The sequence below is a fragment of the Yoonia sp. SS1-5 genome, assembly GCF_038443705.2.
GTDB classification, from domain to species: Bacteria; Pseudomonadota; Alphaproteobacteria; order Rhodobacterales; family Rhodobacteraceae; genus Yoonia; species Yoonia rhodophyticola.
Window position 1 is genome coordinate 1,824,290 of sequence record NZ_CP151767.2, and the last position, 57,671, is coordinate 1,881,960.

56 protein-coding genes (2 of these 56 running past the window's edge) are annotated in these 57,671 nt (G+C 59.5%); 34 read left to right on the forward strand and 22 right to left on the reverse strand.

Annotated features, from left to right (window positions below):
- The 5 genes in view from AABB31_RS10525 to AABB31_RS10545 are tightly spaced (at most 9 nt apart) and all read right to left on the reverse strand, a layout consistent with a single transcriptional unit that may run on beyond the window.
- Nucleotides 1–701: the 5' portion of an ABC transporter permease gene (locus AABB31_RS10525; protein ID WP_373635724.1), read on the reverse strand. 91 nt of this gene lie to the left of the window's left edge; only the first 701 of its 792 coding nucleotides appear in the window; its start codon is at nt 699–701; the stop codon falls past the left edge of the window.
- A complete protein-coding gene (locus AABB31_RS10530) occupies nt 698–1,414 on the reverse strand; it encodes an ABC transporter ATP-binding protein (RefSeq protein WP_342078183.1) in 717 nt (238 codons plus the stop codon). The genes AABB31_RS10525 and AABB31_RS10530 overlap by 4 nt, the downstream gene beginning before the upstream one ends.
- Entirely contained in the window at nt 1,411–1,851 is a 441-nt protein-coding gene (locus AABB31_RS10535) for a hypothetical protein (protein ID WP_342078182.1), read from the reverse strand. The genes AABB31_RS10530 and AABB31_RS10535 overlap by 4 nt, the downstream gene beginning before the upstream one ends.
- Nucleotides 1,852–1,860: 9 nt before the next feature.
- On the reverse strand, nt 1,861–2,820 hold the full coding sequence (locus AABB31_RS10540) for a YVTN family beta-propeller repeat protein (RefSeq protein WP_373635725.1): 960 nt from the start codon (nt 2,818–2,820) through the stop codon (nt 1,861–1,863).
- Nucleotides 2,817–3,983 (reverse strand): ABC transporter substrate-binding protein, encoded by a 1,167-nt coding sequence (locus AABB31_RS10545; RefSeq protein WP_342078181.1) that lies wholly within the window; start codon nt 3,981–3,983, stop codon nt 2,817–2,819. Before AABB31_RS10545 ends, AABB31_RS10540 begins: the two co-directional genes overlap by 4 nt.
- A gap of 150 nt (nt 3,984–4,133) precedes the next feature.
- On the opposite strand from AABB31_RS10545, the gene pedF reads away from it, so the two are divergent.
- The 6 genes from pedF (at nt 4,134) to AABB31_RS10575 (ending at nt 10,089) form a co-directional block, all read left to right on the forward strand.
- Entirely contained in the window at nt 4,134–4,832 is a 699-nt protein-coding gene (gene pedF / locus AABB31_RS10550; protein WP_342078180.1) for a cytochrome c-550 PedF, read from the forward strand.
- A gap of 10 nt (nt 4,833–4,842) precedes the next feature.
- The gene (locus AABB31_RS10555) at nt 4,843–5,736 is read left to right on the forward strand and encodes a substrate-binding periplasmic protein (RefSeq protein ID WP_373635726.1); all 894 of its coding nucleotides are present in this window, start codon (nt 4,843–4,845) and stop codon (nt 5,734–5,736) included.
- Between the two features lie 80 nt (nt 5,737–5,816).
- Nucleotides 5,817–6,332, forward strand: a complete 516-nt coding sequence (locus AABB31_RS10560) for a carbon monoxide dehydrogenase subunit G (protein WP_342078178.1) — start codon at nt 5,817–5,819, stop codon at nt 6,330–6,332.
- A gap of 35 nt (nt 6,333–6,367) precedes the next feature.
- Entirely contained in the window at nt 6,368–6,853 is a 486-nt protein-coding gene (locus AABB31_RS10565; protein WP_373635727.1) for a (2Fe-2S)-binding protein, read from the forward strand.
- Between the two features lie 65 nt (nt 6,854–6,918).
- The gene (locus AABB31_RS10570) at nt 6,919–9,288 is read left to right on the forward strand and encodes a xanthine dehydrogenase family protein molybdopterin-binding subunit (protein ID WP_373635728.1); all 2,370 of its coding nucleotides are present in this window, start codon (nt 6,919–6,921) and stop codon (nt 9,286–9,288) included.
- A 12-nt stretch (nt 9,289–9,300) separates the two neighbouring features.
- Nucleotides 9,301–10,089: a xanthine dehydrogenase family protein subunit M gene (locus AABB31_RS10575; RefSeq protein WP_342078177.1), complete on the forward strand. Its 789-nt coding sequence runs from the start codon at nt 9,301–9,303 to the stop codon at nt 10,087–10,089.
- A gap of 248 nt (nt 10,090–10,337) precedes the next feature.
- Here AABB31_RS10575 and msrB read toward each other — a convergent pair whose 3' ends face one another.
- The 5 genes from msrB to AABB31_RS10600 form a co-directional block, all read right to left on the reverse strand.
- Nucleotides 10,338–10,805, reverse strand: a complete 468-nt coding sequence (msrB, locus tag AABB31_RS10580; RefSeq protein WP_342078176.1) for a peptide-methionine (R)-S-oxide reductase MsrB — start codon at nt 10,803–10,805, stop codon at nt 10,338–10,340.
- Nucleotides 10,806–10,884: 79 nt separating this feature from the next.
- A complete protein-coding gene (locus AABB31_RS10585) occupies nt 10,885–11,436 on the reverse strand; it encodes a fasciclin domain-containing protein (RefSeq protein ID WP_342078175.1) in 552 nt (183 codons plus the stop codon).
- 72 nt (nt 11,437–11,508) lie between these two features.
- Nucleotides 11,509–12,213 carry an anti-sigma factor domain-containing protein gene (locus AABB31_RS10590; protein WP_373635729.1) on the reverse strand — a complete coding sequence of 235 codons (705 nt, stop codon included), beginning with the start codon at nt 12,211–12,213 and terminating at the stop codon, nt 11,509–11,511.
- Nucleotides 12,210–12,752, reverse strand: a complete 543-nt coding sequence (locus AABB31_RS10595) for a sigma-70 family RNA polymerase sigma factor (RefSeq protein ID WP_342078172.1) — start codon at nt 12,750–12,752, stop codon at nt 12,210–12,212. Before AABB31_RS10595 ends, AABB31_RS10590 begins: the two co-directional genes overlap by 4 nt.
- A 130-nt stretch (nt 12,753–12,882) precedes the next feature.
- A complete protein-coding gene (locus tag AABB31_RS10600) occupies nt 12,883–13,734 on the reverse strand; it encodes a DUF4394 domain-containing protein (protein WP_342078171.1) in 852 nt (283 codons plus the stop codon).
- A gap of 324 nt (nt 13,735–14,058) precedes the next feature.
- Between AABB31_RS10600 and AABB31_RS10605 the strand changes: the two genes are divergently transcribed.
- A complete protein-coding gene (locus AABB31_RS10605; protein WP_342078170.1) occupies nt 14,059–14,403 on the forward strand; it encodes a plastocyanin/azurin family copper-binding protein in 345 nt (114 codons plus the stop codon).
- Nucleotides 14,404–14,726: 323 nt separating this feature from the next.
- Here the strand turns inward: AABB31_RS10605 and AABB31_RS10610 are convergent, their stop codons facing one another.
- Both AABB31_RS10610 and AABB31_RS10615 read right to left on the reverse strand, forming a co-directional pair.
- On the reverse strand, nt 14,727–15,602 hold the full coding sequence (locus AABB31_RS10610) for an FAD:protein FMN transferase (protein ID WP_342078169.1): 876 nt from the start codon (nt 15,600–15,602) through the stop codon (nt 14,727–14,729).
- A complete protein-coding gene (locus tag AABB31_RS10615) occupies nt 15,599–17,701 on the reverse strand; it encodes a 4Fe-4S binding protein (RefSeq protein ID WP_373635730.1) in 2,103 nt (700 codons plus the stop codon). Before AABB31_RS10615 ends, AABB31_RS10610 begins: the two co-directional genes overlap by 4 nt.
- Before the next feature lie 103 nt (nt 17,702–17,804).
- Here AABB31_RS10615 and AABB31_RS10620 point away from each other — a divergent pair, with 103 nt between their 5' ends.
- The 19 genes from AABB31_RS10620 (at nt 17,805) to AABB31_RS10710 (ending at nt 38,751) form a co-directional block, all read left to right on the forward strand.
- A complete protein-coding gene (locus AABB31_RS10620) occupies nt 17,805–18,578 on the forward strand; it encodes an ABC transporter permease (protein ID WP_342078166.1) in 774 nt (257 codons plus the stop codon).
- Nucleotides 18,579–18,710: 132 nt separating this feature from the next.
- Nucleotides 18,711–19,649, forward strand: a complete 939-nt coding sequence (locus AABB31_RS10625; RefSeq protein ID WP_342078165.1) for a transferrin-binding protein-like solute binding protein — start codon at nt 18,711–18,713, stop codon at nt 19,647–19,649.
- Between the two features lie 158 nt (nt 19,650–19,807).
- Entirely contained in the window at nt 19,808–21,763 is a 1,956-nt protein-coding gene (locus AABB31_RS10630) for a M10 family metallopeptidase C-terminal domain-containing protein (protein WP_373635731.1), read from the forward strand.
- A 361-nt stretch (nt 21,764–22,124) separates the two neighbouring features.
- Complete coding sequence (locus AABB31_RS10635) at nt 22,125–23,570, forward strand: phage tail sheath subtilisin-like domain-containing protein (RefSeq protein ID WP_342078163.1); 1,446 nt, start codon at nt 22,125–22,127, stop codon at nt 23,568–23,570.
- A 76-nt stretch (nt 23,571–23,646) separates the two neighbouring features.
- A complete protein-coding gene (locus AABB31_RS10640; protein ID WP_342078162.1) occupies nt 23,647–24,039 on the forward strand; it encodes a hypothetical protein in 393 nt (130 codons plus the stop codon).
- 14 nt (nt 24,040–24,053) lie between these two features.
- Complete coding sequence (locus tag AABB31_RS10645; protein ID WP_342078161.1) at nt 24,054–24,869, forward strand: hypothetical protein; 816 nt, start codon at nt 24,054–24,056, stop codon at nt 24,867–24,869.
- A complete protein-coding gene (locus tag AABB31_RS10650; RefSeq protein ID WP_342078160.1) occupies nt 24,859–25,848 on the forward strand; it encodes a hypothetical protein in 990 nt (329 codons plus the stop codon). The genes AABB31_RS10645 and AABB31_RS10650 overlap by 11 nt, the downstream gene beginning before the upstream one ends.
- On the forward strand, nt 25,848–26,453 hold the full coding sequence (locus tag AABB31_RS10655) for a DNA circularization N-terminal domain-containing protein (RefSeq protein WP_342078159.1): 606 nt from the start codon (nt 25,848–25,850) through the stop codon (nt 26,451–26,453). The genes AABB31_RS10650 and AABB31_RS10655 overlap by 1 nt, the downstream gene beginning before the upstream one ends.
- Before the next feature lie 41 nt (nt 26,454–26,494).
- Nucleotides 26,495–27,106: a hypothetical protein gene (locus tag AABB31_RS10660; protein ID WP_342078158.1), complete on the forward strand. Its 612-nt coding sequence runs from the start codon at nt 26,495–26,497 to the stop codon at nt 27,104–27,106.
- On the forward strand, nt 27,096–28,061 hold the full coding sequence (locus AABB31_RS10665) for a hypothetical protein (protein ID WP_373635732.1): 966 nt from the start codon (nt 27,096–27,098) through the stop codon (nt 28,059–28,061). Before AABB31_RS10660 ends, AABB31_RS10665 begins: the two co-directional genes overlap by 11 nt.
- Complete coding sequence (locus tag AABB31_RS10670; RefSeq protein ID WP_342078849.1) at nt 28,061–28,780, forward strand: phage baseplate assembly protein V; 720 nt, start codon at nt 28,061–28,063, stop codon at nt 28,778–28,780. The genes AABB31_RS10665 and AABB31_RS10670 overlap by 1 nt, the downstream gene beginning before the upstream one ends.
- Before the next feature lie 15 nt (nt 28,781–28,795).
- Complete coding sequence (locus tag AABB31_RS10675; RefSeq protein ID WP_373635733.1) at nt 28,796–29,188, forward strand: PAAR domain-containing protein; 393 nt, start codon at nt 28,796–28,798, stop codon at nt 29,186–29,188.
- A 14-nt stretch (nt 29,189–29,202) separates the two neighbouring features.
- Entirely contained in the window at nt 29,203–29,667 is a 465-nt protein-coding gene (locus AABB31_RS10680) for a hypothetical protein (RefSeq protein WP_342078154.1), read from the forward strand.
- Entirely contained in the window at nt 29,664–31,223 is a 1,560-nt protein-coding gene (locus tag AABB31_RS10685) for a baseplate J/gp47 family protein (protein WP_342078153.1), read from the forward strand. Before AABB31_RS10680 ends, AABB31_RS10685 begins: the two co-directional genes overlap by 4 nt.
- The gene (locus AABB31_RS10690; RefSeq protein ID WP_373635734.1) at nt 31,205–33,679 is read left to right on the forward strand and encodes a hypothetical protein; all 2,475 of its coding nucleotides are present in this window, start codon (nt 31,205–31,207) and stop codon (nt 33,677–33,679) included. The genes AABB31_RS10685 and AABB31_RS10690 overlap by 19 nt, the downstream gene beginning before the upstream one ends.
- A gap of 24 nt (nt 33,680–33,703) precedes the next feature.
- Nucleotides 33,704–34,168 (forward strand): hypothetical protein, encoded by a 465-nt coding sequence (locus tag AABB31_RS10695; protein ID WP_342078150.1) that lies wholly within the window; start codon nt 33,704–33,706, stop codon nt 34,166–34,168.
- A 34-nt stretch (nt 34,169–34,202) separates the two neighbouring features.
- Nucleotides 34,203–35,990 (forward strand): hypothetical protein, encoded by a 1,788-nt coding sequence (locus AABB31_RS10700; protein WP_342078149.1) that lies wholly within the window; start codon nt 34,203–34,205, stop codon nt 35,988–35,990.
- Complete coding sequence (locus AABB31_RS10705; RefSeq protein WP_342078148.1) at nt 35,987–37,042, forward strand: hypothetical protein; 1,056 nt, start codon at nt 35,987–35,989, stop codon at nt 37,040–37,042. The genes AABB31_RS10700 and AABB31_RS10705 overlap by 4 nt, the downstream gene beginning before the upstream one ends.
- The gene (locus AABB31_RS10710) at nt 37,042–38,751 is read left to right on the forward strand and encodes a hypothetical protein (RefSeq protein WP_342078147.1); all 1,710 of its coding nucleotides are present in this window, start codon (nt 37,042–37,044) and stop codon (nt 38,749–38,751) included. Before AABB31_RS10705 ends, AABB31_RS10710 begins: the two co-directional genes overlap by 1 nt.
- A gap of 43 nt (nt 38,752–38,794) precedes the next feature.
- On the opposite strand, the gene AABB31_RS10715 is transcribed toward AABB31_RS10710, so the two are convergent.
- The 5 genes from AABB31_RS10715 to AABB31_RS10735 form a co-directional block, all read right to left on the reverse strand.
- Complete coding sequence (locus tag AABB31_RS10715; protein ID WP_342078146.1) at nt 38,795–40,201, reverse strand: nucleobase:cation symporter-2 family protein; 1,407 nt, start codon at nt 40,199–40,201, stop codon at nt 38,795–38,797.
- Nucleotides 40,202–40,261: 60 nt separating this feature from the next.
- On the reverse strand, nt 40,262–40,741 hold the full coding sequence (locus AABB31_RS10720) for an ureidoglycolate lyase (RefSeq protein WP_342078145.1): 480 nt from the start codon (nt 40,739–40,741) through the stop codon (nt 40,262–40,264).
- Nucleotides 40,738–42,138: an allantoinase PuuE gene (gene puuE / locus AABB31_RS10725; RefSeq protein ID WP_373635736.1), complete on the reverse strand. Its 1,401-nt coding sequence runs from the start codon at nt 42,136–42,138 to the stop codon at nt 40,738–40,740. Before puuE ends, AABB31_RS10720 begins: the two co-directional genes overlap by 4 nt.
- A gap of 105 nt (nt 42,139–42,243) precedes the next feature.
- Nucleotides 42,244–43,314, reverse strand: a complete 1,071-nt coding sequence (locus tag AABB31_RS10730) for an ABC transporter ATP-binding protein (protein ID WP_373635737.1) — start codon at nt 43,312–43,314, stop codon at nt 42,244–42,246.
- Nucleotides 43,305–44,381 carry a LacI family DNA-binding transcriptional regulator gene (locus AABB31_RS10735; RefSeq protein ID WP_373635738.1) on the reverse strand — a complete coding sequence of 359 codons (1,077 nt, stop codon included), beginning with the start codon at nt 44,379–44,381 and terminating at the stop codon, nt 43,305–43,307. The genes AABB31_RS10730 and AABB31_RS10735 overlap by 10 nt, the downstream gene beginning before the upstream one ends.
- Nucleotides 44,382–44,486: 105 nt before the next feature.
- Between AABB31_RS10735 and AABB31_RS10740 the strand changes: the two genes are divergently transcribed.
- From AABB31_RS10740 to malG, 4 genes are all read left to right on the forward strand, one after another.
- On the forward strand, nt 44,487–46,100 hold the full coding sequence (locus tag AABB31_RS10740) for an alpha-amylase family glycosyl hydrolase (RefSeq protein WP_373635739.1): 1,614 nt from the start codon (nt 44,487–44,489) through the stop codon (nt 46,098–46,100).
- Between the two features lie 38 nt (nt 46,101–46,138).
- Nucleotides 46,139–47,296 (forward strand): maltose/maltodextrin ABC transporter substrate-binding protein MalE, encoded by a 1,158-nt coding sequence (gene malE / locus AABB31_RS10745; RefSeq protein ID WP_342078142.1) that lies wholly within the window; start codon nt 46,139–46,141, stop codon nt 47,294–47,296.
- A 68-nt stretch (nt 47,297–47,364) separates the two neighbouring features.
- Nucleotides 47,365–48,888 (forward strand): maltose ABC transporter permease MalF, encoded by a 1,524-nt coding sequence (malF, locus tag AABB31_RS10750; protein WP_342078141.1) that lies wholly within the window; start codon nt 47,365–47,367, stop codon nt 48,886–48,888.
- 60 nt (nt 48,889–48,948) lie between these two features.
- A complete protein-coding gene (gene malG, locus AABB31_RS10755; protein ID WP_373635740.1) occupies nt 48,949–49,839 on the forward strand; it encodes a maltose ABC transporter permease MalG in 891 nt (296 codons plus the stop codon).
- Nucleotides 49,840–49,867: 28 nt separating this feature from the next.
- Here malG and AABB31_RS10760 read toward each other — a convergent pair whose 3' ends face one another.
- The 5 genes from AABB31_RS10760 to AABB31_RS10780 all read right to left on the reverse strand — a co-directional run bounded on the left by AABB31_RS10760 (nt 49,868) and on the right by AABB31_RS10780 (nt 54,012).
- Nucleotides 49,868–50,797 (reverse strand): ATP-binding protein, encoded by a 930-nt coding sequence (locus AABB31_RS10760; protein WP_342078139.1) that lies wholly within the window; start codon nt 50,795–50,797, stop codon nt 49,868–49,870.
- Nucleotides 50,782–51,468, reverse strand: a complete 687-nt coding sequence (locus tag AABB31_RS10765; RefSeq protein WP_342078138.1) for a response regulator transcription factor — start codon at nt 51,466–51,468, stop codon at nt 50,782–50,784. Before AABB31_RS10765 ends, AABB31_RS10760 begins: the two co-directional genes overlap by 16 nt.
- Nucleotides 51,465–52,886 carry a DUF4173 domain-containing protein gene (locus AABB31_RS10770; protein WP_342078137.1) on the reverse strand — a complete coding sequence of 474 codons (1,422 nt, stop codon included), beginning with the start codon at nt 52,884–52,886 and terminating at the stop codon, nt 51,465–51,467. The genes AABB31_RS10765 and AABB31_RS10770 overlap by 4 nt, the downstream gene beginning before the upstream one ends.
- A gap of 76 nt (nt 52,887–52,962) precedes the next feature.
- Nucleotides 52,963–53,643: a ribulose-phosphate 3-epimerase gene (gene rpe, locus AABB31_RS10775; protein WP_342078848.1), complete on the reverse strand. Its 681-nt coding sequence runs from the start codon at nt 53,641–53,643 to the stop codon at nt 52,963–52,965.
- Between the two features lie 75 nt (nt 53,644–53,718).
- Nucleotides 53,719–54,012, reverse strand: a complete 294-nt coding sequence (locus tag AABB31_RS10780) for a hypothetical protein (protein WP_342078136.1) — start codon at nt 54,010–54,012, stop codon at nt 53,719–53,721.
- Nucleotides 54,013–54,123: 111 nt separating this feature from the next.
- Here AABB31_RS10780 and AABB31_RS10785 point away from each other — a divergent pair, with 111 nt between their 5' ends.
- From AABB31_RS10785 to AABB31_RS10800, 4 genes are all read left to right on the forward strand, one after another.
- Nucleotides 54,124–55,233: a Hint domain-containing protein gene (locus tag AABB31_RS10785; RefSeq protein WP_373635741.1), complete on the forward strand. Its 1,110-nt coding sequence runs from the start codon at nt 54,124–54,126 to the stop codon at nt 55,231–55,233.
- A 75-nt stretch (nt 55,234–55,308) separates the two neighbouring features.
- Nucleotides 55,309–56,142, forward strand: a complete 834-nt coding sequence (locus tag AABB31_RS10790) for an AraC family transcriptional regulator (RefSeq protein ID WP_342078134.1) — start codon at nt 55,309–55,311, stop codon at nt 56,140–56,142.
- A 98-nt stretch (nt 56,143–56,240) separates the two neighbouring features.
- Entirely contained in the window at nt 56,241–57,212 is a 972-nt protein-coding gene (gene deoC, locus AABB31_RS10795; RefSeq protein ID WP_342078133.1) for a deoxyribose-phosphate aldolase, read from the forward strand.
- Between the two features lie 114 nt (nt 57,213–57,326).
- Nucleotides 57,327–57,671, forward strand: the 5' end (the start) of a protein-coding gene (locus AABB31_RS10800) for an aldehyde dehydrogenase family protein (protein ID WP_373635742.1). 1,974 nt of this gene lie beyond the right edge of the window; 345 of the gene's 2,319 nt are visible here — the first part of the coding sequence; it begins with the start codon at nt 57,327–57,329; the stop codon falls past the right edge of the window.

Below are 57,671 nucleotides of genomic sequence, written 5' to 3' on the forward strand. Positions count from 1 at the left end.
AATGCGCTTGGGTTCACCTGGCCATAAAGCGCAAAACGGATCAGTTCGACCGCATGGGTAAACGGGTTCAGCGCGCAGATATCATGCAAAAGGTCCGAGGATTCCGCCATTTTCCATAGCGGGTAAAGCGCCGATGACAGAAAAAACATCGGGAAGATCACGAAATTCATCACCCCCGCAAAATTTTCCAACTGTTTGATGAAGCTTGACAAAAGCAGCCCAAGCGCCCCCAGCATCAGCCCCGCGATCACCAGCGCAGGCAGCACGGCGATATAGCCCAGCGCAGGCATCTTGATCCCGTAAAGCGCGGCGATCATCAGGAACGCATAGACCTGCAGGATGGAAATCGCCGTTGCCCCCAACAGCTTGCAGGTCAGCAGCCACCAACGCGGCATCGGGCTGGTCAGCAACAGCTTCATCGACCCCATTTCCCGGTCGTAGATTAGCGATAGTGACGATTGCATCCCGTTGAACAGCAGGATCATCCCACACAGGCCCGGCACGATATAAGTCTCGTAGCTGATGTAGGTCTGGTAAGGCGGGATGATCGACAGGCCCAACGCGGCCCGGAACCCTGCTGCGAAAACCAGCAACCAGACCAAGGGACGCACCAGTGCCGCAACAAACCGTTCGCGCTGATGAATGAAACGCAAGGCCTCGCGCTTGATGATCGCAATCAGTGCGGTCAGATAACCGGTCATGTCAGTGCCCCGGTCAGGGCCAGAAACGCATCTTGCAGCGGCACATGCCCTTGAATGTCACGCGCATGACCATCTGCGAGGATTTTGGCCTGATGCAGAATGACCAGCCTGTCATCCGCCCGCACCTCATCCGCCAAATGTGTGGCCCAGAGGATCGTCGTTCCATCCTGTGTCAGATCATGTACATGATCCGTGATGCTGGCCCGCGACGCGGCATCAAGACCAACGGTCGGTTCATCCAGCAACAGCACCGCTGGCGCATGCAGCAATGCACGCGCGATTTCCGTGCGACGTTTGTGGCCACCATTCAGGGTCCGCGCCTTTTCACCAGCCCGATCCGCGATATCCAGCCGGTCCAGCACCGCATCAATCCGCGCGGCCCGCTCGCGGCCCGCAATGCCATGAAGTGCTGCGAAATAGGACAGGTTTTGCCTGACTGTCAGGTCGAGGTCCAAGGTCGTTTGCTGAAAGACAATCCCAAGGGTCGCAAGTGCCGCACGCGGCTGCGCCTGCAGGTTTATGCCCCCGATCTCGATATCACCACGCGGGGCCACGAAAAGCCGGGTCAACAGGTTGAACAAAGTGGACTTGCCCGCCCCGTTCGGGCCAAGAAGGGCGCAGAAATCCCCTGTCCCTACCTCAAAACTGATATCATCAAGGGCCTTTTTCGCGCCGTAGCTGTAGGACAGGTCTGCGACGCGAATGCCTGTCATTGAATGGTGATCTCAACCCGCTGGGTTTCGCCCGTCGTGCCGGGGATTTTCATGTAATAGGCGCCCGGTTTGATGGCGATAAAGCCGATCTCCATCTCGCCCGCCTCGTCAAATTCGACGCTGTCCAGACCCAGAGGGCGGATTTCCAGCCCTTCGACCACGATCTCGTCAATCCAGATGGCGCGGAAAAATTCGGGGCCGACAAGTGCGAGTTCCTGACTACCGTCACCCTGAATTTCGAACTCGTAATAGGTGCCGGATTTCAGAACCCATGGCTCGGCAGAGATCGGTTCACCTGCGGACAGAATGATGGGTGGCAGGTTTTCCTTGTTGCTGCCGGACAACAGGCCAGCCGCCCCAAAGGATGGGGTGTCGTCGTCATCCGCCACGGCAGAAGACGCAAGGGCCAAGGCGGCAAAAAGGGCCAAGTATTTCATATCAAACCTTTATTCTGTTGGACGATAGGCAGCGCCCCATGGGAAGCGGCCAACCTTGATGGATTTGATCGCCTCACGCGACGCGACATCAATAACGGTCACATCGCCGGACACACCATTGGTCGTGAACAGCTGTGACTTGTCCCCGTTGAAATCCATGTGCCAAACACGGCGACCGACGAGGATATAGTCCTCCACCTCGAATGTCTCTGCATTCACCACGGCGATGTGGTTGGACGGGCCAAGGGCGACAAAGGCGGTTTTTTCATCCGCGGTGAACTCAAAACCGACGGGCTGCACCCGGTCCGGGTGGACGCCCTGTACCTCAAAGTCGATCTTGCCGATCTCCGATTGGTCTTCGACGTTGAAGATCGTGATCGTGCCGCCGATTTCAGAACTGACCCACATTTGTGTGCCATCCTTGACGAATTCCGCGTGACGCGGGCGGCTATCAACCAGCGTGTTGGCAAACAGCTCTTGGGTTTCGGTATCAATCCAATGGGCCATATTGGTCGTCTCGGAGGTGGTGATCGCGATCTTTCCATCGGGGGACACGGCCATGCCTTCGGGTTCCACCCCTACATCAATCTGCGCGATGACCTTGCGGGTTTCGGTGTCGACCACGGTGGTGATCGCATCATCCTCATTCGCGATATAAAGATGCCGGTCATTGGGATGCAGAACGAATTGTTCGGGATCCTCGCCAGAGGGCAGATCATGCAGGATTTCACCCGTGTTCGGGTCCATCACCTGCACCGCGTCACTGTCAGAGGCACATATATACAGAACACTGTAATCCTTGGAAAAGGTGATGCCGCGCGGGCGTTCGCCGGTCGGATAGGTCTTGATAACTTCCAATGTCTCGGTCGAGATCACCGAAACAGTGTCATCCTTTTCATTGGTCACCCAGATTTCGCCGGCGGTAACGGGTGATGCCAGACTCGCGGCAAGCAGGGCGGTGCGGATCATTCAAAGGCCTCACAATTGCTTTCGGGTTGGTCCAGCCCAAGGGTGTCGAGTTCATTGACCTGATGCAAGAACCCTTCCAACGGGGCCTGCGCAACCAATGCGCGGGGATGCGCGATGGCGATTGGCTGGCGCAGCTGACCATTCCAACGCCGGTAGGTCAGCGGGCGCCCCTTGAACCCTGCCAACTCGAACGCGTCCGACAGGATGTAGGCGCGCAATGTTGCCAGATCAGCGGTATCCGTGCGGGTCACGGCCTCGCCCAATGTGCGGATCGCGGCCCAGGCTGCATAGTCCTGGCTGGTCATATCGCGGGCATGTTCTTCTTCAAAACGGCTTTGCAATTGGGCGGCACCCCATTGTTCAATCACGGGCGACCAGGTGACCGCCGTCAGCCCCTCGGACCCTGCAACGGGCCGTGCTTCCCACGTATTATAGAGAACGTAGCGCCCAAAATCGTGCAGCTCGTCAGCGATGACCATCACGTCATAGTCGCCGAAATCCTGCGTAAACAGCGGCACCTCCTGTGATGCTGCACGCCGCATATCTGCGTCGAAAGCCCATGTTTTTTCGGCCCGCAGATCGAGACCGAATTTGGTCAGGCTATCCCGCAGCGCCGCTGCATAGGCCAGATCCTGTGGATGGGTGCCCGCGATCATCACCAGATCGTCCCAGCGTCGGGTCAGAAACATCTGCGCCAATGCATCGGTGCGCATCGCGTCAGACGGCAGCGTATGCAGCAGATTGGCCCGGCATGCATCATCACGCAAGGTCGTGTCACCCGAGGCCGTATTGAACAACAGCGCATCTTGCGCTGCAGGCAGGTCGGCTATGGCAAGCAGAATATCTGCCGGGGCATCCAGGATCAGATAAGGCGAGGCTGACAACATCTCGGTTGCCGCCGCAATCGGATCATCCCCTTCTTCCAGCTGGGTGACTGCCAACGCATAACTGTGCCCCAGAAACCGCCCTGTCGTCAGATTGTCCGACAGGCCGGTCATCGCGCCAGCCACACCGATATCGGCGGGCTCTGGGTCAAGATTGGACAAGGTCGGGGGCTGTTCCTCGAACACGGACAGGTACCCGACAGACAAGGTCACCTCGGCACCCGCCAGACTTGCGCTGCAACACAAAGAGCCGACCAAAGACAGAAAAATCCCCCGCATGGTAGCCACGCTAACAAAGCGTTTACACTTGGTCGAATAAGACCTTGGTCGTGGTTTTGCGGGATACATAACCAAGGTCCTATACCACCCCGACCGAGGACCTGCCTAAGATCGGCGCAACAGCCAATTTGCCCGCCGGGAGACACCGCAATGCAAGCATCGAAATTTCGACATTTTCTGGCCGCCAGCGCCGTCCTGACAACCGCCACATTGGTCAGCGCGCATGGCGACGTGAACCCACAACCGGTTGATACCGCCGGTCTGCCCGAAACGGGCGAGGAATGGTTGACAGAAAACCCCTACCGCGCCGAAACAGCTGGTGAGGATGTCTGGCTGAAAGCAGTGCAGGTAGGCGCATCGGGGTATAATCAGAACTGCGCGCGCTGCCACGGGCTGGAAGTTGTTTCAGGCGGGCTTGCCCCCGATCTGCGTTTTCTGGAGGCCGAGGAATATGGCGACGAATGGTTCATGGAACGGTTTCGCCATGGTTATACCCAGAACGGCACCACCAAGATGCCCGCCTTCGGCGATCTGCTGGGGCAGGATGCAGCTTGGGCCATCCGGACTTATGTCGAAACCCGCCCGGATGATCTGGTGATGGAAGAATTCACCGACGAACTGGCCAGCCTGCGCGACGCGATGGACAACTACGCCGTTGATGCAGCCGGCGCGGATGCCGACGCGCTCAAGGCTCGTTTGGCCGAAATTGCCGCTGAAATCCCCACAATGTCCGGCGCACCAATCGCCGACAGTGTTGCATTCCGGGCCGTCAGCATCATTGATGGGACAGCCGAGGGCTACAAATCCGCGGCGCAAACGCTCACAATCGGACTATCTGCAGCACAATGAGGACAACACATTGATCGGCCGCGCACTAACACTGATTGCGGCGCTTTGCGTGGCCGGACAGGCCCACGCGGATGATCCATGTGCGGACTACACCCCACAACAGCGCCCGCAGAATGTGGGCCGCGATATTGTCGGGCAGGAAATGGATGTGATCCAGGATCAGGGTCACATGCTGTTCGCCGTCTACGAAAACTTCCCCCCCTATTCGTGGGAGGAAGGCGGCCAGCCCAAAGGTGTCGATATCGAAATCGCCCGGATCATTGCCGAGGACCTGGGCGTTGAGGCCCGGTTCAACTTTGTTGATGCCGCCGAAAACCTCGAAGCAGACCTGCGCAACAATATCTGGAAAGGGGCGCTGATCGGGGGCCGGATCGCCAATGTGATGATGCGGGTCCCTTACGATTCCGCGTTCAAATGCCGGGTCGAGCAGGTTGTGTTCACCGGGCAATATGCAGGCGAATCCATCGCCATCGCCTATGACAAGGCCAGCTATCCGGAGGAAAAGCCCGTACCGGCCTATTTCCGTTTTGACACGGTCGGGGTTGAAAACGATTCGATTGCTGATTTCTACCTGTCGTCATTTGCAGGCGGGCAGTTGAATGCGGGCGTTCGCCGGTTTCCCACGATGCAAGGCGCCATGGCGGCGCTCGAAACGGGTGAGGTGATGGCGGCGATGGGGCCGCTTGGGCAGCTGGAATACGGGATATCTGATAAGGGCGCGGTCCATCAGCCGCCCCTCGCCGGGTTTGCTATCAGTTCCTGGACATTGGGTGTTGCGGTCAATTTCAGCTACCGCCCGCTGTCTTATGCGGTTGATGATGCGATTAACTTTGCGTTGCAGGATGGACGGATCGCGGAAATTTACGCAAGCTATGGGCTGAGCTTCCAAGAACCGGAACGGTGAAAGGCAACTAAGCCCTTGGTCGCATATCAGGGAATCAGACAGGCACTTAGGCTGCCTGTCAGGGAAGATTGGGATAAACGATGAAACTCACCGATAGCCGCACGATCAATGCCGATGTGGCCACCGTCTGGGCAGGTTTGCTGGATCCGGACGTTCTGAAAGCCTGCGTGCCGGGCTGCACAGAGATGAGCGGCTCTGCCGAGGACGGGTTTGAGGCGACGGTTGTCCAGAAAGTCGGGCCGGTAAAGGCCACCTTCAAGGGCGCTGTCGAAATCAGCGACCGCGTAGAAGGCGAAAGCCTGACAATCAGCGGCGAAGGCAAAGGGGGCCCGGCGGGCTTTGCCAAGGGCGGCGCAGATGTGCGGCTGGAGGTCCAAGGCGATCAGACGGTGCTGCATTACGAGGTCGAGGCCAAGGTCGGCGGCAAGCTTGCACAATTGGGATCGCGCATCATTGACGGCTTTGCCAAGAAGATGGCTGATCAGTTCTTTGCCAATTTTCAGGACGCTGTTGAGCCGCCCGACCCCGAGGCTGACGCGGAAACCGACGAAACGACTGCAAAAAAGGGATGGTTTGCAAAGCTGCGTGGCGCGTGAACCAAACGACAGATTTATCCAAAGGGAGGATATCAATGACCAAAGTCACAATGACAGTGAATGGCAAAGAGATGTCAGGCGACGTCGAAGGGCGGACGCTCTTGTCGACATTCCTGCGCGAGGATCTGCGCCTGACCGGCACGCATATCGGCTGTGATACCTCGCAATGCGGGGCCTGCGTGGTTCATGTGGATGGCAAGGCTGTCAAATCCTGCACCATGTTTGCCGCCGAAGCTGACGGCGCAGAGGTGGCAACGATCGAAGGCCAGGCCAATGCAGACGGCTCGCTGAATGTCATCCAGCAGGCATTTCAGGACCATCACGGACTGCAATGCGGGTTTTGTACCCCAGGCATGGTGATGTCCGCGGCTGCGTTGCTCAAGGAAAACCCCAAACCCAGCGAGGCCGAGATCCGCGCCTATCTGGAAGGCAATATCTGCCGCTGTACCGGGTACCACAATATCGTCAAGGCAATCATGGCCGCCTCTGGTCAGGATGTCGCCGCGATCGCAGCCGAGTAATTATTTCGAATAAGATCAGGGGTTCAGGTTTGCTACCCGACCTGCCCCGGTAAGGGAGGAATGAAATGCCTAAAGATGCCGGAATTGGTGCCGCTACGACGCGCCGCGAAGATGTCCGCTTTCTGACCGGTCGTGGTCAGTATACCGACGATATCCAGACACAGGGCGAATGTGCAGCGGTCTTTGCCCGCTCGACAGTCGCGAACGGAAAAATCAAATCAATCGACACCTCAGCCGCCGAAAAGATGCCCGGCGTTCTGGCCATTTTCACCGGCGATGACTTTGCCGAAGTGGGCGGCAACCCCGCTGGCTGGCTGATCAACAGTCGTGATGGCACCCCGATGCACGAGCCCAAGCGCCCGGTTCTGGCCCATGGCAAAGTGCGCCATGTGGGCGACGCCTATGCGGCTGTCATCGCCGAAACGGTTGCCCAGGCCCGCGACGCGGTCGAGGCGATTGAGGCTGACATCGAAGAGCTTCCGGCATTGGTTGATATGAAAGCTGCCCTTGCGGCAGATCACTATGTGCATGACGAAATCGGCACCAACCAATGCTTTGACTGGGGCTGGATCGAAGACAACCGCGCCGCCACGGATGAGGCGATCAAGGGCGCGCATCACGTCACGACCCTGGAATTGGTCAATAACCGTCTGGTCCCCAACGCGATGGAACCGCGCTGTTCCATCGGGCACTACAACCCTGGCACCGACGAATACACCTTGCACACAACCAGTCAGAACCCGCACCTGACCCGGTTGCTGATTTCGGCCTTTGTGATGGGCATTCCCGAAAACAAGCTGACCGTGATCGCCCCTGATGTGGGTGGCGGCTTTGGGTCCAAGATCTATCACTATGGCGAAGAGGCATTGGTGCTGGCTGCCGCCAAAAAGCTGGGCCGTACGGTCAAGTGGACAGCAGACCGGACCGAAGCGTTCTTGACTGACGCCCATGGTCGCGACCACGTCACCAAAATCGAACTGGCCCTCGACGCAGAAGGCAACTTCCTCGCTTTCCGGACCGAAACCATGGCCAATGTGGGGGCGTATCTGTCGAACTTCTCGACCGCAACGCCGACATTCCTGCATGGCACCCTCATGGCCGGGAACTACACCGTCCCATTGGTTTATGTGAACGTGAAAGCCGTCTTCACAAACACCGCACCGGTGGACGCCTATCGCGGCGCTGGCCGGCCCGAGGCCACGTTCTCGCTTGAGCGCGTGATCGACAAGGCCGCGCGCGAACTTGGCATGGACCCGATTGAACTGCGCCGGAAGAACTTTGTGAAGCCGGATCAGTATCCCTTCGCATCCGCTGCAGGTCTAGAATATGACAGCGGCAACTATGATGCGCTGATGGACCAGATGGAAAAGGTCGCCGACAAGGCCGGGTTTGAGGCCCGCCGCAAGGAATCCGAAGCCAAGGGCCTGCTGCGCGGTTTTGGCGTAAACGCCTATATCGAGGCTTGCGGCATCGCGCCATCCAACCTTGTGGGTGTGCTGGGGTCACGTGTTGGCCTCTATGACGCCGCCACGGTCCGGGTGAATGCGACTGGCAACCTTTCGGTCATGGTCGGTGCGCATAGCCACGGACAGGGGCATGAAACCGTGTTCCCGCAGGTTGTCGCCGAAATGCTGGGGATTGATGCATCAAGCATCGACATCGTGCATGGCGATACGTCCAAGATCCCGTTCGGCATGGGAACCTACGGATCCCGGTCGCTGGCCGTCTGTGGCTCTGCGGTTGTCCGGGCCACCGAGAAAATCATCAACAAGGCCAAGAAGATCGCAGCGCATATGCTGGAAGCCTCCGATGGTGACATTCAGCTGGAAGACGGCGTCTTTAGCGTGGCTGGCACGGATAAGTCGGTCAGCTTTGGTGAGGTCGCGTTGAAAGCCTACATTCCGCATGAATTCCCGCTCGAAGATATCGAGCCGGGGCTGGAGGAAACGGCCTTTTACGATCCGGCCAACTTTACCTATCCATCAGGCGCCTATTGCGCCGAGGTTGAAGTTGATCCCGACACCGGCAAGGTCCGGGTGGACCGGATGACCGCCGTTGATGACTTTGGCAATGTGATCAACCCAATGGTTGTGACCGGTCAGGTGCATGGCGGTCTGGGTCAGGGGATCGGCCAGGCGCTGGTCGAGAACACGACCTATGACGAGAATGGTCAGCTTTTGTCGGCAAGCTACATGGATTATGTCATGCCACGGGCCGATGATCTGCCCTTCTACGCGGTTGATCACAGCCAGGGGAATGCCTGCACGCATAACCCGCTTGGCGTGAAAGGCTGCGGTGAGGCCGGGGCCATCGGTTCCCCCCCGACGATCGTCAACGCGGTGATCGACGCGTTGCAATCCGGGGGCAAGAACGTCACCCATATCGACATGCCAATGACCCCGCATCGCGTGTGGTCGGCAATGAACAACGCATAAAGGAGAGCGGTTATGTATGCATTTGATATCCAACGGCCTTCATCCGTGGCCGACGCTGTGACCGCATTGGCAGCCGAGGACGCACAGGCGCTGGGGGGCGGGCAGACCCTGATCCCCACTCTGAAACAACGCCTGGCCATGCCAACGGCGCTTGTATCCCTGACGGGGGTGACCGAAATGCAGGGGGTCGCAGCCGAGCGCGGCAGCCTGCGTGTGGGCGGGGCGACTACGCACGCCACCGTTGCCGAACAGGCAAAGGGTGCATTTCCCGGTCTTGCGGGGCTTGCGGCCCATATCGGTGATCCTGCGGTGCGCAATCGTGGCACGATTGGCGGCTCATTGGCCAACAATGATCCGGCCGCGTGCTATCCGGCCGGCGCACTTGGCACCGGTGCCACAATCACAACCAACAAGCGCGATATCGCCGCGGATGACTATTTTCAGGGGATGTTCACGACCGCCCTGGAAGAGGGGGAAATCATCACTGCAGTGTCCTTCCCGATCCCAGAATCGTCAAACTATCAAAAGTTTGTGCAGCCAGCGTCACGCTTTGCACTGGTGGGGGTCTTTGTGGCGAAATACAGCGACGGTGTCCGGGTTGCTGTGACCGGGGCCTCGAACGAAGGGGTGCACCGGTGGTCCGAAGCCGAAGCCGCGCTGTCAGCCGACTTTTCTGCGGATGCAATCGCGGGCCTGAGTGTCAGTGCGGACAACCTGATCAGCGATCTGCATGGGTCGCCCGAATATCGCGCCCACCTGGTCAAGGTCATGACCGGACGCGCGGTTGCCGCTGCAAGCTAGGCAGTAGCGATCTCGCAAAAATCAAGCCCGCCTTTTTGGCGGGCTTTTTCGTTGGGGGCTCGCTTTTTTGGCACGCGGCATCTAAAGGCCACTGCGGACCTTTCTGCCGTTTGACGACCACGTTTGAACGCATCCTTGGCGCCAGAACAACGCGCACAAAAGGCGGAGAACGGCGCCCTAGAGCACCCGGAAAGGATCCGGGTCAACCGCCCGCTGCACCGCCCCCGGCACCCATTCAATCCCGTTATTCATGTGGCAGGGGCAAAGGTCAGGCTGAGCCCGTTCAAGCAATGACGTTTGCCTGTCGGCTCTGGCCCGTCATCAAAAATATGTCCCAGATGGCTGCCGCAACGGCGGCAATGTACTTCGGTGCGGACTTGAAAGATCAACCTGCGATCCTCTTTCGTCCCAACCGCATCCGGCAGGCTTTCAAAAAAGCTGGGCCAGCCGGTCTCGCTGTCAAACTTCGCGCCAGCGTCATAGACGGGCAGGTCACATCCACGGCAGCGATAGGTGCCGGCGCGCGTCTCTACATTCAATAGGCTGGTATGGGGATTTTCGGTCGCCTCCTCGCGCAAGACCAGATATTCGTCCTGGCTCAAGCGGTCGCGCCATTCGGCGTCACTGCGACAGATATCAAAGCCGCATGACGCAGCATGAAGCGGATTGGCGATAGCGGCTGCACCGGTCATCATCAGAAATGCTCTGCGGTTCATGTGTCACCTTTTTTGAAAAGCTTCGGCACGGGCCGGCCATCTGAAGGCCAGCCCATGCAAGACTTGTTGGTCTGTTTGCTTACTTCGGAACGAGTACGGCATCGACGACGTGGATCACGCCATTCGACTGATCGACATCCGCGATAGTCACGCGACTGGCGTTGCCGTTTTCGTCGTAGATGTAGACGCTGTCGCCTTTGACTTGTGCCGACAAGGCGTCACCAGATACGGCATTGAAGTGGTAGAAACCATCGGATGAGGCGCGCGCCTGACGCGCGATCTCTGCAGCGGACCAGTCACCGGCCACAACATGCGCAGTCAGCACCTTGACCAGCATGTCCTTGTTTTCTGGCTTCAAGAGCGTATCGACGATGCCCGCAGGCAATGCAGCAAAGGCGTCATTCACAGGCGCAAAGACCGTGAAGGGGCCCGGGCTTTGCAGCGTGTCGACAAGGCCAGCTGCCTGAACAGCTGCGACGAGTGTGGTGTGGTCTGCCGAGTTGACCGCGTTTTCCACGATGTTCTTTGTCTCGAACATGGCTGCACCACCAACCATCGGGTTTTCGGCGTAAGAAGCCGTTGCAATAGTCAGCGCAGCGACTGCGGTGGCCAGTTTGGATACGATTTTCATATGTCTTTCCTCTCGTGATTGCCCGCGATCCTTTGCGGTTACGAGAGCCACGGCGCGATGCGCAGAAGAGTTTCAGCCCGCCTGAAATAAGTCGGCGTCAAAGAATTCGTCGGTCGCAAGAATAGCCCCGGTGGGCGCGCCGGTGGGCGAGCCGCCTTCGGGTTCATCCGAGACGGCAAGTGTTCCGCCATCCATCAAGACTGCAATCTCGGGCGTAATTTCGAACAGACTTTCGCGATCTGCCGGAATCACACCCAGTGAAACGGGTGCTTGTGTCTCCGCGCTGATTACCCACAGCTCAAAAACCCGGCCCGCCGCTGGCGCACCTTGTTCAGGTATCACCTTGAACAAGTTGCCGTCTGGGGCGTAGCCCGCCTCGATATGTATCGCGCCATCTTCGGAGATCAGCGTCGCATGAAGCGTTGGATCGAATGCCGGGCCGCGTAGCATGGGACCAAAGGCGAGAAATGCGGCAAGGGCCACGGCGGTGAGTGCTGGGAAGGCCAGCCAGCTCCAGCCCCATCCGCGTCTGGAGCTTGTTTTCTCACCACTTACTTCTGCTACCAGCTTCGCCTTGACAGACGGCGATGGCACTTCTTCGCGTATATCATTGGTCAGGGCCGCAAATCCGCCCTCCCAGAAGTGTACACGCGCACGAAGATCAGGTTCGGCCTGAAGTCGCAATTCAAAAGCCCGCTCCGCGTCCGCGTCCAGCAGGCGCAAGACGTATTCGGCGGCAAGCGCCTCGTCTTCCGATATGTCCTGTTGATCGCTCATCGCGACAAGCACTCCTTCAAAGTTATCAGGCTGCGGCGCAGCCAGGTTCGCATGGTGTTCAGCGGCACATCAAAGCGGTCCGCAAGCGCTTGGTAAGTTGCGCCGTCAAGATAGGCGGCACGGACGGCATCGGCACGATCCGGCGGCAGTTCCTCGAAACAGGCGCTGATCCGGCGCTGATCTGACGCAGCAATACTTGCGGCCTCGGGTCCGGGGCTCTTTTCGACAAGCTCACCAACGCTGTCGAGGTCAACATTATTGCTGTTCCTGGCGCGCAGCCGATCAATCGACAGGTTTCGCGCAACCGTGATGAGCCATGTCATCGGCGAATGACCGGTCACCGCATATCTGTCGGCCTTCGCCCAAATCCGAAGATAGACATCCTGCAGCGCATCCTCGGCTTCTGATCTGTTCTTCAAGACACGCAGGCAGACACTGAAGAGTTTCCCGCTCGTCGCATCGTAAAGCGCGGCCAGCGCAATGCGGTCGCCAAGGGCGATCTTGCCGATCAGCTCTTCAATGTCCTTGCGATCCGTCATTCGTGTCTTAAGCCGTTCAAATAACTTCTTTTCTCTGTCTGACTGACAGAGATGGCCCCAAACGGCAATCTCTTGCCGCTGGGGTCATCCTGCACAGGTACCAACCAACTCATTACCTGATCGTCACGGATTACATGCCGATCGACGCCGCAAAGCCCGTCACGCCGCCCATCCCGAGATCTGCTTTCATCGCGGCCGCGCCCGTTTCGAGGTCGATTTCATAGAGCCCCGCTGACGCAGCGCCTTCCATTTGCAGAATTGCAAACGCCATATTCTCGCCTTCCGCGGCCGAGACGATGTCGAAGCCACCCATCGGGGCCAGGTCGACAGCTGCGCCGTCAACGGTGATCTTGGCGATGGTTTCCAGGGTGCCTGCGTTGTTGGCCAAACTGACAAGGGCGTCGGTTTCAGCATCAAGCGCGTATTGGAATGTCTCGCCCGCAGTCTCGCCGTTGATGGCGTTCGTGTAGGCGTTGGCAAAGATCATTGGTGTCGTGCCGCTCATCGCGTCACCGTCCGCATAGGCCAAGTCAGTAAAGCGGCGCACGGAACCTGCACGCTCATCATTGTCGCCAAAGCCGTCAGGGAAATAGACAAGATTATCGCCCGCAGATGTGACGGCGCGCACAGCGTCGATCTTGTTGTTGAAATCAAACGCGACCATCTTGCCTTCGCCGATCATCGCATCTTCCATGAACGACGCGCCCAGATCGGTCATCTCGCCCGACATCGGATCAATTGCCGCGATCATGCCGTCAGAGAAGCCAAGAAGTTCGCCGGTCACCGGACGCCAGGCAATCGCCTTCAGCGGGGATGCCAGATCGTAGGTCATCACGTCGCCGGGGGCGCTTAGGTCGCTCATCACAACGAGCGTTGCACCGTCATTGACAAGAGCATAGCCAGACATGGGCGCATGACCTGCGGCAAATGCCGGGCTGGCCGCAAGGGCGATCAGTGATGTTGCAAAAGCTTGGGTTTTCATCGTTTTTCCTTTCAAGTTGGTCTTGGTGCGCACCCAGCTGGATGCGCTCTACCTCCAACCACGAAAGGCAACGCTGGATAGTTTCGGCGGGACATAAAAATTTTGAACTGGGCCCCTGACCGAGGGACTTTGGGGGCCGTTGTGTCAATCCGTGGCCAATCTAGGGTCAGGACCCATGCGCTTGACGGCGACAATGACGCTCGGGATTTGGAATGCTTTGAGCGATAGTAAAATATTTTGAGTTGATTGAAACTATCCTGAAAGCAATTCGTGACTTTCTTCACAGGCCCCGAATGGGCCAATCGCTAGAAAAAGGAATTCAGAATGACCAAGCTAACCCGCCGTGACACGTTTCGCCTTGGTGCAGCCCTTGCTGCACTGCCATTGACCGCGACGGTCGCGCGCGCCGATGGACATGCCACGACCCATATCGTGGTGATCAAAGATTTCGCATTTACGCCGGCGGACATTCAAATCAACGCTGGCGACTCGATCACATGGGTCAACCAGGACACCGCCCGTCACTCTGCGACCGACCTGAACGGCGCGTTTGACACGGGTCTGCTCAGCCAAGGCCAAGAAGTCACGATGACCTTTGCCGGCGCCGGCAGGTTTGAGTATCGCTGCACACCGCACGCAAAAATGCGCGGTACGATTACGATTTCCTAGTACCCGTTATTCATTCGCCAGAAGGGCCGCCAGTTTGGCGGGCCTTTTTCCTTATAATCCGGGATAGAATGCCGCGCGGCTATCGTTAGATGCCCATGGTGGTGCGGCGTGAACCGATCAGCTGGTCGCCCTATGCTTGACGGCAGTTGAACATAAGGTTCGCGCGTTCAAGCGAGCTGACGCGCATGTCGAAGAGCGGACACCGGTGCATCAAGCTGGATTGTAAAAAAAGGGCGCCTACCGGACCTCGCCACCGTGTCACGGCATCCCGACGGGTAGGCCGGAATGCCGGAGAACTAGCCATGAAAGGTCCGCGTGAACGTCTAGAGGCTGCGCAGATTACCTTCGAAATCCACAAGCGTAATCCGCTGAACCTCGGGCATCTGCCGGACGTCACGGACCAACGATATCGGCGCAAGGCACAGGGCCGTCGACAGGCAATCCGCCATGGCTGCTGTTGTGGCCTCGACCGAAACGGTCGACCATTGCGGGACAGCCCGAGCGTGGACGATATGGCTGCCAGCACCCACCGTTTGCGCGGTCGGGCTGGATGTGGCGATGGCCCCGCTCGTCAATGTGCGCAAGCCCATATAGCCGTGTACCGGGTCGTTGATACCCAGCCGCCAGGGGCCGCCAAGGCCGCGATGCTCACCAATATGGACCAGCATGTCCGTCAGCCCCAGATCGGCAAGCACGTCGGTGATCAGGTCCGTCGCGTATCCCTGCGCAATCCCGTTCAGCGTTAACGCCTGACCCTCACCCAACATAATCAGATCGTTCGCGACATGCACACGGTCCCAACCAATCAGCGCCGCAGCGGCGTCGGTATTTTCGCCTGCAGCCTGCGCCAGCCATAGTGGCTGCACGGTCGGGTCAAAAAGCCCCTGCGTTGCGTGATATCCGCGCGCGGCGGTCCGCAGTAGCGCCACAAATCGGGGATCAGGCCCCACTTGCCTGCCGCGGCTGTTCAACGCCACCAGATCAGAGTGTGGGTCATATAAGCTGAAAAGCCCTTCGATATCTGCAAGGGCGCGGCGCGCGCGCGACAGCGCCAACGCGGCAATATCTGCTGGTGCGTTGATGGTCAGGCTGACCTCTGCACCCAGCGCATGACCTTGCCACTGCTGCGCTGTCACGCTGGCCGGCATGGCCGCAGCCGCGGCGCTGATCGTCAGGAAACGGCGGCGGCTTAGCGTCATTCTGCGGCAACTTTCTGCAACGACCGGCCCCGTTTTGCCGCAAGGATCAGCGGCACGCACAGGTCCGGGCTGTCATGAATGGTCACGCAGTCGAGGCATTGGAAGCATTCCGAATACTGGATCTCGCCTGTTTTCTTGATAGCCCCATAGTTGCACTTTACCCGGCACAGCTGGCAGGGTGATCCGCAATCCGCGCGCCGTTCGATCCATTTGCGCCCGCGCAGCAGACCACCAATCGCCATTGCGGCCCCAAGCGGGCAGACATACCGACAAAACCCCTTGAACAGGACCATGGACAACAGCAGCAGACCAGCCGCATAGGCCACGTAATACCATTCCCGGATGAAGAAGGTTGTGATGGCTGTCTTGAAGGGTTCCACCTCAATCGCCTTGTCCAGCCGCGCGGGTGCGGTGAAAATCAATGCGACCAACCCGGCAAGCACTGCGTATTTCACCCATTTCAGCCGGTCATCCCAGACCTGCGATGGTTCGATCTGCGGCAGCCGCAGGAAACGGCCGATATGATGTGCAAATTCCTGCATTGCACCAAACGGACACAGCCATCCGCAAAACAATCCACGCCCCCACAAAACAAAACCAAGCAATGTCACAGCCCAGATGACCAGCGAGAACGGATCGTATAGCAGGAATGCGTAACTCCCGCCCTCATAGAGCGTTCGGATCACCGCGAGTGGCGTTGCTATGGAAAGTTGCCCCTGCCCCCACCATCCGACAAAGCCGGTCATCATAGCCAGAATGGTCAGCCGAATAGGGGTGAAGTACCTGTGCCCGGCAAGTCGGTTCATCCCTAAACCCAACACAGCCACCAGACCGGCAAGAAAGATCACCAGCAGGATCAGGTCCGTTGCCCGATTATAGATCGCATCAACCCATGGCGGGCGCGGCACGATCACCGCCGGTTTGGTAAAAAAGCGGGCGTCTGTCGCCATACTGACGTCAAGCGACACGGACCCGATCTCGGGCTGGAACACCCCATGTTCCCGCAGCGCGCTGACTTTCAGGGTCCATTCGCTTGTCGGGTCAAATCCCAGCCTGCGGTCCGTGCGCAGGATCAAGGCCGCACCGTCATGCAAGGCGTCAGGCAGATCAGGGTGCAACTGGATATAGATATCGGCGTCGCGAAACGCGATGGGAAATCCGCCCTGTTCTGCGCTGATCAAATCGGGCGAGGTGTTGCGGATGAACTCGTCAGTGACCAGACCGTGCCGGGCGGTTTCAATCAGCAATATCGGCTCGTCCGTGGTCGAGATTGCCATGAAATCCTGCAGCTCTTCATAGGTCCCCTTTGACAGGACGGCCTGCGCGATAGAGGGCGGCCCAAGGTCAACAGCCCAGAGATCGAGGTAGTTACCATCGGGGTTTGATTGCCCCACCGGGTCGTCATCCTCCCAAACCGTATCTGCGAATTCCGCGTCCATCTGCGCATTTGTCACCGTCAGACGGGTGACAAGCCCCTGTTCGACCAGATCATCCCAGCTCAGATCTTCTGCATAATCGGGGTTGGGAAAGGCCGGTGGTCCGGTCGCCACACCCCCCATCTTTTCGCGGGCGACTTTCAGGGTGGCCGCCAGCAGGCTTTCATGCGCAATCCGGACCGAAGCGGTCGCCTTGGTCACCCCATCCAGATAGACCAGCGACGACCCGTCACTTCCGCCACCATAGGGCGTTCCGACAACAAGACTGTCAGAAATCGAATGGCCCCGATACTGCTCGAAAAACGCGTGGAATGGTGCCTGCCCCAGACCAGATACAAAAATCGGCTCGTTATGCGAAATCAGCTGCACATCCAGAAACCGGCCTTCCAGATCAAGCACGACAAGGATATTGATCGACGCGCCTGAAAATCCGGGCAGCGGTGCCATGGGTTCCGTTTCAAACACGAACCCCGCCTCTGCCCCGCCAGAGTTCAGAAGTTGCCAGACACCTTCATCATTCAGCCGCTCGCCCAGTTCCATGGGCGGCACAATTCGGTCTGCGATCTCTTCCCGCGCCAGCGGTTCTGCGCGCGCGGATGTGGTTGCGGCCACAACAAAAAACAGCGCACAAATCAGGTTAAGGCACAGGAACACAAAACGCATGGGCCGATCCTATGCGCGGGGTCGCCGGGGGCCTATGCGACTTAGGTATGGGTCGGCAATTTACCCATTGGGATCAGGGCGATTTTCGTGACACTGTGCGACCATGAAGCAAACCCAACCGCACACTAATGGTCTCGTCGCTGCCGTCTCGCTTGCGGGGCTGCTGGGGTTTTGGGTGGTGTTGTCATGGCTTCGGGCTGATCCAACGGTCCTGCCCACACCGGTGCAGGTCTGGACCATCATCCGGTCAGAGGCCGCATCAGGGGCGCTGGCCCACCATATGCTGGCCACGATCTGGCGTGTTGCGGCCGCGTTTGGGCTTGCCATGGGGCTTGGCCTGATCATCGGAATCGCATTGGGTCGGGATGAACGGCTGGATCGCTGGCTGAACCCATGGCTGTTGGTATTTCTGAACATTCCCGCGCTGGTGGTCATTGTGCTGTGCTATCTGTGGATCGGGCTGAACGAGACTGCAGCCATCGTCGCTGTGGCCCTGAACAAAACCGCGATGGTGGCTGTGACCATCAGAGAAGGCACCCGGGCGCTTGATCCAAAACTGGCGGAAATGGCGCAGGCCTTTGGCATGGGGCGCGCTGACAGGTTGCGGCATGTGGTCTTGCCGCAGCTGTGGCCGTTTATTGCGTCAAGCACACGTAACGGTCTGGCAATCATATGGAAAATCGTGCTTGTGGTCGAGTTTCTGGGTCGTAGCGACGGGGTCGGCTTTCAAATTCATCTGTATTTCCAACTTTTCGAAATTGGATATGTGATGGCTTATGCATTCAGCTTTGTTGCGTTCGTCCTGTTTCTGGAAGGAACGATCATCGCATTAGCCGAGCGGCGGGCCACCCGCTGGCGACCGGCCTCGTCGGCTTAAATTAACGTTATATTAACAAGCGGCTTGCAGGCAGCCTGACGCGTGGTCTACTGTAGGGCTAGTTTGTTTTCCGTGCGCCAGCAGCCAAGCTGCCCAATATCCGACGCACCTTAGGTTTGATGGGGTATCGCTATGGCCGTAACTTTTTCAAGAAGTCTGGTAATTGTTGCCGGGGCAGCACTTGCCGGATGCGGTGGCGGCGGCGGTGGTGATGGCGGCCCAGCCAACCGGGCCTTGCCAGGTGCCAATGGTCTTGACTACGGATTTGCGGGCCAACGCCTTGACGAGGCTGAAACGGTCGAAGTTTCGGCCCGTGCTGCCCTGCTGCAGGATGGTGCAGATCCCTTTATCGGACCCACCCAGATTACCTTTGGCCCCGGCTTTTTCAGCAACCCGCCCAGCGGTCAGTCCGCCGAGGTGGAAATATTCGGCGAGCCGGTCACGATTACAAATGGTGAAGGCACGTTGTCGAACGGACAAACCGTTCGGATCAACTTCGACCCGACCGCCGCCGGAACCTATGCCGGCGCCATCAGCCTGATATCCTACGGATCACAGCAGCCCGGCCCCCCACCCTTTGCTAATGACGGTGAAGAACATTTCGTCTTTGGGTTCGAAACCAATCCGGACACAATAGAGGACTTCCGTGGAATACGCGGCACTGCGGTATATGCGGGAAGCTTTTCGGCCTCCGGTATCGTTTATGACGACGTCGACAACATTGTCGGTGACCTTGGCACCGAAATGACCGGAACAGTCACATTTGACGTTGGCTTTGATACCGGAACCGTTGGCGGTACGCTGGAAGGGACATATACGACCGGGACGACACCCGTGGATGTGTCATTGATCCTGGACGAAAATATCACAGACCTGAACAACACGGGCTTTGCCGGCATCCTCGAATGCGGGACGGCGCCGAACTGTTCGTCGATATCAACCGTTGAGGGCGATTTCTTTGGACCCAACGCCGAAGAATTGGGTGGAGTGGTTTCGCTGAACGTTATTAACGACGTCGGCGGCGCGGACCTGAATTATACCGGCGCGGGGTCGTTTATTGTCACGGAATAAGGGAACACGTTTACGTTAGGGCACCCAAAAATGCCTTATTGTTGCTGCGATCTCTTGTTAATATTCCGTTAATATAGACACGCTTACCGATTCACCTATACGAAAACCTGTTTATGCCAGATATTCCTGCAAATGCGACAACCACAGCGGTGGTGTCCATGAATGAAACTTTTTCCGACAGCCTCGAGGTTGACGGTGACCGTGACTGGATTCGTTTCTCGGTGGACACTGCGCAATATGTGCAGGTGAACCTCGCATCTGATCAGATTATTGATACCTATCTTCGCGTATTCGACTCGTCAGGCCGATTGGTGACCGAGGATGACGATATCGTTGACGGTGTTCTACTCGAATCCCAAGTTACATTCCTGGCACAACCCGGCGAGCAGTATTTCCTGTCAGCGGCTGCATTTTTTGATGCAGGGGTTGGTGATTACGAGTTAACGGTGACGCCGGGCGCCAGGCCGCTTTTGCAGACACTCCAGTGGGGGACCCGCTGGAACGACCCAAATATCGCTGTTTACTTCGCGCCTCTGGGAACGACTTACAACGATGCGGGCGGCTATGTTTCGGATGGTTGGACAGAATACGAACAACAGCAGTTTCAACTTGCTTTTGACGCCCTCGCGGCCGTTGCGAATATCAATTTCGAGGTCACAACAAACCCGCGCGAAGCCGATTTCCGGATCATTATTGATGATGATCAGGTCCAAAACCGACCGCGCGACGAGGACTTGCTGGGGTTTTTCTACACACCGCTCAATGACGAACCGTCGACGGGCATGTTCAACCGCTTAGGCTATGGGTGGGATGATACCCCCGGTGGCGGACTGGAACAGGGCGGTTATGGTTTTGTGACCATCCTGCATGAATTGATGCACGGGCTTGGCCTTGCCCATCCGCATGACGATGGGGGCAACTCCCAAATTCTGCGCGATGTGACCTCGGACAGCGGGGACTATGGCGCGTACAACCTCAATCAGGGCCTGTATACCGCCATGACCTACAATACGGGCTTTTCAGAGCGTTTTCCGAATGCCGACAATACGGTGGAATACGGTTTCGAATATCAGCCCATGGCGCTTGATATTGCGACAATGCAGTATCTCTACGGCGCCAATATGGACACAGCCACCGGCGACGACACTTACACACTTGCCAGCGCAAACGCTTCCGGCACCGGCTGGGCAAGCATATGGGATGCCGGCGGTATTGACGAAATCGTCTCGACCAGCACGGCAAATACCGTGATTGATCTACGCGCGGCGACGCTTGAATACGAGATCGGCGGCGGCGGCTTCGTGTCGGCGGCGAATGGCATTCGGGGCGGTTTTACCATTGCAATCGGTGTCGTTATCGAAAACGCCCGGTCAGGCAACGGCAATGACACCATTACTGGCAATCATGCAGCAAACACCTTGAACGCAGCCGGCGGGAATGATCGGATTGATGGACGCCATGGCGATGACACCATCAATGGCGGTGCCGGACGCGACCAAATTTCCGGCGGTGCGGGTGTGGACCAGATTGATGGCGGCGTTGGGGCAGATGCGATTTCCGGCAATGGCGGCCATGACATCATCACCGATACGTCCGGCGCCAATGTCATTCATGGCAATAGCGGCGATGACACAATCACTGCTGGCGGCACGCTATATGGTGGCACCGGCAATGACACACTGACCGGGCAAGGCAGCCCCGATATCCTATTTGGCGGCCGCGGCGTCGATATTCTGCAAGGCGGCGCAGGCGATGACCGGCTTGACGGCGGCATGGACGGCGACAGTCTTGAAGGTGGCGCAGGCGCCGACATATTCGTTTTCAGTTTTATCAGCGACAGTTTTGCAACCACCACAGGGCGCGACACGATCCTCGATTTCGAAATTGGCACTGATCTGATCGACCTCAGCAACATAGACGCCAACCGCGCAGAAGCGGGCGATCAGGCGTTTACGTTTGTTGATCTGCCAACACCTGCCCCCGGTGAAATCTGGGTGACCGAAATTGGTATCGACAGCATCGTCGAAGCGGACCGGAACGGCGATGGCATTGCAGATTTGCAAATTGTCCTCGGGGGCGTCACGGGCATCACCGCCGACGACTTTATCCTGTAGAAATTGCCGCGGTCGAATAGCGAAATACACGCTCTGATTGTTAACCATTCGAATCGAAAAATTTTCTGACGGACCGTGATCCGACACGGAAACCGGCCCGCAGGCAGTGTGATCCGGCGCACAGACAGCCCATTTCATGAAAAATGCGCCACTTTTGCGCGAATAGTTCTGCGGTACGCAACCGCTTGAATTGTGGCGCTTTTTCGAAACGAATCATAATGGTCTAGAGGCAAATCAAGTCAGGAAAACCCGACTATGACTTGTCTGTGACCGGGCGCAGCATCGCCGCAATTCAACAATTTATTTCTTTCAGCCGCATTTTTTCTGCGGCGGCGACAATTTTCAAAGAAAGGCATTATTCATGCTTACGATTCCCGGCGTTGAAATCACCGTTGTCAAAGAACTCGTCCCGCGCGGCCTTGCTGCAGCGGGCACTTTGGGCATTGTGGGCCCCTGCGAGATTGCAAACACGGATCAACCTTTGCGGGAATTAAGCACGATCCAGGAGTTCCGCGATTTGTTCGGCGCAGGCTCGATCACCTCGATGCCCGAGGTTGAGCTGGCCTTTGCCAATGGGCTGCGTGCGGTGATCGTTGCGGCCCTTCCGGCAACGGCTGGCGTGGCAGCCACCGCAACGATCCCGGTTAGCCAGACCAGCGCTGGCGGCGACACCCGGGTCGAACAGATGGCTGTGACGGCCCGTGCCGCTGGCCGGTGGGGCAATGATCTGCGTGTTCGTTTCCTCTCGAAGGGTGCAGGCAGCGCGCAGGCGGTTGATGTTTTCATCTACACGTCGGACGCCGCTGTCGCGAATAACCGCGCCGCCGAGACATTCCGCAATCTCTCAACCCAGGCCAGCGATCCGCGGTTTTTCATGAGCGTGATCAACGGGGAAAGCGGCCTGATCCGGATGGCCCCCGTCATTCCGGCCTTTATCGCAGGTGGCGGCAGCGCCATGCCCGAAAACACAAATGCCACCGCTGCCCCGACGCCCCTGATCAACGGGCAAGAAGCAACCGTCGCGGAATATAGCGCCGCGTTGGAGCGCCTAGAAACACAGCCGCAGATCGACATGGTGATCGCCTCCAACCTGATCAGCTCGACCACAATTGCAACCGAACTCTATTCGACCGTGATCTCGCATTGCGAGGCGATGAGCCGGAAGGCGCAGAACCGTATCGGCTTTGGCCAGATCGTGCCACATGGTACGGCCCGGCCAGATATCGACGCGGCCCGCACGATGGCCGGTGTGCTGACATCTGACCGTTTTGTGCTGACCGCACCTTTTGGGACGGTTGGCGCTGTTGCCGGTCTTGTATCCGGGCAGCAATATTTCCGGTCCCCGACCTACAAGACACTGCGCGGGATTGTGGCGCCAAATTTCGACTTCACCGATGGTGATCTGCGCGCGCTGTTGCGCGCCGGGCTATTGCCAGTGGACAAGCTGCCGCGCAAAGGGGTTGCCGTGATCAAGGGGATCGCAACCAGTCAGGAACAGATCAACGTGCAGCGCACAGCCGACCGGGCCGTGCGGACCGTTCAGAACATCGCCATCGACTATGTCGGTCTGCTGAACAATCAGGCCCAGCGCTCGGCCCTGCGTCAGCGCATTGACGAGGCCTTCAACGCCATGTTCCGCGAGGGTGCGCTGGTGCCATCAGCCGATGGTCTGTCGCCGCCCTACGAGGTGGAAGTGACCGCAACCAACGCCGAGGCAGCCGCCGGGATCGTTCGGATCGGTATCGCGGTCCGCCCCGTCCGCGCCATTGATTTCATCTATGCCACTTTGAACGTCAAAGCCTTTTAACCAAAGGCCCTGACCACCAACAGCTTCAGCAAGTGACGGCGCCGCATGATCTGCGGCGCACAGGAAAGGATTGCCCATGCCCAAGATACTTAGCGCCAACCGCTCCAAGGTGCTCATCGACGGAGAACCGATGGAGGGACTGCAGGATATCAGTTTTGTGACTGACAGGCCCACCGCCGATATCGCGGCGATAGGCGAGGCTGAACGGATCGGGGTCGTCTTTGGAACCACCAAGGTCACCGGGGTGATCAAGGCCAAGTCGGCGCTTGATACTGTCGAAGAGAAATTCGCCAATAACCAAAGTTTTCAGATCGTTATCTCGACCAATTTTGACGGCCCAGATGGCGAGGTCGAGAACGTCATCTCGCTGCAGGAATGCTATGCCCATGGCAAGCGTTTCGCGATGGGCGTCGGTGGCACCGCCGAGACCCTGTATGACTTTACCGCAACACGCGAGTCCGCAGGCTAATGGGCAAGGCGGCGATGTCCGAGCCCCGGCAGATCAGCCGCGATGGCATCACCTATGTGATCAGCCTGCCCGATTGGGGCGAGTGGCTGACCATCCTTGATCGTGCATCAAGGGGTATGGATGCCGCAGATCAGGCCGACATAACGCGGCTATTACGCCTTTGGATCGCCAGTTCCGTGACCGTCACAAAAGATGGCCGGACCAGCACGCTGGGTTCCATTGACGACCTGCCCGCCGATCTGGCCGACGACCTGGTCGCAGAAGGCAGCGCAGCCCTGCAGGATGCAACCGCCGCGCTGGACATCCGGCAGGAAACGGACCCTGCGACAGGCGAAATCACAATCCATTGCCAAATGGGTCAATATCACCTGCGGCCGCTGTCATTCGGTGAACGCAACGCCTGCCTGTCCCGCAATATGGGCCTGCATCTTGGGCAGCCCGAAATTGACGCCTCGGCCTACGAGGTGGCGCTTGTTGCCGCATCTGTCACGGTGGGCGACGGGAATCGTCTTCGCCATGCCGACCTGATGGCCCTGCCCCTGGCCTTGGGTGAGGCACTGGTCAATGCCGCCCGCACCCTGTCGGACGCAGGCAAGGAAGACGAAATCACCGCCTTTGCCCAGGCGGGCAAACCCCATCCGGATCTGGAGCTTGCAACACTTTGCCTGACATTCGGGATGACACCCGAACAGGCCATGGCACTGCCTGCAACAACCGCCCGCCGCCTGAATGTCGCCGCAGGCCTGCTGCAAGCAGCGCAACCCGTTGCCAATGCTGCCCCGATGCCAGAGGACGACCGCGTCACCCGGATCGTTGTGCATGATGACTGAGTTTCGCGCCCATATCCGCGCCCGTTTGGGTCATCGGCTGGCCCTGAGCCTCGACAGCCTTGTGCCTGTCGCTGCAGCCGGACAAGCCCGCCGTCATTCGGTTGCCTCGGCTGCCGACATACAGGACGGCATGCCGTTTGATAGCGCAGTCTTCCAGACGCAGCACGTTCAGCCGCCTGCCCCGTCACCAGAGCGCACGACCCAGACAACACGGACGCAGCCGCCTGCCGACATGCCGGCCCGCGCCGACAGGTTAACCGGACAAGCCCCACGCCCGCCGGCATTGCGTTTGGTCAGCGATCAGGACGATGCACCGCACCCCCTGCCGCTTGATCGGGATGCGCCCATGCACCCTGCACCCGCCATCAGCGGCAGCATGGATGCACCAACACAAACTGCGACAACGGGCGCTGATATGCCCGGTGCAACGACGGATGCGGCACCATCTCTATTGCAGCAGCGCATGAACGCTGATGCGACGGCCACCACGCCGCGCGTGCCCAATTCACCCGACACCGTCCTCGCAGCCATTTTGCGCAATGCCCAATCGCGGCGCGCAACGATGACGTATCCGTTTGAAGGCACGTTCCATTTACAGAGGCAATCTGACGCCACCGCTCACGGCACCTCTCACGCGCGATTGGGTGGTTCGGCCACATCTGATCAGCTGCCTCGGCGCGTGGCCGACCCTACTCTTCCGGTCAGTCCCGTCGGGCAAGCGCCCAGTGTAATGGCGATCCGGACCACATCGCCCGATGCAACGTCGTCCCTGTCGCCCATTGCGCAACTGGACGCCTATCTGCCGCGCGAACGGATCCGGCCCAATGCCTCCGTTTCGGCACCGGACAAACAATCCGCCGACCGGGCTGAAACCGACGATGACTTTATGTTTGATCAACGGCTTCGCGCCGCACTCTCGCGCATTTTGACGGATGATCTGCGGCGCCATGGTCTCGGCACCGATGGGGAGGGCTGGTAATGCAGGAAACCGTTCTTATCGGCGATCTGGAACTCGACAAGGTTCTTGATATCGAGGTCAGTCAAAGCCGCAAATTGGCCGCACATCCGATCCCCGGATGGGATGGTGACCTGATCCAGGATATGGGCGAGGCCGCCGCCGAAATTACGATCCGCGGTATTGCCCATGGCGAAGATGCCGGACAACGGCTGGAGGATTTGCGCGCCGCGTTTGGCGATGGGACCCCGCTGGATTTTGTGTCCAGCGCGTCCGTCGCAACAGAGGTCGAACAAACACTGCTTGCCCGGCTCGATGTGGTCCAGTCGGGGCATCTGAACGGCGGGTATATGTACGCGATGACATTGCGGCGCTACGTCCCCCCGCCCGAGCCGACAATCGGCGGGTTTTCTGCAGATTTCCTGCAGGATCTGGGTGATCTGAATGTCGCTGACGCGCTGGCGAACACGGGTGCTTTTGCAGATGCATTGGGCACCGCGCAAGGGGCGCTCGACTCCGTCAATGCGGCGTTGGACGTGCTCGAAGATGCCAAGAATTTTGTCGAAGGTGCATTAGAACTTGAACCCCTCCTGAGCGCGATGGGCACCGTCGCATCATCAGCAAAATAGTCATTTTAGTACTGGTTTCTCATCAAGAAAGGAATTGAACGATGCCTACCGGAACCGAACTTTTCAACCTGCTGGACGCGCGCAGTCAGGCAATATCCAATGCGCTGGACGAGCTGAATATCGTGATCACGGGCGGCAGTTTTGCCCCTACTCTGATCTGGCCAACGACCGACGTCGCCGATCCGGTCGCGCATGCAGCGGGCATTGCGCCCGCAATGGAGGCACTGGAAGTCACTAACAACCTGGAAGACGCCATCGACCGGCTGTTTGACGGGCTGCAGGGCGACGGTGCGATCAATGATGCGATCAAATCGGCAACTGACGCAATCCAGGAGGTCCTGACCGATGCGGCTGCCCTGAATGACGAGCTTGGGGTGCAGGACCGCGTGGACGCATTCAACGAGTTGAACGAGCCGGCAAGCGGCGGCCGTGACAACCCCAACTTTGGCTTCATCCCGGCCATTGAAGGGGTCATCAATGCAGCCGCAAATGCCAATGTGGATGCCGATGACGCGCTGGAACCTTTGCGTGCCGTGGGTGCCGCAATTGCGGCTGGCGGGGCCTATACGGTGTTTGCGGCCTACGCGACCTCATCCATCGAAATGCTCAACAAGGCCCTGACCATCGGTCCTGTGGGAAACAATGACCGCTAAGGTCACCATAGGTCTGGCGTTTGACGGCGCCAGTGACCCGGTTCCGGTCCGCAGCATGCGGCTGGACCGGGGCCTTGCCCATCCTGTGGGCCGGGCGAATATTGTCTTGCCCAAAGGGGTCAGCGCCCCGGAACCCGGTGCAATCGTGGATATCAGCATCACCCAGGGCGATGACAGCTTTGCCGTCATGAATGGCTATGTCGCCTGGCGCGGTACGGGGCAGGATCATACGGCCGTCAGCATTCTGGAACGGGCTGGCCGGATGAATATCCCCATGGTCGCAAAAAGCTATGGCAACACGACCGCCGGTCAGATCATTTCCGACCTGTGCAGCACCGCAGACGTACCGACCGCCACAATCCTCCCCGGTGCCACGATCCCGCATATGGTTCTGCGTGGTGATGCCACAATGCTGGATCACGCCAAACGCCTGGCCCGCATGTCCGGCCTTCTGTTGACCAGCCAGACATCCGGCGAACTGGCAACCGTGGCCATTGCGCTACCGGTTCCCGGCGCGCCTGCATCCCTTGATCGCGCCCGGCAAGCAAGCGTTGATGCGGTTGCCGGTGACGAACCGGGCGATGTCCGCGTGATTGGCGCAGGCGCCCTTGGGACGGCTGGCCCGGGTGCCAGCACCCTGCCCCTGGCGGATCCGTCCTTGATTGCATCCGGCCCCGATGATGCCCCCCGGACCCATCATATTGCCGGCATCCGGACCCTTGCCGACACCACGCTGGCGCAACTGGCGGCCAAACAGCGGCGCAGCGCGCGCGGGTCTGGCATCGCAATCACCACCCCTCTTCCCGAGGATCTGTCACCGAGTGATGTTACCCTGTTGCCGGACGAAAACGGTCTGCCAATCAGGCTGGCCCGGCTTGAAGCGCTGGAGCTTGGCTTTTCCGCCCATTCTGGCCTTCTGGCCCAATACCGGTTTTCCGATCTGGAGGCGCTGTGATGCATGATCTGGTTGGTCTGATCCGGCAAGTCGTGCAAACTGAAATGCGCGGCCAGACCCAAAGTGCCTTTGGGATCGTCGAGGTTGTGCACCTGCCCGACGCAACCGGGCTGAACCAATATGCCTGTGACATCAAGTTACAGGGCACCGACGCGATCTACGAAAAGGTCCCCCTGACCACCGCCTATCTGGGCCATGTCGCCCCGCCCATTGTCGGTGACGTCGTTGTACTGACATTTATCGGCGGCGACCCCGACCAGCCGATCATCAGCGGACTGGTCTTTTCAGACGCGGTCAGCCCGCCCGAGATTGCCGCGGGTGAGGCCCTGCTGAAACTGCCTCATGACGGCGCCGATGATGCCCGGATCGACACCCGCCAGACGGCTGGCCAGAACGGATCGCGCAGTTGGAGCGTGACCCTTCCTTCTGGTCCGGTTCTGACGCTGACCGACGGCACAATTTCGGCCACGTTGGACGACCGGACAATGACGTTGGACGGTGACGCAGGCGAGGCAACAATCCAGACGGGCGGCGGGCAGATCACCCTGACCGACAGCGGCGATATCACCATCACCGGCGATGGCGCCCTGACGCTTGAAGCGGCCAGCGACATCACCCTCAAGGCTGGTGCCAATCTGGCGGTCGAGGCTGGCGCAAACGCAGAAATCAAATCCTCGGGCACGATGGACGTCAAAGGCGCCGTCATCAACCTGAACTGACAAAGGACGAAACCCATGGGCCAACCCGGCGCAAAACAAGGTGACCAGATCATCGCGACTGATACCCATATCGTGATGATCCCCTCACCCGGCGGACCGATCCCCACGCCATTGCCGCACCCTTTTGTGGGCATCATTGATGACGGGCTGTCGTCGGATGTGAATATCGGCGGCATGGCGGCCGCAACGCAAGGGTCCAAGGCCAGCAACACCCCCCCGCATATCCCGCAGGGCGGGCCGTTCCAGTCGCCCCCGTCCAACAAGGGCGAAATCATCATGGGCAGTGCCACGGTCATGATCAACGGAAAACCTGCGGCACGAACCGGTGACAGCGCAACCACCTGCAACGACCCCGCCGATCTTCCGGCCGGAACGGTCATGGCCGTCAGCACCGTGTTCATCGGGTAAGGAAGGACAAGACCATGCTTCGTGCCGATCTGGCCCATCAAGAGCTTTCCGATATCCGGCTTGTCCCCGCCCGCAGGGCCGACAGCGTGCTGGTTGTTGACCGCCGTGCAACTGAAACCGGTTGGGACCTTGATACCGAAAAGGATCTGGATGCGGTGGGGCAGGCAGCCTGGCTGGCGCTTGCGATCCCGCGCGGAACGCTCAGCCAATTGGGCCATCCGCGGTTCGGCTCGCGGCTGCATTTGCTGATCGGGGAAAACCTGAATGAACAGACGATTGCCCGGGCCCGGGCCTATATCCGCGAAGCACTGCGCAATGATACCCGGTTTCGCCTGATTGATGTCGATATCCTGCGAAACCCCGCAGATCCCGGCGCGCTTGACGCGCAGATCGTGATTGACCCGGGCGGCGCGCTGACCTTTCCGCTGGCCGCCCTGATCGCAGGCGAGACCGATGCCGCAGGAGCGATTGCATCATGACCCCCGATTTCGCCCGCCGCAGTTATCAGGAAGTCGTCGAGCATATCCTCGGCAATCTGACGGCGCAGGGTATCCTGACAGACACCGCCCCCGGATCAGTGACCCGCACATTGGTCGAGGCAACTTCGCGCGAGTTCGCAGAACTTTATGCCCGCATGAATGCGGTTTACGAGGCCGGTTTTCTGGATACCGCCACAGGCAGTTCGCTGGACCAGATCGTTGCATTGATCGGCCTGACCCGACTGGCGGGCGAAACCGATATTGTTGAAATCCGCCTGCAACGCGACAACCGCGTCTCGGCCCGTGTGATCATCCCCGCTGGCGCCCAGATCGTGGTCGAAAGACAAGGGCGTGACCGGGTGACCTATGTGGTGCTGGACGGTGACGAATTGCGTGCGGGCGAGGACAGTATCGTCATCACCCTGCGCGCTCTTCCGGCCCCGGACGCGCCGGATGCAGAACTTGACATCAACGCAGATGATGTGACCCTGAATGCGGCCACTTTCGTGGCCCCGATTGCAGGCATTGCCAGCCTTGCGCTGGAACAACCCTCGGTCCGGCTGGGCACAAACGAGACGGATGAACAGCTGCGCGAACGGGCGCGGATGGCCATCGCCTCGGCCGGTGGTGGCACGGAAAAGGCTTTGGAACAGGCCCTGCTGGAAGTCGAAGGGGTCGAGGGCGTGCGCCTGCGCGACGCGGGCGATCCGATTGAAGGTGTCCCGCTGAAGCCGGGCGAGATTGAGGTCATCCTCGATGGCAAGCCGCAAATCCTCGAACAGAACCGCGACGCGATCAAGCAGGCGATTGCCCGCGCCAAGGGGCCGGGCATCGTGGCCCGCCTGGGCAGCACGCAAAGCGTGGCCCTTGGCGGACGTGTCGTGATCAAACCGGCCAGTCCGGTGCTGTCCGGCGAACAGGCACTGACCCTTGTGCGCGATGTCGAGGATTTGCTGACCGAAACCGTCAGCGCGCTTGAAATCGGTGCGGGCCTGCAATGGAATCGGTTACTGGCCAACCTGATGGGGGTCGAAAATCTGGGCGACGTGCTGGTCAACCAGTCTGAATTTGTGCTGACCAGCCTCGGCACCCCGCAAGCGCAGCCCCTTGCCGATATCACCATCAAGGAAACCGAACGCCTGATCCCCGGCACTGACGGCGAGGCGCTTGTTGTCGTGCTTGAGGATCGGCCCGGTCTGGTCGTTTCGGTCCAGTTGGATGCTCAGATCGTGGAACCAACCGGCCCGCTTGTCGATCAGCTGACCGCTGAATTGACCCAAGGTTTGATCAATTATCTCGAGACATTGGATACTAGCAAACCGGGCGTACAGCTATCGCATGTCGCACTTGTCGATCTGTTGACCGGTCCGGACGGTGTCACCGTGCTGAAAGGCGAGGTCACGGCGGCCAATCTGACAATATCTGTTCTGGAAACGGATGAGGGATCACTGAAAACCCTCACATCCACTGGCACCATCCTTCTGGATTTGCCGCAGAACGGGATCCTGCGCTCTGACGACCCTGCCGCCACCGTCACATGGCAGGAGCCAAGCTGATGGCGCTGGATGCGGAAACCGTCATTGATCTGGCGCCTGCAGGCCAGTTTGGCCTGATCGACAGATACCTGCCCGATCCCTATCGGCGTGCGCTGAACAATGACGGCGATGCATTGGCCAGCCTGACACGCACCATGCGCGGGACCCTTCGCCGGGCGGGTGCGGAAATCGAGGCTGTCCAGCGTTCGCGCGCGTTGGCTTTTTTCAATGACCTGACCGATGGCCGCCTGCTTGGCGCATTGCACGATCAGGCCCCCTGGCCCGAAGACGACGTGCCCACATTCCGTGATCGGCTGACCCGGGTTGCCGGGCTTGCCATGCGCGGTGCGGCGACATCCGACAGGCTGCTTAATCTGGCGGCCATCGCCTGCGGCGCCGCCCCCCTGACACGCACATCGGGCGCCAACCTGATCCTGCCGGAAACAGATTTCAGCTTTGTCATCACCCGGCAGGGACCCGACAATACAACCGAAACAACCAGTTTCATGGGCACCACCGGCGAGGCCCAGACCCGCCGCTATTTTGAAAAGGCGGCAAGCGGGCGTGTATTCCCGATTGATGTCTATGATGCCCCGATGCGCCTGCACCAGCAGGACATCACGCCATTGCCCGGCCCCGAATATCAATTTGTGATCGACAATCCGGCCAGCGAAAATCTCGGTGGGCTGGACGGCACCGATCCGATCCGCTGGCCTGATCCGATCTTTACGATCACTGCGGGCGCACAGCCCTTTGGCCCATTTGCTTTTGTGAATATCCATCAGGCCCAGGTGGTCATCGTCAATCGGCGCCTTGCCCCCGGCGCCACGCTAGAGGTCAGCATCCGGGACATGGCCTGGTCACATGCCGAGGCAGGCAGCACCACAATTGATGATTTCACCTGTTTTGGCACGAAAGAGGCGCTTTATGCGGGCTTTGCCTTGTCAGCCAATGACCACATCATCCCATCAGGCGGACCGGAGGCGGCCATCGGCCCGCTCATGTCCGTACGCCGGGCCGAGAACCTGACCTTTACCGGGGCAGAGGCAGATGAGGCCCCCGATATGGGTGATTTTGCCGAAGCAAGCCCGCTGGCCCTGCCATCATTCCTAGGCGAAGGCCGCACGCAGTGGCGTCTTCTCTCCATTGCGCCAAACGCCCCCTCTGACGTCGAAATTCACAATGCCCAATTTGCTGCAGTGCCAAGTGATGCCGATATCACCCTGTCTGCGCGCTGGTTCGGGCGCCGCCCTGGCGAATTCGCCGTCGATCTGCCGCCAAACGCGCTGGCACCGAACAGCGACGGGCCGCTGACCCACCGCGAGATTTGGCTGGATGCCATGATTGAGCGGTTCAAACTGGGTGGCACTGTCCGCATCGCCCGCGATCAACTGTTTTCACCCATGGCCGATTTCGTCGGCGCGCTTGAGCTTGATCTGGCCAGCGGCACAACACCTGCAGACATCTTTGAACTGGATAACGCCCTCGTCTTTGAAGACACGCTGGCCCCGCGCGATAGCGTCAGCATCCTGCCGACGATCAGTTTTGATGGCATATCGGCCCTTGTCCCTACTGACGAGATCGAGGTGATCGACGCGCAGATCAATACCGATGTGCTGGTCAGTATCGGGCGGCCCGGCGACGCGATGACGCTGACAGAGGGGCTGCCGCCTGCATTCCGTTCAAACGTGGTGCCAACCGATAGTGTCAGTATCCTGCCCCGGCTGGAATTTGACGGCACCTCCGCCGCGATACCCGCTGATGAGGTCGATCTGGACCCCACGACCGTCGCCCCGGATGCCCTGATAAGCACGGTTCAACCAACGGATATTGTCACGGTGACGGTTGGTCTGCCCCCGATCCTCAGCTCTGGGGTGACGCCGACCGACAGCGTCAGCATTCTGCCCCGGCTGGAATTTGAGGCGACATCCAATGCCGGTCCGCAGGACGGTGTGGATATCGTCGATACAACCCTGCGGCCCGATGATCTGACAAGCGGCACCGCCCCGAGCGACGCCATTGAGCTGCGTGCCGGATTGCCGCCCGCACTAACGTCAGCTGTTGTGCCGACAGACAGCATCGTCGTTGATCCCGGTGCGGTCCCGCAGCGGGAACCGGTCGTCTTTCGTTTTGGATCAGCCGTTGTCCCCACCGATACTGTCGGGGTCGATCCCGGCGCGCGGCCCCAGCCCGCACAGCCGGTCAGGTTCGCCTTTCGGTCCAACCTGCGCACGGGCGATGAGGTCTCAATTGATCCGGGCCGCCGCCCGACGCCGATTGATCCGCGCATTCCCATTCCGGGTCCCGGCCCCATTTTCGACCCGGTCAGGCCGGTCGTTGATGTCCGGCCCGGACGCGGCGGGATCCTGCGCGGCGGCGGGAACGAGACCCCACAACAACCCATCCGTTTACGGCTGCAATCCGGCGTCACGCCAGACGATCAAATCCGGGTTCGCCGCCGGCGCAACCGCACATAACCATTACCACCAAAGGAGATTATCATGACCAACGAAAACATTCACCCACGCGGACATATGACCCTGATCCTGCGCAATGATGCGGGCAAGGTGATTGAAACCATCAAGCATCCGAACCGTGTTCTTGATGGCGGGCGCACATTGCTGCTGAACATGCTGCGCGGGAACAGTGCTGCCACAAGCTATGGGCTGATCCTGGGCGCTGAAGGGTTTGAGCCCGAGGCGGACCGCCCGCTGACGCAGGATACCGCAATTCCGGTCACAACACCGCGGCGCCCGACACTTCGGCTGGCCAATGGCGTTTTGTCCGTGTCGTTCAACGGCAATATCGAACGTGAAGGCGTGATTATCGGCGGCGGCATGACGGTGACATCGACGGCCGGGTCAACTGAAACCGTTTCGCTTTACAACTTTGCCCCGACCCCACGCGGTATCGAGATGGAGGCCAATCAATCCGTCTCCGTCAATTTCCGCCTGACGATGGAATAAACCGCCACGATCCCGACCCTGAAGGAGCGTTCAGATGCCCGAAGATATCCCAGAACGGTTTGAAATCGGCGAGTTGCTGTCAAGCGCCGCGCTGAACCGACTGCAGGAGCTGATCCTGCAACGGCTCGCCGATCACGATCATACCGGTGGCGACCTGGCTGAGCCGCTGGGAACGGACGGATATACCGATCTGTCGGTCACAGAGCCGAAACTGGCCGATGGTGCAATTTCGGCCCGTACCGTTGCACCGGGCGCTATCACGGCTGACGGTCTGGCGGATGGGGCTGTCATTCTGGGCAAGATCGCGGCTGATGCAGTGGGCCGTGATAACATCGTTGACGGCGCAGTGACCGAAGACAAACTATCCCCGGCCGTGCGCGCATTGCTGGGGCGGACCGGAAATGGTGCCTCGTCCGCGTCGCAGGTAATCTGGCGTGATCCCATTTTTGTCTATCCGATAGATACCGGTATTTCGATCGTCGATGGTATCATTGATCCCACGGTCTGGACATGGTTCCCGCCGGTTGTCAGCCTTGATGAAAATAACATCCCGATCAAATTCAACCCCAACCGGGACCCCGACCTGACGACGATACCTGTCGATTTTGACGATCAGCGCCCCGGACGGGCAGAGTTAGAGGTTTTCCTCAACGACGCCGTGACCGATACGGCCATCAGCGTCATCGGTGTCGGTGCCGCCGGGCTGCCAGCAGGCGTGATCAACACCGGGGGCGGCGCGCGCGGCGGCATTGCAGGGCAACCAACAGGTACGTTTGGCACTGGAACCATTGGCACTGGCGGATTTATCGGCGGTGGCGTCAGCGGTCACAATGTCGTCTTCGGCGGCGGAAACCGTGGTGCCTTGGCCGGTAATGTCGGTGCGGGCACGTTTGCGGCCGGGAATGTCGGCGCTGGCACCCCCGCGGCAGGCAATCTGGGCGCAGCGGGTCCGGCTGGCGGGGCTTTTGCAGGTGGCCCCGGCGCTGGTGCGCTCTTCCGCGAGGGGATCGCGCGCACAGAAGGCCGCAGCATCGGCACCGAAGGGGTCTTTTTCGGCGGTCAGGAGGGGCCCGGCATGGCCACCGGCGGTGGCTTTGCGATCAATGAGGCGGGGCAGACCGCAGCAAAGCGCATGCTGGCGATTGCAACCGTCGACGCAGAAGGCCGGCCGGTCGAAGCCGATGATGACAATGCCATTGTTGTCAGTTCCGGTTTCGCGGGCAAAGAGACATTTGCAGGCGACAATGGCGTTGCCGATTTTCGCGCGCTTGACGGATCAAGCGGTGCGGCCCTGGACGCCGCGGCACGCTCGGCCGGGAAAACCCTTTTCAATCTGGGGATCGACAATGAATATCTCGGCGGGATTGACGGGACGGACAATGTACAGGCGCAGGTTGATCTGGCACTGGCCGGTGACAGACGGTTCTTTGATGATGATCAGCCGCTTTGGGGCGGGGTCAGTATCCTGCCTGATATCTTCAATCTGCCGGAATTGTTGGGGACGGGCTATTCGCTGTCAGGCGGGCGCAACGTCCTGTCTGTCACGCGCGAATTTCAAACCGGCGAGGTTTTTGAAACATGGGTCCGGGTCCGGTTTGTGACCCCCTATCGCAACTCGGCCTATGCCGTGACGGTCACGCCCCGCGTCAACAGCCGGTACGAGATGATCACCGCCAATATCCGCGCAAAGGCCACGGCCTATGTCGATATCAGCTTTACCGGGTTGCGCCAGACACCGACTGCGGGCCTTCAGTTCGAACAGACCAGCAAGCTTAGCTTTGATCTGGCCGTCTTTGGCGAGTTGGGCGCGCCGACCCGATGATTTCTGCATTGCCTCTGTTGCTGGCCGATCATCTGGCCGCCGAGGTGACCGGGGTCGCCCTGCCGACAGGCCTGTTTACCGATCCCTGTCGCGGTGCGGTTGGTGATGTGACCTTTGCGGCAGATGCGGACGAGGCTGCGGTTTTTGTGCAGCTTGGTGCGCTGGATCAGGATGCGGGGATTGGGGCGCGCGCAGATGGCGAAGAGATCCGGTTGCCCTTCACCGCCGAGGTTGATCTGGCCCTTGCAGGCCCCGAAACGACGGTTGTTGATGGCGCGGACCGCGATCCGGCGGACACCCCCGTGGCTGGCGCTGATCTGATGTTGTCGGTTGTCACAGGTCATTTGAACACCGCCCGGGATGCGGGGCGCAATGCGCCCTTGTCACGCGCGGAAACCCGGGCCGAAGGGCGCAAACTGGCTGCTGAATGGCGGTTTGGCCAGATCGTGTCGATCACGCCTGATCTGGTCGCTGATCGCGTGGTCTGGCGGCTGAAGACACAGTTCGAGGGCGTCCAGACCCTCAGCCCACTGCCCGCCGAGGGTGGCCACATTGCGCGGGCCGAGATTGCCGGACAATTGGGTGACAACGCCTTTGCCGCTACGATCCAGGGGTCCTCTAACCAACTGCCTTTGGCGCTATTTGTTGAAATCGGCCCGGAAAATGCGGAACGGCTGGCTAGTTTCGGGCTGGCCCGTCTTGGTGATCTGATGCGCGTGCCACGGCTGGAGATTGCCGGACTGGCCGCGGAAATCGCCCGCGACGACGATGATCTACGCGATGCACTGACCGTCCTGCACGCGGTGTTGATGCTGCGGCTGGATGCGGTTTTGGCGGGGGTCAACGCGGCGTTTTTGTTCGAGCGGCATGCGGCCCTGACGCTTGATACCGTATGGGATGGGCAGACCCTGACACTACCGGATGACATGCGCACCGATCAGCAACTGCGATTTCAGGTTATGGCCGCACAACTGATGCGACTGGTCCGGCCAGAAGACCGGGCGCGTGTCACGCTGGGACAGCTGACGACACTGGATACAGAGGCCCGGTAATGGCAACACGCGAAATCCGAGAATTACAGCAGGAAGTGACCGTTGTCGGCACTGTCGTGCAGGCAGGTACGTTCACCGCCGTGTTGGATCAGGGCCTGCAGGGGTTGGCGGATTACGCCAGCACCGTCATCGCCAACACGCACCCCGATACCTATGGCGCCGTGACCGAAATCAACACGTCGATTGATGCGCTGACATCAACCGGCGCGATAGTGCGGGTTCCCGCAGGGGGCAGCGCCAGCCTGACGATTGAAGGTCTGGCAGATTGGCATTTTGATGCGGCGGCACTCGACCTTGATCCGCTGGGTCGGAATATGGGGTTGCCCATCGACCTTGGGGAAAGGCAGCCCGGCCCGCCCGCTTATACCTCTGGTTTCAGCTATGCGCCCAGCCAGCCGCTCTTTATCAATCAAATCGTCTACCGCTACGGGCTGCGCCCGCCAGTGCTGGGACCATTGATCACCCATTCGCCGCTGAACCTGATTGAACTTGCGCATGGGGGCGATCCGTTACGGTACTTTGTCAGTGCGGCCCAACCGGATAACAGCCAAGACACGCAGCAGGGTTTTGTCGGCGCCGTCGTGAACAAGATCACCGTCAGCGAGGCAATACAGTATCCGGCTGATCTGCTGCTCACCGCAATTATTCCCAATAAGGGCGACGGGCTATCAATTGCCAGCGCTGACGACCGTGTGCTGCATCAGGTGCCGCGCACCGTTCTGCCCGGTGATGTGGCCAGCAGCACCGATCTATCCGGCTATCTGAATGATCAGGTTGCGGCAGGCACCCAGGACGCGACTTTCCGGATCAGCAGCCGGACCGATTGCGTGCTGCATATCAAGATGCGGGCGATCCGGCGCCGGGTGGATGAAGGGCCGGACACGGATGACCTGACACTGTCACCATGGCAGCCAACGATCCTGACCCCGAACATTCCGACAGGAACCGGTGTAGAGGTCATATTGACCGCCAGCGCCCGGGCCTCCGGACCCGCGCTGGTGGGTCTGCGCGAACCGGTGACGCCTGATCTTTGCCAGGGTGTGCGGCTTGGATCACGTGCTGCACTTTTGCAGCCATTTACCCTGCCTGACAGCAGTGGCGCAGCGTATCGGTTCCCCGGCATCTGGCTGTGCCTGACCGGCGCCCCCGCCGCGCCCGAGACGTTGAAAGCCTCAATCACAACATATGATCCCGAAACAATGACGGCAGGCGACCCACTGGCAACTGTCACCACCGATATCTCGGATCGGCAGATTGATCTGGCTGATCTGGGGAATGGTATTTTTGCACATTGGGCCGCCTTTGACAGCCCGCTCGAGATTGATATCCCTGATCTGACGGGTCAATTCGCGCTGCTGCTGGCCGAGGCGAGCGGGCCAATCCCGCTGATCGAAACGGCTGTCACGCGCCCAAACCTCAAACCTGCCTTGTCGCGAAATTTCGCGCGGTCTGATCGTTGGAGCGTGCGCAATTTTGCCAATAGCGCCAAAGCCCTGATGTGGGAATTGGGCGATGACACGCCCGGTCAGCCGGGGACCCTGACGGCAACATCAGGCAGCACGACCGCAACCATCATCATTCCAGACAACACAACGGATGTAAGCGTGACACTACCCGCTGCAAGCGCGCTGACATTGCAGGCTGACCGCGCAATCGCCTTGGAAAAAATAAAGCTGAACAGCAGCACCGCCCCGGATATCCTGGGCTAGGGGCAGAACCGCCCGACATCAAAATCGGGCGGTCTGCATTGCGTCATTCGTCGCCGGCGAGACCACCGGATATATCAGGTTTGCCGTCGATATCCTCTGGCAGGGCGAGGTTCAGGATGATCGCGATAAAGGCCGCAGGCAGCAGCCCGGATGTCATCAGAATCCGCAACGTATCCGGCAGGTATTGCACGGCCTTGGGCTCTAATTGCAGACCAAAGCCGATGGACAGGGCAATCGCAAAAATCACCATGTTGCGACGGTTCCAGTCCACCTCTGACAGCATCGACACACCGGCGGCCACGACCATTCCGAACATCACGATCACGCCGCCGCCCAACACCTCGATCGGGATGGTCCGGATGACGGCCCCGACCTTGGGAACCAAGCCGCAAATGATCAGAAAGATCGCACCGATTGTGACCACATGACGGCTCATCAGGCGGGTCATCGCGATCAAACCGACATTCTGACTGAACGAGGTATTGGGAAAGCCACCGAATATCCCGGCAATCGCGGTGCCCAGACCATCCGCATAGGTGGCACCTTGTATCTCGGCCTCGGTTGCTTCGCGACCTGCACCACCTTTGGTGATCCCCGAAACATCGCCAACCGTTTCAATCGCCGACACGATGGCCATCAGGCAAAAGCCGATGACAGCGGCCAGGCTGAACTCGAACCCGTATTTGAACGGCTCGGGGGCGGCAAAGATGGCCGCGCGATCCCAGCTTGTGCCGATTGCATCCAATGTGACCATGCCGAAGATCAGTGCAAACACGTAGCCAAAGATCAAACCGATCACGACAGCCGAAACCGACAGCATGCCACGCGCAAAGAATTTCAGCGCCAGGGTGACGATGATGACAACACCCGCAGCCGACCAGTTCAGCAGGCTGCCATATTCGGGGCTGTCAATCGCCGGGACGCCGCCCGCCGCGTATTGGATACCGACCTTGACCAGCGCCAGCCCGATCATGACAACCACAAGGCCGGTGACCAACGGGGGCAAGGCAAACCGGATCCGTCCGATGGACAGCCCGATGATGGTATGAAACAGCCCCCCGACCAGCACGCCACCAAACAGGGCTGGCAAGGCCTCGACCCCTTTGCCCGCCACCAGCGGGATCATGATCGGGATGAACGCAAAAGATGTGCCTTGCACGATTGGCAGCTTGGCGCCGACCGGCCCAAAGCTGATCGTCTGCAGCAATGTGGCAATGCCTGCAAACAGCATCGACATCTGGATCAGATAGGTCATGTCCGGGAACCCCTGCGCCCCCGCATCAGACCCAAAGCCAAAGCCTGCCGCCCCTGCGATGATGATCGCCGGCGTGACATTTGACACGAACATGGCCAGCACGTGCTGAATGCCCAGCGGTATGCCCCGGGCCAGCCCCGGAAAATAGTTGGGATCGCGCAGTTGTTCCGGCGTCCCGATGGATTGATCACTCATGAATTTGTCCCTGTGTCTTGCAGCACCCGCCAGATCTTTGCCCGGTCTTTGATGGTGCCGTCAGTGGTTGGAAATGACGCGGTAGGGCGTCGGGTAGATATGTTCCTCCAGGTTGGGCCCGTCGCCGATGCGGTCAATGACCGCAAAAAGACCGGGGCCGGAAAGCGGGGTCAGCACGCCATGCCATGTCCCGCGGTGAAAATTGATCGCCTCACCCGGTTTGGTGACAAAGGCGCGCGGGATCAGGGCGTCATCGGCCGCGACAACCAGAAACGGATCCATGCTCATCGGGATAAACGCCTGCGAGCCACGCGGGTGCCGCTCCACCATATCCAGCAGGTGGGGCAGGCTGCGCAATGTCGCCTGAAACAGGCTGATGCCGGGGCGGCCCTCCTGACAATCAATCTGCGCCCTGTCATGAAACCGGCCACAAAGACCTGCATTGATCAGCTGATCGGGTGCGCCGTCACAATTCAGCACATCGCCGAAAGGGGCAAAGGCCGCAGCAGTCAACGGTTCTATGACGATATCCTGGGTCAAAGGGGCAATAGATCCCTCAATCTGTGCAGGGCAATGCGTTCAACCTGATGACAGGCCTCGGCGAATTCGTTTGCACGATCATTGCCCAGCCGGGTCTCAAAGGAAGCCCTGATCGACGCCTTGTCGTGGTCGCGGACCGCAATGATGAAAGGAAAGCCGAATTTCGCGGTATATGCCGCATTCTGCGTCGCAAATTCGGCCCGTTCATGATCGGTCAGGGCGTCAAGGCCCGCGCTGGCCTGCTCTGCGGTACTCTCGGCTGTCAGTCGTCGGGCTGCGGCCAGTTTGCCGGCCAGATCAGGATGGGCAGTCAGCACAGCCAGACGTTCCTCTTCCGAGGCACGGCGGAAGACGCGGGTCAGCGCGTTGTGCAATCCGTCGGGGCGGTCATGGGCTGGACCAAGCTCCAGCGCATGGGCCCGTTCCGCCACCCATGCGGAATGCTCAAAGACGCCACCAAAGGCCGCAACAAATGCGTCAGACGACATTTGCGACGGCCGGTTGACGCGGCGGGGCGGATGCATCTGCGTCCAGTGATCAGCGATCTGCTCACGGGTGGCAAACCAGACATCATCATGCGCCTTGACGTAGGCGATGAACGCCCGCAGGGCCTCGCTTCGTCCGGGGCGGCCAATCAGGCGGCAATGCAGCCCGACTGACATCATGCGTCCACCTTCGCGGTAAAGCGCATCAAAGCTGGCCTTGAGGTAGTCGAGAAATTGCGCGCCCGCGTTGAAACCCTGAGGGGTCGCAAAGCGCATGTCATTGGCATCCAGCGTATAGGGCACAATCAGCTGGTCACGACGACCGACCTGCATCCAGTAAGGGACATCATCGGCATAGCTGTCAGCGACATATGCAAATTGCCCCGTTTCAGCAGCCAGACGCACCGTGTTCATTGAGCAGCGTCCGGTATACCAACCGCGCGGGGGGGCACCGGTTACTTCTGTATGCAAACGGATCGCGGCTGCCATATCTGCGCGCTCGACATCTTCGGGGGCGTCCTTGTAATCGATCCATTTCAACCCGTGACTTGCGATTTCCCAGCCGGCATCCCGCATCGCGGCCACCTGTTCAGGCGCGCGGGCCAATGCGGTGGCCACGCCATAAACGGTGACGGGAAGATCACCCATCAAACGATGCAGACGCCAGAACCCGGCACGGGCGCCGTATTCATAGATGCTTTCCATGTTCCAATGGCGTTGGTCGGGCCAGGCAGCGGCGCCGACGATCTCCGACAGAAACGCCTCAGATGCAGGGTCGCCATGCAGGGTGTTATTCTCGCCGCCTTCTTCGTAATTCAGAACGATCTGAACGGCGATACGGGCGCCGCCGGGCCAGGCGGCGTCTGGTGGATGGGCGCCATAGCCAACCATATCGCGTGGATATCTTTGCACGCCTGTCCCCCTATGTGCAGTTTTGCGATGCAACTGTCTCAGGCAAGCGCACACAAGACAAGAGGCGCGATGCAAGGCCGTAGGATGGATCTTGATCCATCCCCGTCAGGGATCAAGACGCTGACCCGTTTCCATATCAAAAAAGCGCAACGCGCCAGGTGCAATGGTCAGGCCAAGACTGTCGGTATTGTCTTCGTCCATGCGCCCCGGCAGGCGGGCCGTGACAGTCACCCCGCCCAAAGCAAAATTCACGTAACATTCCGCGCCGGTATTCTCGATCATTGTGGGCACCACCTGCAGATCAGCGGGGCCGGTGGCAAAGCTCAGATGCTCTGGCCGGATACCCAGTTGCACCGGGCCGGCAAGGCCCGGCGGCGCGGGCAGGGCCATATCATCAATACGCAACTGACCGTCCTCGACCAGTGCGGGGATGATATTCATTGGTGGTGATCCCATGAAATCGGCAACAAAGGTATTGGCCGGGCTGTCATAAATCTGCTGCGGGGTGCCGATCTGTTGCACATCGCCTCCTTTGAGCACGACAATGCGGCTGGCAAGGGTCATGGCCTCAATCTGGTCATGGGTCACATAGACGATGCTGGCACCGGTCGTCTTGTGCAATCGCTTGATTTCGGCGCGCATTTCAACGCGGAGTTTCGCGTCCAGATTGGACAATGGCTCATCAAACAGAAACAGCTTCGGGTCACGCACCAGGGCGCGGCCCATGGCAACACGCTGCCTTTGCCCCCCCGACAGCTGCGACGGATTGCGGTCCAGCAGATGATCAATCTGCAAAAGGGTCGCAACCTCGCGGATTTTCGCGTCCATTTCCGCCTTGGGGACTTTGCGGATCTTCATGCCAAAGCCGATATTCTCTGCCACCGACATGGTCGGATAAAGCGCATATGACTGAAACACCATCGCGATATCCCGGTCCTTCGGCGGCTCCTGGGTGACGTCACGCCCCCCGATCATCAACGTACCTGAGGTGATCTCTTCCAGCCCGGCGATGCAGTTCAGCAGTGTGGATTTGCCGCAGCCAGAGGGGCCGACCAGCACCAGAAACTCGCCGGCAGCCATTTCAATGTCGATGCTGCGCAGAACCTCGACGGCGCCATAAGATTTGGCCAGGCCTCGCGTGACCAAGGCAGGCCGAGGAGCGGTATCTAGGGCCATGGGGTTCTCTCCTCTATCGGGGCAGGGCCGGTCGATTGGCGCACGATCATCTCTGCCCGGGTGATCTGCTGCACAGGTGGGGCGCCCGCCAGATGATCAACCAGCAGATTTGCCAAAGGGGCGCAGGCATCCCGCAGCGGGGCGCGTGTGACGGTCAGGGCCGGATCAAAACTGATCGCGCGCAATTGCGGCAGGGCATCATCATGCGCAACGACAGAGACATCCTGCGGCACACGCAATCCCCTGTCCTTCACCGCCCGTATGACCCCCGCAGCGATCAAGGTCGACGCACAGACAAATGCCGTTGGCCGGGCCTGATCACGCGCCGACAGCATATCAAGCGCCTGCAGATAGCCTTCGGATTCCGTTTCGGCATTTTCACCAACAAAGCCATCCACAGCCCCAAGCCCGGCGTCAGCCATGGCGGTGCGAAATCCCTCTAGCCGGTCCGCGGCATAGGCATAGTTGACCTTGCCATTCAGCAGCGCAATGCGCGTATGTCCAAGCCCCGTCAGCAGACGCACCGCATCGGCCGAGACTTTCTGGTTGTCGATTCCAAAGCATGGGTAGTCCACCGCGTCCCCACTTTGTCCATGCAGCACAAAGGGAATGTCATTTTCGCGCAAAAACGCTACGCGCGGGTCGTCATGGGCCGGCGCGTTCAAAACAAACCCATCCAGTACATCCCGCTCCAGCATCTTGCGGTAGGCGACCAGCGGGTCGGCCTCTTGATCGACTGCAAGCACCAGATCAACATCGCGGGCGGCAAGTGCCGCGGTCAGGCCCGTCAACATTTCAAAAAATGTCTGATCGGCGCTCATGTCTTGGCGAATTTTGACGATCATGCCAACCATACCGGACCGGCCCGTCACAAGCCGTTGCGCGACCCGATTGGGCCGATACCCCAACCGGTTGGCAGCCTCGCGCACCTTGTCGCGGGTCTTGACGTTCACCTCTGGAAAGCCGTTCAGCGCGCGACTGACCGTTGCGGGCGACAATCCCAATTCAGCACCAATTTCCTTCAGCGTGGCCAAGCCAGGATCCTCAAAGCGATTGCTATTTGGCATCTACATACCGCCAAATCGAGCAATTTTATAGAGGAAAAGTAAATTTAAAACGTTTTGAATATTTTGGCGATGGTGGTAGCGTGCCGGGAATCAGGGAGGATTCCTATGCGAGAATGGTGGCGCGATGCGGTGATCTATCAGATCTACCCACGCTCGTTTCAGGACGACAATGGCGATGGTGTGGGCGATCTGGCCGGGATCACGCGGCGTTTGCCGCATGTGGCCGCACTGGGGGCTGATTGCATCTGGCTGTCCCCCATTTTTATGTCACCACAGAAGGACATGGGCTATGATGTGTCAAATTACACCGACATCGACCCGCTCTTTGGATCGCTGGACGATTTTGACACGCTGATCGCAACGGCACATAATCTCGGGCTGAAAGTGATCACCGATCAGGTCCTGTCCCACACATCAGATCAACATCCGTGGTTCAAACAAAGCCGTACAAGCCGGGACAATGACAAATCGGACTGGTATGTCTGGGCCGACCCGCTGCCCGACGGCGCCCCGCCCACCAATTGGCACAGCCATTTCGGCGGACCGGCATGGGAATTCGACCCCCAGCGCGGGCAATATTACCTGCATAACTTTCTGGCCTCACAGCCCGACCTCAACTTTCACTGTCCCGATGTGATTGATGCCATCCTGGATACCTGCAAATTCTGGCTTGACCGGGGTCTGGACGGGTTCAGACTGGACACGGTCAACTACTATTTCCACGACCAGCAACTGCGATCAAATCCGCCCGCGCAGGCCAAGCCACAGGTGATGGCAACAGACCTTTATGGGATGCAGGACAATATCTATAACAAGACGCGCCCTGAAAACCTTGGGTTCCTGGAACGGCTGCGGCAATTGACCGACCAGTATCAAGACATCATGATGGTCGGCGAAGTCGGCGAAATGGGCCGCCGATCCATCGAGATCATGGGCGAATACACGGCCGGTTCCGACAGGCTGCATATGGCTTATAGCTTTGCCATGCTTGGCCCGGACTTCACCGCCGATCACTTTCGCAGCTGTATCGAAGGGTTCCAGCAGGGCGCCCCGGATGGCCACCCGAAATGGTCCTTCAGCAATCATGATGTACCGCGCCATGTCACCCGTTGGGCCGATCACGCGGTTGACGACGACAGCATGGCCCGGCTTGCATGTGCGATGCTGATGGCGTTCGAGGGCACAATCGGCATCTATCAGGGCGAAGAACTGGGACAGACCGAAACCGAACTGGTGTTTGAAGAGCTGACAGACCCACCTGCCCTGCGCTATTGGCCTGCGGTCAAAGGGCGGGATGGCTGCCGGACCCCCATGGTATGGACGGCAGATGCACCCCATGCGGGATTTTCCACCGGAACGCCGTGGCTGCCGGTGAAGCCCCCCCAGGCCGCACGCGCCGCCGATCAGCAGACACCCCAGGGCATCTTGCAGTTTTACAAGGACACCATCGCCCATCGCCGGGCGACACCGGCGCTGCGTTCAGGGGCAACGCGGTTTTATGATCTGCCCGAACCCGTTCTGGGGTTTGAGCGGCATATCACCGATATGCGGGTCAGCTGTTTCTTTAATCTGTCGACGACTGCACAGGATATCGCCCTGAACGACGACGCCACGCTGACAGGTCCGCACCGTGCCACCCTGCAGGACCGAACGCTCAGCCTGCCCGGCAATGGCTTTGCCTATCTCACGCATGACAGCCCGCTGACCCCCGGCCATTGATGGCCGCACCCAATGACAAAACTCTGGGAGGAGAAACCATGAAAAATTCCCTGTCCATCGTCGCGTTGCTTCTGGCGACAGCCGCCCCGGCCTATGCATTCGAAGACGGCAAGCTGACCATCTGGACCGGCGCCAACCGGGACCGTGACGCGCTGCTTGCGGCAACGGCCCCGTTTACCGACGACCTTGGTATCGACGTGGTTGTCGAGGTGGTCGACCCGGACTTGCCGCAGAAATTCCAGCAGGCCGCGGCAACAGGTGACGGCCCCGATATCCTGCTCTGGGCGCATGACCGGTTCGGCGAATGGGCCGGCGGGGGCCTCATTGCCCCGGTCCAACCCGCCGCAAGCTGGAGCGCTGATATCCTTCCCGCCGCCATGGAGGCGGTCCAGTTTGATGGCAAGACATGGGGCTACCCGGTCTCGGTCGAGGCTGTGACCCTGATCTACAACAAGGACATCATCGACACGCCGCCCGCATCATTCGAAGAGATCGCAGCGCTTGATATCGCGGGACAGAAGATCCTGTGGGACTACAATAACACCTATTTCACAATGCCCATGCTTATGGCCGGCGGTGGTTACGCGTTTCAAAAGGTCGACGGAACATATGATGGCAGCACGACAGGCGTGAACAATGCGGGGGCGATTGCGGGGGCCGAGGTGCTCAAATCGCTTTTTGATGACGGGGTCATGCCGCAGGGCGTGGATTACGGCGTCATGGACGGCGCAATGAACAATGGCGAGGTTGCCATGGTCCTGAACGGCCCTTGGTCATGGGGCGCATTCGCAGAATCGGGATTAAATGTGGGCGTGGCCCCAATCCCGACAGTCAATGGGGCGGTATCGCCGCCATTTCTGGGCGTGCTATCGCTTGGGATCAATGCCGCATCGCCAAATGCGGACCTCGCCGTGGAACTGATCGAGAATTATCTGGCCACAGATGAAGGTCTGGCCGCGTGGAACGAAAATGGCGCGCTGGGTGCACTCGCTGACATGTCGGCGGCAGCGGCACAGAATGACCCGCTTGTCACCGATATGCTTGCAGTTGCAGCGAACGGCGTCCCGATGCCCTCGAACCCCGAAATGGGGGCATTCTGGGCGGCCATGGGCCCGGCCCTGACCAATATCACATCCGGCGCCGCAGCACCGGCAGAGGCCCTTGACGACGCGGCGGCGCGGATTCTGGGCGAATGATATCATCGCCGCGACCGGCATATCGGTCGCGGCGGCAAATGCGGCCATGATCGCCAAGGCGCATCAACATGAGTAGTATTGCAGACACCCCGATCGCAAACGGCCCCGCCTGGCCCCGACTTGTCATGGTCGGGCTTGGCACGCTCGTGCTGCTCTTTGCTGCGTTCTATCTCTATCAACTTGCGCAGCCCCTTTTCGGCGCAATCCTGCTGGCCATAGCCGTTGGCTTTGCGATCATTTTCGGGGCAAACAGGTTTTACGGGGCACGATTCATCTTTCCGGGCGTGGCGGCTGTGCTGGTATTCATCGCGTTTCCGGTGATCTACACGATCTATATCGGGTTCACGAATTATTCGTCCTTCAACCTGCTCAGTTACGAACGCACGATCGAGGTGCTGACATCACGCGGCGCCGTCGATCCGGCCACCGAACAACCATTTGCAGTGGCGCAGGACGGCGAGGCGTACCGGATTTGGCTACCCGAGGCGGGGCTTTTATCCGACCCGGTCAGCTTGCAGGGCCCAGACAGCGCCAATCTGGCCCCGGCAGAGGCACCTGCAAGCCTGCTCGAACGACGGGAGGCGATCAAACTGCGCAGCGGGCTACAGGGGCTCAGCCTCACCAGCCCGGATGGGACGATCATTCAGAATGCGGGGCTGCGGACCTTTGCCAGTGTCACGCCCGACTATGTGCGGACCGGGCCGGATATGCTGACCAAAGCGGATGGAACAATCCTGACGGCCAATCACCAGACCGGTTTTTTCGAGGATGAAACAGGTGCACAGGTTCCACCGGGCTGGCGGGTAAATATCGGCTGGGGCAATTTCGAGCGGGTCTTTCAATCCGAAGGGATCAGAGGACCGATGATCGGCATCTTTGTCTGGACGTTTGTTTTTGCGACAGCGTCGGTCGCGCTGACCTTTGCGCTTGGGCTGACGCTTGCGGTTATCCTGCAATGGGAACATTTGCGCTTCAAAGCTGTCTACAGGATCCTGTTGATCCTGCCCTATGCCGTCCCCGCGTTTATCTCGATCCTCGTGTTCAAGGGGCTGTTCAATCAGAACTTCGGCGAGATCAACCTGATCCTGAACGCATTGTTCGGAATTTCGCCCAACTGGTTCACAGATGGAACGCTGGCGCGGGTCATGATCCTGATCGTCAATACCTGGCTGGGCTACCCCTATATGATGCTGCTTGCGATGGGCTTTCTGCAATCGGTGCCGGAAGATCACAAGAAAGCCGCCGCGCTGGAAGGGGCGTCGGCACTGCGGGTGTTCTTTACCATCACGCTGCCGCAGATCATTCCACCGTTTCTGCCGCTTCTGATCGCGTCATTTGCGTTCAATTTCAATAATATGGTGCTGATCTTCCTGTTGACACGGGGGCTGCCGGACGTGCCGGGGACAGTGATCCCGGCCGGTGAGACGGACATTCTGGCAAGCTTTACCTACCGGCTGGCCTTCGACAATGCAGGACAACAATTTGGACTGGCTGGGGCCATCACCTTGCTGATCTTCCTTGCGGTGGCGGCCATATCCTATGCAAATTTCGTGGCCATGCGGCGGGCCGCGCAAAAACGTGCCGGACGATAACGGGATGGCGGGTGGGGCGATGTGCGCAGCACGAGCGTCATCCCGACAGAAAGGACAGATATGATCGTTGAGCGACCACGCGATCTGCGGATCAAGAAAATTGCAGCACATGGTTTCATGATCATCTTTCTGATCCTGATCCTGTTTCCCTTCTTCATGGTCCTGTCCATCAGCTTTCGCGAGGGGAATTTTTCCGTCGGATCAATCATCCCGCAAAACCCGACTTTGGAACATTGGGTTCTGGCATTCGGGTTCGACTATACGCGGGACGATGGCAGCGTGATCAGCCCGCCCTATCCGGTCATGCTCTGGATGTGGAATTCGATCAAGATCGGCCTCGCCGCCGGCCTTGGGGTGCTGGCGATTGCGACAATCTCGGCCTACGCGTTCAGTCGCATTCGGATCAAGGGCAAGGCCGCAATGCTTGACGGGCTATTTCTGATCCAGATGTTTCCAACAACACTGGCGCTTGTGGCTATCTACGCCATCTTTGATGCCTTGGGCGAGGTCAGCCCGGTGCTGGGGCTTGATTCCCACATGGCGCTTATCCTGATCTATCTGGCTGGGGTCACGCTGCATATCTGGACGATCAAAGGCTATTTCGACAGCATCGACACCGCGCTGGACAAGGCAGCCGCCATTGACGGGGCCACCCCGTGGCAGACATTCCGACACATTTTCCTGCCATTGGCCGTCCCCATTATGAGCGTTGTTTTCGTGCTCGCCTTCATCGGCTTTATTAACGATTATCCAATTGCGTCGGTGCTGATCCGATCGGAAAGCCAGATGACGCTTGCGGTTGGGTCCCGGCTGTATCTGAACGAATTCAAATATCTTTGGGGTGATTTCGCCGCGGCGGCGATTTTGTCGGGCTTGCCAATCACGGTCGTCTTCCTGATCGCGCAAAGATACCTGGTCTCGGGACTGAGCGACGGTGCGGTCAAGGGTTAGGATGGATCAAGATCCATCCTACGGCCGCCTACCAGGTCAGCAGGAAAGTTGCCCCTGATTGAGACGGCACCAAGGCGATTTCGGCATCCTGTGCCTGCAACATGCGCCGCACAATGGGCAGCCCCATCCCCGTCCCGCCGCTACCCCTGCGCGTGGTGAAGAACGGGTCGAATATCCGATCCTGATTGCCTTGCGATACACCCGATCCGTCGTCGCGGATCCGAACGCCCTCCGGCTGCCAGGCAATGACAATTCGCGTTGCACCATGATCGCGCGCATTGGCAATCAAATGCGTCATCACCACACCCAAAAGCGTTGCCCCCAGTGGCACTACCCCGTCCCGCTCTAGGACAATATCTGCCGCAGGTTCGATGACTTCCGAGACCAGGCAAGTCCCGCGCGGCATCGGCTCCTGCGCTTGGGCAAGCGCCCGTTGCCCGTCCAGAAGACCCTGCATACGGTCCACAGCCGTGCTGATATTGCCCAGCATTCTGGCCCGATCATCCGATTTCAGATCCGGATCATCCAGCAATTCAGCCGCCCCCCGGATCACCGTCATTGGCGATTTCAATTCGTGCGTGACGTGATCCGCATAGGATCGCAAAACCGCCTCGCGCCCGCGCAACCGCGCGGTCATCGCAAAAATGGCGTCACCCAGCTGCGAAAATTCCGGCGTACCGAAATGCACCGGTACGGCAGCCTCGCCTTCGGCTTGCGCGAATTCTGTTAAGGCCCGCACCGGGCGCAGCACCAGCCGCCAGAGCAGAAATCCAAGGATCAGTGTCGCCATCAGGGCCATCCACGCGATCATCCAGGATGTTTCCGCCCAGCCCAGAACCCCGCCCGCAAGCCTAAAATATGCAATCCCGATCAGTGGCAAAAAGAAGACAGCCGCCAGAACGCCGCCCAGCACAAAGGCCAGCGGCGGGCGCCATTTGCGAATTACACGCCGCGGCATTGCCCCATCCGGATCCCCACCCCATGCACAGTCTCGATCGCGTCGCCGCACCCGGCCGCGCTTAACTTGGCACGCAGGTTTCGCAGGTGGCTGTCCATCGTCCGGTCGCTGACATGGATATTGGTGCCATAGATCGCATCAACCAGTTGCGGACGCGACATCACGTGATCAGGCCGGCGCATCAGCTGCGCCACAAGTTCCATCTCGCGCGCGGTCAGCGTGACGGGCGCATCATTGACGTGGCATTGATGTCTGTCGGGATCGAGGCTGAGAACGCCCCGCCGCATCACAACATGTTCGGACTTCACCGGACCGCTACGCTTGAGAACTGCGCGAACCCGCGCCGTAAGCTCGCGCGGTGAGAATGGTTTTGGCACATAGTCATCCGCGCCCAGTTCCAAACCAACGATGCGGTCAACCTCATCCGCATGGGCTGTCAGAAAGATAATCGGCACGTCAGAGGATTTGCGCAGCTCGCGGCATACGGAAAGCCCATCCATTTCGGGCATCCCGATATCCAGCACGATCATGTCAGGACACAGGCTTTGCGCCGCCTCCAGCGCCGTCCGGCCATCTGCAGCCTCTGCCACGGTATAGCCCGCCCGGGTCAATGCAATCCGTAGAATATCGCGGATCTGCGCATCATCATCTGCGACCAATATCTGGGTCATGGGGCGGCCTCTTGCATCATCTGGCCTACATTATGGCGCAGCCGCGCATTGCGGTAGCCCCATTCGCGCCAATTCCGGGGCGTTGCCAATTTCATCCCCGGTCCGCGACAGATACCTGCTGTCGCAGGCGCGGCCCCTTCCCCCAGGCTGCACATATAGGCGTATGCCGTCGCACCCCGTGGCGCGAGGTTGCGGGCAACAAGCCCATCCACATTGATCAATGACGCCACATAGATCGCCAAGACCCCCAGCCCCGCAGCGCGCATCATGAACCAGGTCGTGGTCTGACGCCCCCATGTCTGCATCAGGATCAACGCCAGACCAAGGGCCACGACAACCATCCAGACGACCGCAAAGAACCGCATCCGGGTCAGCCCGTAGGCATCCACGTAAAGGTCCAGCCTTAAAATGGCCGAGCCCACCAGCAGGATCGTCTGCGCAACCCAGATATAAAGCAGCAGCCGAAGCGTTGACCTATCCAGATGCGGCTGGGCAACAAGTGCGAAAACCCCTGCCAGCAAGGCGGCCACCATCAGCGGATAGGCCCCGCGATGGGCATAATCCGCGTAGGTCATCCCATCAGGCAGACTGACCCCGCCCCAAAGATATCCCAGATCCGTCAGCGTCTGCATGGCAAAGATCAGGTTAAACACAACAAGCGCCCGCAGAATTGCGCGCGGCGTGACCAGCCCCATCCGCAACATGGGCAACCGCAAACTGGCCGGCTTTGCAAGCGCAGGGGTCAACGCGGACAGGCGCAAAAGCGGCCAGATGGCCAATGCTAACAGCGTCCAGAATATGAAACGCGCCGGATCGAAAAGCCTGCCCGCATCAAAATGGTAGAGCGCGGTCAACCACCGATCAACGATCGGGTTGGCCGCCCCCATCAGGGCCATGAAGATACCACCGATTGTGAGGGGCAACACCCAGTCCCGGACCTCTGCGCCAAAGCGACCCTTTGCGGGCGCCTGCACCCGGACTGCAAGCGCGTCAACGACGATCTGCAGCGGCCCGACGAATGGCAGTCGCAACACAGCGCGCAGGATGGTGGGCGCGTCCCACCGACCAAGCGCCTGCACGATTGCAAAAACCAGCAGCCCCGCAAGCGCGATGGCCACCGAAATGAACTGGACCAAGTCAACCAATGGGACCAATGCGACACATAGGACAGCCCAGTGACCTGCGATCTGCCGCTTGCCAACCGGCGGCCATAGCGCGATCTGGATTGCCCCGCCCATCAGCAGGAACCACACCGCCAGCCCGAGGCCCGGCGACACATCCCAAAGCAGCAGATCAGCCAGACCGACACATACAAGCGCCAGAAAGCCGGGCACCCGCAAGCTGCGCCCCTTGGGCGTTTCATCATCCAGCCACCAGCCATCCTTTGCCAGACCTTTGGGCAAGCCGCGCACAACCATGTTTTGTCCCTTTCCGTGATCGTTCCGGAAATGGTCTAGGGCGTGCCCGTGCAAGCGCTGTCAGGGGAATGTGCAGTTATTGTGCAGCCGCACGAATAGCGCGGATGTTTTCGCCGTAGGGCGCAGGATTACTGACCGACCCGCCCCGAAAGACCGCCGAGCCTGCAACCAGCACATCTGCACCGGCATTCGCAACAAGGGGGGCGGTGGTCGGATCAACCCCACCATCAATTTCGATATGGATCGGGCGGTCACCAATCATCTCGCGCAATTGGCGCACCTTGTCGATTTGCGAATGAATGAACTTCTGGCCACCAAAACCGGGATTGACCGTCATCACACAAACAAGATCGACCATATCCAAAAGGTGACTGACAGCCGCTGCAGGCGTTGCGGGGTTCAGGGCCACACCGGCCTTGGCACCCGCACCCCGGATCGCCTGCACGGTCCGGTGAATATGCGGGCCTGCCTCAACATGTGCGGTGATGACATCCGCCCCGGCATCCGCAAAGGCGCTGATATAAGGGTCGACCGGCGCGATCATCAGATGCACGTCCATCACGCCTTTGATATGCGGGCGGATCGCGGCGCAGGTGGCCGGCCCAAAGGTGATGTTGGGTACAAAATGCCCGTCCATCACATCAACATGCACCCAATCGGCGCCTTGCGCCTCTATCGCGGCACATTCGGCGCCGAAATTGGCAAAATCGGCCGACAATATTGATGGTGCGATCTTGATGGAACGGTCAAAGCTCATGGCGCCACTATCCTGTTTGTTCTGCTGCGCCCCCAATAGCGGGGGCACTGGGCCATGTCACGGTGTAACGGGCGTTTATGTAAACGGATCAAGACGGGCGATGGCACGGGGATGATCCAGAATAATATAGTTCAGGCGACCATCCTCACTTGCCGGGATGGCGTTTTCCAACGCGTCAAGTTCCGGAACAGCAACGACCATTGCCGCCCCATTATCCCCGCCAAATGCAGCCGTTTCGGAGGATGTGAAAATGAGCGCCGGCACCTTGGTATCAGCGGCAAAGACCTGCAGCGCGACGCGCTTGGACAAATCGTCCAATCGGTCACGCAAACGGGAAAGCGTTTGTTCTGGCATGGCAACAATCGGCATGATTCCTCCCTAATAGTAGCTTGAAATTAACACAATGCTTATAGATACGGCCCACGCGATGCGGGCGCTGCGGCGGCCATCGTCATGAGTGATACAAGTTAAGAGTGGTCTATGCCTTTCCTTTTTGATTGGGACACATTCAGCAGCCCGAATGGCTCCACCACTATCGTGGACGGGAACCAAAGCACTGTTTTTACCTCCACCGGGGTGAATTCCGGGCCGGGCGCGCCCAATCCGCAATATTTCCCCAATTTTGGCGGCTCGATCCTGTCTGGCGGGGCTGATCCGGGTGAAACCGGCGGGGTCGTGATGACGTTCACGCGGCCTGTCGTGGACGCAACATTTGAGATTATCGACCTCGATGCGCAAGCGGGCGCTTGGGATGATGAGGTCAGTGTTTTTGCATTTGATGCGGACGGCAATGCCGTGCCGGTCATATTCAGCAATCTGGAAAGCTATCACGTTCGGGTTGACGCCAACACTGTGGAAGCGAACGGAAACAGCTCGCGCTTTGTTGACGGGCCGGGGGCGCGCGATTCAATCACCGTGTCATTCGGAGGTCCGGTCGCCCGGATTGAGGTTAATTTTGGGGCCGGCAGCAGCGGTGTGGCGCAGGGTCTTACCGGTCTGGGTGCTGTTTCCGGTACTGTCGTCTGCTTTGCACGCGATATGCGCATTACCACGGAAACCGGCGATATTCCGGTGCAGACGCTGAAAGTTGGCGACCGGGTACACACCATGGATCACGGGTTGCAGGAAATCCGCTGGATCGGATCGCGCAAGGTTGCGGCGCAAGGCGCTTTGGCCCCGATCGTGATCGACAAGGGTGCATTGGGCAACGACGCGCCGCTGATCGCGTCGCCGCAGCATCGGATACTTTTCACCGGCTGGCAGGCCGAACTGATGTTTGGCGAGGCCGAGATACTCGTCGCGGCCAAGCATCTGACAGGCATGGACAGGATTTATGCCCGCGAGGGCGGCGAGGTCGAGTATTTCCACATCCTGTTCGACACGCATGAAATCGTATTCGCCGAAGGCGTGCCAAGCGAAAGCTACCACCCGGGCGCCTGCGGGCTGGACAGCATGGATGACGCGCAGCGCGCAGAGATTTTCCGCCTCTTCCCCGCGCTGATGGCCGATCCGGCGGCGTTCGGCCCAGCCGCAAGATGCGCATTGTCCCGCAGCGAAGGGCGGGTTTTCGTCAATCAGCTGCGCAACTAGGCGCACCCCTTTCGACCCCTTCGCTTTCTTGATATGCGCCCCTTGAAATCGTCCTGATTCATATGCGGAACGCTCATGTCATTGCTATTGCGACATCAAGACATACTTTTTGACGGCGCCCAGATACATCTGACAAGGGCAACGCTTGCGCCCACCCGGCCGAAATCGCTGCATGATCACAACTTTTTCGAGCTGTTCTGGGTTCAGAATGGCGAGGTGCGGCATCATCTTTCCGACAAGCGCGAGACTTTGTCCGAAGGCGATATGGTGTTTTTGCGCCCCGGCACGCCACATGGGCTGCAAGGACGGGGTGAGCATGCGCTGATCGTATCGCTTTGCATACATCCCAACACCGTCAAAGCGTTGGCCAAGCGACACCCTAGCCTGAATGGCCACCTGTTCTGGTCCGATGCGGGTCTCGTCCAACGGCAGCGCGACATACGTCAGCTCGCCGCATTGAACCACGCCGCTGTCCAGCTGGAGCAAAGCAATTGTGACACCCTCGCGGCTGAGGCTTTTCTGCTTCCGCTTTGCGCTGACCTGACGGCGGACGGGTTTGGTGCCGACCTGCCCAATTGGCTGGCGACCGCCTGTCGTGCGGCCAAGGATCCCGCGGTGTTTCGCGACGGTGCCGCAGGTCTTGTGGCATTGACGGGCAAGGCGCATCCGCATGTTAGCCGGACAATGCGCAAGTTTCTTGGCCTGACCCCGTCCGACTATATCAACCGGATCAGGATGGATCACGCCGCGCGCGCCCTGACAACAGATGGCGAAGCGGTTAGCCAGATCGCGGCGGATTGCGGTATTCCGAATATGTCCCATTTCCACAAACTGTTCCGGGCCGCGCATGGTATGACCCCGCTGCACTATCGGCAAAAGTATCAGCGGCAGATCGTTCAACCAGAATAGTATTTGACCAGCTGGTCAAAACTTGCCAAGACGCCTCCAAAGTGACACGCTATCTGCGCAGGCAGGAGGTTCCCTTGCAAACAACCGCATCCCCAACGATGACCACGACACAGCTGCCGCAAGTGCAGGATCAGCGCAATGATGGCACCGCACTTGACCTTGATTGGGTCATGGCCGCGCAAGCCAACACATCAGCAATTGAACGGCGTGCCAAGACCCTGCCGGGGCGGCGCAGTGTCAAGAAAGATTATCAGGCCGCATGGCTATGCAAGGCCATCAGCCTGATGGATCTGACCACCTTGTCCGGGGATGACAGTGAAGGCCGCGTGCGGCGGCTATGCGCCAAGGCACGCCAACCTGTTGCGCAACCAATTCTACACGCGTTGGGGATGGAAGGGCTGACCACCGGCGCTGTCTGCGTCTATCATGATATGGTCCCCACCGCAGTGGCGGCGCTTGCCGGGTCGGGCATTCCCGTCGCGGCGGTCTCGACCGGTTTTCCCGCAGGCCTCTCACCTTTCCATCTGCGCATCGCCGAGATCAAGGAAAGCGTGGCCGCGGGCGCGACAGAAATCGACATCGTCATCAGCCGCCGTCATGCGCTGACCGGCAATTGGAAAGCGCTTTACGACGAAATGCGCGAAATGCGTGACGCCTGCGGTGACGCCCATGTCAAAGCGATCCTCGCCACAGGCGAGCTTGGGACCCTGCGCAACGTGGCCCGCGCCTCGCTCGTCTGCATGATGGCCGGGGCTGATTTCATCAAGACCTCCACCGGCAAGGAACCGGTGAACGCCACCCTGCCCGTCACGCTGACCATGATCCGCGCGATCCGCGACTATCAGGACCGGACAGGCACACGCGTCGGCTACAAACCCGCCGGCGGGATTTCCAAGGCCAAGGATGCGCTGGTCTACCTGTCGATGATTAAGGACGAGCTTGGCGACCGCTGGCTGCAACCCGACCTGTTCCGGTTCGGCGCCTCCAGCCTGCTGGGCGACATCGAACGGCAACTCGAACACCACGTCACCGGCGCCTACTCGGCCTCGTGGCGGCATGCGATTGGATAACGCAGGTATGTCTTGCCCGGCGGTACGCCGGGCAGCCCCCGACCGCCCCCATGGGCGGGGGCCTCACCCCCACCCGCGGTCAGGGGCCGCCCTTAGCACTTTGGTAGTAAACCGATGACCATCAAAGAAATCTTCGACACCATGGATTATGGCCCGGCCCCGGAAAGCGCATCCGAAGCCCTGCAATGGCTGGGTGACCGTGGCGGCATTGCTGGGCATTACATCGGCGGCAAATGGGGCCCGCTGCGCGATGACTTCCCCTCCAACAACCCCGCCACAGGCGAAAAGCTGGCGGGCGTGACCAAAGGCACCGCCGAAGAAATCGAAACAGCCGTCGCCGCCGCCCGCAAAGCGCAACCCGCCTGGGCCAAGTCCGGGCACAAACGCGCCCGCATCCTCTATGCCATCGCCCGGCTGATGCAGAAACACGCGCGGCTTCTGGCGGTCATGGAAACGCTC

Bases quoted from the DNA above. Each gene is read 5' to 3' on its own strand.
- AABB31_RS10660 (WP_342078158.1), top strand. From the start codon at position 26,495: ATGCCTACCGGAACCGAACTTTTCAACCTGCTGGACGCGCGCAGTCAG.
- AABB31_RS10785 (WP_373635741.1), top strand. From the start codon at position 54,124: ATGCCTTTCCTTTTTGATTGGGACACATTCAGCAGCCCGAATGGCTCC.
- AABB31_RS10575 (WP_342078177.1), top strand. From the start codon at position 9,301: ATGTATGCATTTGATATCCAACGGCCTTCATCCGTGGCCGACGCTGTG.
- AABB31_RS10650 (WP_342078160.1), top strand. From the start codon at position 24,859: ATGATGACTGAGTTTCGCGCCCATATCCGCGCCCGTTTGGGTCATCGG.
- AABB31_RS10565 (WP_373635727.1), top strand. From the start codon at position 6,368: ATGACCAAAGTCACAATGACAGTGAATGGCAAAGAGATGTCAGGCGAC.
- AABB31_RS10670 (WP_342078849.1), top strand. From the start codon at position 28,061: ATGCATGATCTGGTTGGTCTGATCCGGCAAGTCGTGCAAACTGAAATG.
- AABB31_RS10685 (WP_342078153.1), top strand. From the start codon at position 29,664: ATGACCCCCGATTTCGCCCGCCGCAGTTATCAGGAAGTCGTCGAGCAT.
- AABB31_RS10630 (WP_373635731.1), top strand. From the start codon at position 19,808: ATGAATGAAACTTTTTCCGACAGCCTCGAGGTTGACGGTGACCGTGAC.
- AABB31_RS10710 (WP_342078147.1), top strand. From the start codon at position 37,042: ATGGCAACACGCGAAATCCGAGAATTACAGCAGGAAGTGACCGTTGTC.
- AABB31_RS10595 (WP_342078172.1), bottom strand. From the start codon at position 12,752: ATGACGGATCGCAAGGACATTGAAGAGCTGATCGGCAAGATCGCCCTT.
- AABB31_RS10590 (WP_373635729.1), bottom strand. From the start codon at position 12,213: ATGAGCGATCAACAGGACATATCGGAAGACGAGGCGCTTGCCGCCGAA.
- AABB31_RS10695 (WP_342078150.1), top strand. From the start codon at position 33,704: ATGACCAACGAAAACATTCACCCACGCGGACATATGACCCTGATCCTG.
- deoC (WP_342078133.1), top strand. From the start codon at position 56,241: ATGACCACGACACAGCTGCCGCAAGTGCAGGATCAGCGCAATGATGGC.
- AABB31_RS10655 (WP_342078159.1), top strand. From the start codon at position 25,848: ATGCAGGAAACCGTTCTTATCGGCGATCTGGAACTCGACAAGGTTCTT.
- AABB31_RS10585 (WP_342078175.1), bottom strand. From the start codon at position 11,436: ATGAAAATCGTATCCAAACTGGCCACCGCAGTCGCTGCGCTGACTATT.
- rpe (WP_342078848.1), bottom strand. From the start codon at position 53,643: ATGAGCTTTGACCGTTCCATCAAGATCGCACCATCAATATTGTCGGCC.
- AABB31_RS10765 (WP_342078138.1), bottom strand. From the start codon at position 51,468: ATGACCCAGATATTGGTCGCAGATGATGATGCGCAGATCCGCGATATT.
- AABB31_RS10540 (WP_373635725.1), bottom strand. From the start codon at position 2,820: ATGATCCGCACCGCCCTGCTTGCCGCGAGTCTGGCATCACCCGTTACC.
- AABB31_RS10620 (WP_342078166.1), top strand. From the start codon at position 17,805: ATGAAGCAAACCCAACCGCACACTAATGGTCTCGTCGCTGCCGTCTCG.
- malE (WP_342078142.1), top strand. From the start codon at position 46,139: ATGAAAAATTCCCTGTCCATCGTCGCGTTGCTTCTGGCGACAGCCGCC.
- AABB31_RS10570 (WP_373635728.1), top strand. From the start codon at position 6,919: ATGCCTAAAGATGCCGGAATTGGTGCCGCTACGACGCGCCGCGAAGAT.
- AABB31_RS10700 (WP_342078149.1), top strand. From the start codon at position 34,203: ATGCCCGAAGATATCCCAGAACGGTTTGAAATCGGCGAGTTGCTGTCA.
- AABB31_RS10705 (WP_342078148.1), top strand. From the start codon at position 35,987: ATGATTTCTGCATTGCCTCTGTTGCTGGCCGATCATCTGGCCGCCGAG.
- AABB31_RS10715 (WP_342078146.1), bottom strand. From the start codon at position 40,201: ATGAGTGATCAATCCATCGGGACGCCGGAACAACTGCGCGATCCCAAC.
- AABB31_RS10610 (WP_342078169.1), bottom strand. From the start codon at position 15,602: ATGACGCTAAGCCGCCGCCGTTTCCTGACGATCAGCGCCGCGGCTGCG.
- AABB31_RS10760 (WP_342078139.1), bottom strand. From the start codon at position 50,797: ATGCCGCGGCGTGTAATTCGCAAATGGCGCCCGCCGCTGGCCTTTGTG.
- AABB31_RS10625 (WP_342078165.1), top strand. From the start codon at position 18,711: ATGGCCGTAACTTTTTCAAGAAGTCTGGTAATTGTTGCCGGGGCAGCA.
- malF (WP_342078141.1), top strand. From the start codon at position 47,365: ATGAGTAGTATTGCAGACACCCCGATCGCAAACGGCCCCGCCTGGCCC.
- AABB31_RS10535 (WP_342078182.1), bottom strand. From the start codon at position 1,851: ATGAAATACTTGGCCCTTTTTGCCGCCTTGGCCCTTGCGTCTTCTGCC.
- AABB31_RS10790 (WP_342078134.1), top strand. From the start codon at position 55,309: ATGTCATTGCTATTGCGACATCAAGACATACTTTTTGACGGCGCCCAG.
- AABB31_RS10735 (WP_373635738.1), bottom strand. From the start codon at position 44,381: ATGCCAAATAGCAATCGCTTTGAGGATCCTGGCTTGGCCACGCTGAAG.
- AABB31_RS10680 (WP_342078154.1), top strand. From the start codon at position 29,203: ATGCTTCGTGCCGATCTGGCCCATCAAGAGCTTTCCGATATCCGGCTT.
- AABB31_RS10600 (WP_342078171.1), bottom strand. From the start codon at position 13,734: ATGAAAACCCAAGCTTTTGCAACATCACTGATCGCCCTTGCGGCCAGC.
- AABB31_RS10780 (WP_342078136.1), bottom strand. From the start codon at position 54,012: ATGCCGATTGTTGCCATGCCAGAACAAACGCTTTCCCGTTTGCGTGAC.
- AABB31_RS10605 (WP_342078170.1), top strand. From the start codon at position 14,059: ATGACCAAGCTAACCCGCCGTGACACGTTTCGCCTTGGTGCAGCCCTT.
- AABB31_RS10675 (WP_373635733.1), top strand. From the start codon at position 28,796: ATGGGCCAACCCGGCGCAAAACAAGGTGACCAGATCATCGCGACTGAT.
- AABB31_RS10740 (WP_373635739.1), top strand. From the start codon at position 44,487: ATGCGAGAATGGTGGCGCGATGCGGTGATCTATCAGATCTACCCACGC.
- AABB31_RS10665 (WP_373635732.1), top strand. From the start codon at position 27,096: ATGACCGCTAAGGTCACCATAGGTCTGGCGTTTGACGGCGCCAGTGAC.
- AABB31_RS10615 (WP_373635730.1), bottom strand. From the start codon at position 17,701: ATGCGTTTTGTGTTCCTGTGCCTTAACCTGATTTGTGCGCTGTTTTTT.
- AABB31_RS10545 (WP_342078181.1), bottom strand. From the start codon at position 3,983: ATGCGGGGGATTTTTCTGTCTTTGGTCGGCTCTTTGTGTTGCAGCGCA.
- AABB31_RS10770 (WP_342078137.1), bottom strand. From the start codon at position 52,886: ATGGTTGTGCGCGGCTTGCCCAAAGGTCTGGCAAAGGATGGCTGGTGG.
- pedF (WP_342078180.1), top strand. From the start codon at position 4,134: ATGCAAGCATCGAAATTTCGACATTTTCTGGCCGCCAGCGCCGTCCTG.
- AABB31_RS10730 (WP_373635737.1), bottom strand. From the start codon at position 43,314: ATGGCCCTAGATACCGCTCCTCGGCCTGCCTTGGTCACGCGAGGCCTG.
- AABB31_RS10635 (WP_342078163.1), top strand. From the start codon at position 22,125: ATGCTTACGATTCCCGGCGTTGAAATCACCGTTGTCAAAGAACTCGTC.
- AABB31_RS10530 (WP_342078183.1), bottom strand. From the start codon at position 1,414: ATGACAGGCATTCGCGTCGCAGACCTGTCCTACAGCTACGGCGCGAAA.
- AABB31_RS10690 (WP_373635734.1), top strand. From the start codon at position 31,205: ATGGCAGGAGCCAAGCTGATGGCGCTGGATGCGGAAACCGTCATTGAT.
- msrB (WP_342078176.1), bottom strand. From the start codon at position 10,805: ATGAACCGCAGAGCATTTCTGATGATGACCGGTGCAGCCGCTATCGCC.
- malG (WP_373635740.1), top strand. From the start codon at position 48,949: ATGATCGTTGAGCGACCACGCGATCTGCGGATCAAGAAAATTGCAGCA.
- AABB31_RS10560 (WP_342078178.1), top strand. From the start codon at position 5,817: ATGAAACTCACCGATAGCCGCACGATCAATGCCGATGTGGCCACCGTC.
- AABB31_RS10640 (WP_342078162.1), top strand. From the start codon at position 23,647: ATGCCCAAGATACTTAGCGCCAACCGCTCCAAGGTGCTCATCGACGGA.
- AABB31_RS10645 (WP_342078161.1), top strand. From the start codon at position 24,054: ATGTCCGAGCCCCGGCAGATCAGCCGCGATGGCATCACCTATGTGATC.